50 protein-coding genes and 2 pseudogenes (1 of these 52 running past the window's edge) are annotated in these 45,146 nt (G+C 72.0%); 35 read left to right on the top strand and 17 right to left on the bottom strand.

Going from position 1 to position 45,146, the window contains the following annotated elements; genetic code table 11:
* Positions 1 to 208 precede the first annotated feature (208 nt).
* Positions 209 to 649 carry a deaminase gene (locus tag ACZ3II_RS37320; protein WP_465524368.1) on the bottom strand — a complete coding sequence of 147 codons (441 nt, stop codon included), beginning with the start codon at positions 647 to 649 and terminating at the stop codon, positions 209 to 211.
* A 96-nt stretch (positions 650 to 745) separates the two neighbouring features.
* Here ACZ3II_RS37320 and ACZ3II_RS37315 point away from each other — a divergent pair, with 96 nt between their 5' ends.
* A complete protein-coding gene (locus ACZ3II_RS37315) occupies positions 746 to 1,672 on the top strand; it encodes a serine hydrolase domain-containing protein (RefSeq protein WP_465524366.1) in 927 nt (308 codons plus the stop codon).
* Here ACZ3II_RS37315 and ACZ3II_RS37310 read toward each other — a convergent pair.
* Positions 1,661 to 2,173 (bottom strand): DUF1990 family protein, encoded by a 513-nt coding sequence (locus ACZ3II_RS37310; protein ID WP_465524364.1) that lies wholly within the window; start codon positions 2,171 to 2,173, stop codon positions 1,661 to 1,663. The genes ACZ3II_RS37315 and ACZ3II_RS37310 overlap by 12 nt on opposite strands.
* Positions 2,174 to 2,281: 108 nt before the next feature.
* On the opposite strand from ACZ3II_RS37310, the gene ACZ3II_RS37305 reads away from it, so the two are divergent.
* The 3 genes and pseudogenes from ACZ3II_RS37305 to ACZ3II_RS37295 all read left to right on the top strand — a co-directional run bounded on the left by ACZ3II_RS37305 (position 2,282) and on the right by ACZ3II_RS37295 (position 5,405).
* Positions 2,282 to 4,087: a protein kinase domain-containing protein gene (locus ACZ3II_RS37305; RefSeq protein ID WP_465524362.1), complete on the top strand. Its 1,806-nt coding sequence runs from the start codon at positions 2,282 to 2,284 to the stop codon at positions 4,085 to 4,087.
* 1 nt (position 4,088) lies between these two features.
* Positions 4,089 to 4,625 carry a DUF6529 family protein gene (locus tag ACZ3II_RS37300; RefSeq protein ID WP_465524360.1) on the top strand — a complete coding sequence of 179 codons (537 nt, stop codon included), beginning with the start codon at positions 4,089 to 4,091 and terminating at the stop codon, positions 4,623 to 4,625.
* A gap of 54 nt (positions 4,626 to 4,679) precedes the next feature.
* A pseudogene (locus ACZ3II_RS37295) lies at positions 4,680 to 5,405 on the top strand (SDR family oxidoreductase).
* 776 nt (positions 5,406 to 6,181) lie between these two features.
* Here the strand turns inward: ACZ3II_RS37295 and ACZ3II_RS37290 are convergent.
* Positions 6,182 to 6,973: a cyclase family protein gene (locus tag ACZ3II_RS37290; RefSeq protein ID WP_465524358.1), complete on the bottom strand. Its 792-nt coding sequence runs from the start codon at positions 6,971 to 6,973 to the stop codon at positions 6,182 to 6,184.
* Between the two features lie 84 nt (positions 6,974 to 7,057).
* Here ACZ3II_RS37290 and ACZ3II_RS37285 point away from each other — a divergent pair, with 84 nt between their 5' ends.
* A complete protein-coding gene (locus ACZ3II_RS37285) occupies positions 7,058 to 7,810 on the top strand; it encodes a formylglycine-generating enzyme family protein (protein WP_465524356.1) in 753 nt (250 codons plus the stop codon).
* A 49-nt stretch (positions 7,811 to 7,859) separates the two neighbouring features.
* Positions 7,860 to 9,164, top strand: a complete 1,305-nt coding sequence (locus tag ACZ3II_RS37280; protein WP_465524354.1) for a hypothetical protein — start codon at positions 7,860 to 7,862, stop codon at positions 9,162 to 9,164.
* A gap of 61 nt (positions 9,165 to 9,225) precedes the next feature.
* Here the strand turns inward: ACZ3II_RS37280 and ACZ3II_RS37275 are convergent, their stop codons facing one another.
* From ACZ3II_RS37275 to ACZ3II_RS37265, 3 genes are all read right to left on the bottom strand, one after another.
* Positions 9,226 to 9,840: an FMN reductase gene (locus tag ACZ3II_RS37275; protein WP_465524352.1), complete on the bottom strand. Its 615-nt coding sequence runs from the start codon at positions 9,838 to 9,840 to the stop codon at positions 9,226 to 9,228.
* Positions 9,837 to 10,946, bottom strand: coding sequence for an LLM class flavin-dependent oxidoreductase (locus ACZ3II_RS37270; RefSeq protein ID WP_465524350.1), 1,110 nt, complete (start codon positions 10,944 to 10,946; stop codon positions 9,837 to 9,839). The genes ACZ3II_RS37275 and ACZ3II_RS37270 overlap by 4 nt, the downstream gene beginning before the upstream one ends.
* Positions 10,947 to 11,107: 161 nt before the next feature.
* The gene (locus ACZ3II_RS37265; protein WP_465524348.1) at positions 11,108 to 11,536 is read right to left on the bottom strand and encodes a YybH family protein; all 429 of its coding nucleotides are present in this window, start codon (positions 11,534 to 11,536) and stop codon (positions 11,108 to 11,110) included.
* A 63-nt stretch (positions 11,537 to 11,599) separates the two neighbouring features.
* On the opposite strand from ACZ3II_RS37265, the gene ACZ3II_RS37260 reads away from it, so the two are divergent.
* Positions 11,600 to 11,971, top strand: coding sequence for a YciI family protein (locus ACZ3II_RS37260; RefSeq protein ID WP_465524346.1), 372 nt, complete (start codon positions 11,600 to 11,602; stop codon positions 11,969 to 11,971).
* A complete protein-coding gene (locus ACZ3II_RS37255) occupies positions 11,959 to 13,149 on the top strand; it encodes an RNA polymerase sigma factor (protein ID WP_465524344.1) in 1,191 nt (396 codons plus the stop codon). The genes ACZ3II_RS37260 and ACZ3II_RS37255 overlap by 13 nt, the downstream gene beginning before the upstream one ends.
* Here the strand turns inward: ACZ3II_RS37255 and ACZ3II_RS37250 are convergent.
* Positions 13,114 to 15,201, bottom strand: coding sequence for a prolyl oligopeptidase family serine peptidase (locus tag ACZ3II_RS37250; protein WP_465524342.1), 2,088 nt, complete (start codon positions 15,199 to 15,201; stop codon positions 13,114 to 13,116). The two genes, ACZ3II_RS37255 and ACZ3II_RS37250, sit on opposite strands and share 36 nt — an antisense overlap.
* Here ACZ3II_RS37250 and ACZ3II_RS37245 point away from each other — a divergent pair.
* A complete protein-coding gene (locus ACZ3II_RS37245) occupies positions 15,178 to 15,303 on the top strand; it encodes a hypothetical protein (RefSeq protein ID WP_465524340.1) in 126 nt (41 codons plus the stop codon). The two genes, ACZ3II_RS37250 and ACZ3II_RS37245, sit on opposite strands and share 24 nt — an antisense overlap.
* A gap of 7 nt (positions 15,304 to 15,310) precedes the next feature.
* Here the strand turns inward: ACZ3II_RS37245 and ACZ3II_RS37240 are convergent, their stop codons facing one another.
* The gene (locus ACZ3II_RS37240; protein WP_465524338.1) at positions 15,311 to 15,802 is read right to left on the bottom strand and encodes a transcriptional regulator; all 492 of its coding nucleotides are present in this window, start codon (positions 15,800 to 15,802) and stop codon (positions 15,311 to 15,313) included.
* 104 nt (positions 15,803 to 15,906) lie between these two features.
* Positions 15,907 to 16,671 carry a glycoside hydrolase family 16 protein gene (locus ACZ3II_RS37235; protein ID WP_465524336.1) on the bottom strand — a complete coding sequence of 255 codons (765 nt, stop codon included), beginning with the start codon at positions 16,669 to 16,671 and terminating at the stop codon, positions 15,907 to 15,909.
* A gap of 130 nt (positions 16,672 to 16,801) precedes the next feature.
* Between ACZ3II_RS37235 and ACZ3II_RS37230 the strand changes: the two genes are divergently transcribed.
* The 4 genes from ACZ3II_RS37230 (at position 16,802) to ACZ3II_RS37215 (ending at position 18,753) form a co-directional block, all read left to right on the top strand.
* Complete coding sequence (locus tag ACZ3II_RS37230; RefSeq protein WP_465524334.1) at positions 16,802 to 17,263, top strand: hypothetical protein; 462 nt, start codon at positions 16,802 to 16,804, stop codon at positions 17,261 to 17,263.
* A 180-nt stretch (positions 17,264 to 17,443) separates the two neighbouring features.
* Positions 17,444 to 17,770: a hypothetical protein gene (locus tag ACZ3II_RS37225; protein ID WP_465524332.1), complete on the top strand. Its 327-nt coding sequence runs from the start codon at positions 17,444 to 17,446 to the stop codon at positions 17,768 to 17,770.
* Positions 17,771 to 17,987: 217 nt separating this feature from the next.
* The gene (locus tag ACZ3II_RS37220) at positions 17,988 to 18,149 is read left to right on the top strand and encodes a hypothetical protein (protein WP_465524330.1); all 162 of its coding nucleotides are present in this window, start codon (positions 17,988 to 17,990) and stop codon (positions 18,147 to 18,149) included.
* Positions 18,150 to 18,219: 70 nt separating this feature from the next.
* Positions 18,220 to 18,753: a putative glycolipid-binding domain-containing protein gene (locus tag ACZ3II_RS37215; protein WP_465524328.1), complete on the top strand. Its 534-nt coding sequence runs from the start codon at positions 18,220 to 18,222 to the stop codon at positions 18,751 to 18,753.
* Here ACZ3II_RS37215 and ACZ3II_RS37210 read toward each other — a convergent pair.
* The gene (locus ACZ3II_RS37210; RefSeq protein ID WP_465524326.1) at positions 18,750 to 20,033 is read right to left on the bottom strand and encodes an aminotransferase class I/II-fold pyridoxal phosphate-dependent enzyme; all 1,284 of its coding nucleotides are present in this window, start codon (positions 20,031 to 20,033) and stop codon (positions 18,750 to 18,752) included. The two genes, ACZ3II_RS37215 and ACZ3II_RS37210, sit on opposite strands and share 4 nt — an antisense overlap.
* 41 nt (positions 20,034 to 20,074) lie before the next feature.
* Positions 20,075 to 21,505 carry an FAD-binding oxidoreductase gene (locus ACZ3II_RS37205; RefSeq protein WP_465524324.1) on the bottom strand — a complete coding sequence of 477 codons (1,431 nt, stop codon included), beginning with the start codon at positions 21,503 to 21,505 and terminating at the stop codon, positions 20,075 to 20,077.
* Positions 21,506 to 21,646: 141 nt separating this feature from the next.
* Between ACZ3II_RS37205 and ACZ3II_RS37200 the strand changes: the two genes are divergently transcribed.
* The gene (locus ACZ3II_RS37200) at positions 21,647 to 21,982 is read left to right on the top strand and encodes a YnfA family protein (RefSeq protein WP_465524322.1); all 336 of its coding nucleotides are present in this window, start codon (positions 21,647 to 21,649) and stop codon (positions 21,980 to 21,982) included.
* Between the two features lie 409 nt (positions 21,983 to 22,391).
* On the opposite strand, the gene ACZ3II_RS37195 is transcribed toward ACZ3II_RS37200, so the two are convergent.
* Positions 22,392 to 22,688: a hypothetical protein gene (locus ACZ3II_RS37195; RefSeq protein ID WP_465524321.1), complete on the bottom strand. Its 297-nt coding sequence runs from the start codon at positions 22,686 to 22,688 to the stop codon at positions 22,392 to 22,394.
* An 18-nt stretch (positions 22,689 to 22,706) separates the two neighbouring features.
* On the opposite strand from ACZ3II_RS37195, the gene ACZ3II_RS37190 reads away from it, so the two are divergent.
* From ACZ3II_RS37190 to ACZ3II_RS37160, 7 genes are all read left to right on the top strand, one after another.
* Positions 22,707 to 23,078 carry a hypothetical protein gene (locus ACZ3II_RS37190; protein WP_465524320.1) on the top strand — a complete coding sequence of 124 codons (372 nt, stop codon included), beginning with the start codon at positions 22,707 to 22,709 and terminating at the stop codon, positions 23,076 to 23,078.
* A gap of 145 nt (positions 23,079 to 23,223) precedes the next feature.
* The gene (locus ACZ3II_RS37185) at positions 23,224 to 23,694 is read left to right on the top strand and encodes a hypothetical protein (RefSeq protein ID WP_465524318.1); all 471 of its coding nucleotides are present in this window, start codon (positions 23,224 to 23,226) and stop codon (positions 23,692 to 23,694) included.
* Positions 23,691 to 24,014, top strand: a complete 324-nt coding sequence (locus ACZ3II_RS37180; RefSeq protein WP_465524316.1) for a winged helix-turn-helix domain-containing protein — start codon at positions 23,691 to 23,693, stop codon at positions 24,012 to 24,014. Before ACZ3II_RS37185 ends, ACZ3II_RS37180 begins: the two co-directional genes overlap by 4 nt.
* Positions 24,015 to 24,110: 96 nt before the next feature.
* Positions 24,111 to 24,521, top strand: coding sequence for a helix-turn-helix transcriptional regulator (locus ACZ3II_RS37175; RefSeq protein ID WP_465524376.1), 411 nt, complete (start codon positions 24,111 to 24,113; stop codon positions 24,519 to 24,521).
* Positions 24,518 to 24,925 (top strand): VOC family protein, encoded by a 408-nt coding sequence (locus ACZ3II_RS37170; protein WP_465524314.1) that lies wholly within the window; start codon positions 24,518 to 24,520, stop codon positions 24,923 to 24,925. Before ACZ3II_RS37175 ends, ACZ3II_RS37170 begins: the two co-directional genes overlap by 4 nt.
* A 9-nt stretch (positions 24,926 to 24,934) precedes the next feature.
* On the top strand, positions 24,935 to 27,277 hold the full coding sequence (locus ACZ3II_RS37165) for an ATP-binding cassette domain-containing protein (RefSeq protein WP_465524312.1): 2,343 nt from the start codon (positions 24,935 to 24,937) through the stop codon (positions 27,275 to 27,277).
* Between the two features lie 228 nt (positions 27,278 to 27,505).
* On the top strand, positions 27,506 to 28,831 hold the full coding sequence (locus ACZ3II_RS37160; RefSeq protein WP_465524310.1) for a hypothetical protein: 1,326 nt from the start codon (positions 27,506 to 27,508) through the stop codon (positions 28,829 to 28,831).
* Positions 28,832 to 29,184: 353 nt separating this feature from the next.
* Here ACZ3II_RS37160 and ACZ3II_RS37155 read toward each other — a convergent pair whose 3' ends face one another.
* Complete coding sequence (locus ACZ3II_RS37155; RefSeq protein WP_465524308.1) at positions 29,185 to 29,970, bottom strand: MBL fold metallo-hydrolase; 786 nt, start codon at positions 29,968 to 29,970, stop codon at positions 29,185 to 29,187.
* A 35-nt stretch (positions 29,971 to 30,005) separates the two neighbouring features.
* On the opposite strand from ACZ3II_RS37155, the gene ACZ3II_RS37150 reads away from it, so the two are divergent.
* The 10 genes and pseudogenes from ACZ3II_RS37150 (at position 30,006) to ACZ3II_RS37105 (ending at position 38,378) form a co-directional block, all read left to right on the top strand.
* Positions 30,006 to 30,530: a P-loop nucleotide/nucleoside kinase family protein gene (locus ACZ3II_RS37150; protein ID WP_465524306.1), complete on the top strand. Its 525-nt coding sequence runs from the start codon at positions 30,006 to 30,008 to the stop codon at positions 30,528 to 30,530.
* A 64-nt stretch (positions 30,531 to 30,594) separates the two neighbouring features.
* Positions 30,595 to 31,530, top strand: coding sequence for a GlxA family transcriptional regulator (locus ACZ3II_RS37145; RefSeq protein ID WP_465524304.1), 936 nt, complete (start codon positions 30,595 to 30,597; stop codon positions 31,528 to 31,530).
* 1 nt (position 31,531) lies between these two features.
* Positions 31,532 to 32,176 (top strand): DJ-1/PfpI family protein, encoded by a 645-nt coding sequence (locus tag ACZ3II_RS37140; RefSeq protein WP_465524302.1) that lies wholly within the window; start codon positions 31,532 to 31,534, stop codon positions 32,174 to 32,176.
* Between the two features lie 10 nt (positions 32,177 to 32,186).
* A complete protein-coding gene (locus tag ACZ3II_RS37135) occupies positions 32,187 to 32,816 on the top strand; it encodes a lysophospholipid acyltransferase family protein (protein ID WP_465524300.1) in 630 nt (209 codons plus the stop codon).
* A gap of 61 nt (positions 32,817 to 32,877) precedes the next feature.
* Complete coding sequence (locus tag ACZ3II_RS37130; RefSeq protein ID WP_465524298.1) at positions 32,878 to 34,419, top strand: ABC transporter substrate-binding protein; 1,542 nt, start codon at positions 32,878 to 32,880, stop codon at positions 34,417 to 34,419.
* Positions 34,416 to 35,381, top strand: coding sequence for an ABC transporter permease (locus ACZ3II_RS37125; RefSeq protein ID WP_465524296.1), 966 nt, complete (start codon positions 34,416 to 34,418; stop codon positions 35,379 to 35,381). The genes ACZ3II_RS37130 and ACZ3II_RS37125 overlap by 4 nt, the downstream gene beginning before the upstream one ends.
* 83 nt (positions 35,382 to 35,464) lie before the next feature.
* The gene (locus tag ACZ3II_RS37120) at positions 35,465 to 36,313 is read left to right on the top strand and encodes an ABC transporter permease (RefSeq protein WP_465524294.1); all 849 of its coding nucleotides are present in this window, start codon (positions 35,465 to 35,467) and stop codon (positions 36,311 to 36,313) included.
* A pseudogene (locus ACZ3II_RS37115) lies at positions 36,265 to 36,456 on the top strand (ATP-binding cassette domain-containing protein); the annotation flags it as partial. The gene ACZ3II_RS37120 and the pseudogene ACZ3II_RS37115, both read left to right, overlap by 49 nt.
* 492 nt (positions 36,457 to 36,948) lie before the next feature.
* The gene (locus tag ACZ3II_RS37110) at positions 36,949 to 37,647 is read left to right on the top strand and encodes an oligopeptide/dipeptide ABC transporter ATP-binding protein (RefSeq protein ID WP_465524374.1); all 699 of its coding nucleotides are present in this window, start codon (positions 36,949 to 36,951) and stop codon (positions 37,645 to 37,647) included.
* The gene (locus ACZ3II_RS37105; protein WP_465524292.1) at positions 37,644 to 38,378 is read left to right on the top strand and encodes an ABC transporter ATP-binding protein; all 735 of its coding nucleotides are present in this window, start codon (positions 37,644 to 37,646) and stop codon (positions 38,376 to 38,378) included. Before ACZ3II_RS37110 ends, ACZ3II_RS37105 begins: the two co-directional genes overlap by 4 nt.
* A gap of 87 nt (positions 38,379 to 38,465) precedes the next feature.
* Here ACZ3II_RS37105 and ACZ3II_RS37100 read toward each other — a convergent pair whose 3' ends face one another.
* The gene (locus tag ACZ3II_RS37100) at positions 38,466 to 38,753 is read right to left on the bottom strand and encodes a putative quinol monooxygenase (protein ID WP_465524372.1); all 288 of its coding nucleotides are present in this window, start codon (positions 38,751 to 38,753) and stop codon (positions 38,466 to 38,468) included.
* Positions 38,754 to 38,843: 90 nt separating this feature from the next.
* Between ACZ3II_RS37100 and ACZ3II_RS37095 the strand changes: the two genes are divergently transcribed.
* Complete coding sequence (locus ACZ3II_RS37095; protein ID WP_465524290.1) at positions 38,844 to 40,013, top strand: NAD(P)/FAD-dependent oxidoreductase; 1,170 nt, start codon at positions 38,844 to 38,846, stop codon at positions 40,011 to 40,013.
* Positions 40,014 to 40,021: 8 nt separating this feature from the next.
* On the opposite strand, the gene ACZ3II_RS37090 is transcribed toward ACZ3II_RS37095, so the two are convergent.
* Complete coding sequence (locus ACZ3II_RS37090; protein ID WP_465524288.1) at positions 40,022 to 40,393, bottom strand: nuclear transport factor 2 family protein; 372 nt, start codon at positions 40,391 to 40,393, stop codon at positions 40,022 to 40,024.
* A gap of 46 nt (positions 40,394 to 40,439) precedes the next feature.
* Here ACZ3II_RS37090 and ACZ3II_RS37085 point away from each other — a divergent pair, with 46 nt between their 5' ends.
* A complete protein-coding gene (locus ACZ3II_RS37085) occupies positions 40,440 to 41,765 on the top strand; it encodes a serine/threonine-protein kinase (RefSeq protein WP_465524286.1) in 1,326 nt (441 codons plus the stop codon).
* Here the strand turns inward: ACZ3II_RS37085 and ACZ3II_RS37080 are convergent.
* Positions 41,752 to 42,525 (bottom strand): alpha/beta hydrolase, encoded by a 774-nt coding sequence (locus ACZ3II_RS37080; RefSeq protein WP_465524284.1) that lies wholly within the window; start codon positions 42,523 to 42,525, stop codon positions 41,752 to 41,754. The two genes, ACZ3II_RS37085 and ACZ3II_RS37080, sit on opposite strands and share 14 nt — an antisense overlap.
* Positions 42,526 to 42,587: 62 nt before the next feature.
* On the opposite strand from ACZ3II_RS37080, the gene ACZ3II_RS37075 reads away from it, so the two are divergent.
* Both ACZ3II_RS37075 and ACZ3II_RS37070 read left to right on the top strand, forming a co-directional pair.
* Positions 42,588 to 42,938 (top strand): GntR family transcriptional regulator, encoded by a 351-nt coding sequence (locus ACZ3II_RS37075; RefSeq protein ID WP_465524282.1) that lies wholly within the window; start codon positions 42,588 to 42,590, stop codon positions 42,936 to 42,938.
* A complete protein-coding gene (locus tag ACZ3II_RS37070) occupies positions 42,935 to 43,900 on the top strand; it encodes a DUF1648 domain-containing protein (RefSeq protein ID WP_465524280.1) in 966 nt (321 codons plus the stop codon). The genes ACZ3II_RS37075 and ACZ3II_RS37070 overlap by 4 nt, the downstream gene beginning before the upstream one ends.
* A gap of 79 nt (positions 43,901 to 43,979) precedes the next feature.
* Here the strand turns inward: ACZ3II_RS37070 and ACZ3II_RS37065 are convergent, their stop codons facing one another.
* Positions 43,980 to 45,146: the 3' portion of an MFS transporter gene (locus tag ACZ3II_RS37065; protein ID WP_465524278.1), read on the bottom strand. Its footprint extends 234 nt past the window's final position; only the last 1,167 of its 1,401 coding nucleotides appear in the window; the start codon falls outside the window, past its right edge; it ends in the stop codon at positions 43,980 to 43,982.

Below are 45,146 nucleotides of genomic sequence, written 5' to 3'. Positions count from 1 at the left end.
CTCCCCCCACCCCCGGGTTTTCTTCACCCCCCCCTTTTTTCTGGGGCGGGGGGGGGCTGGGGCGGTTAACCTGGGTTGCCACACGCGCGGCGAGACAGCCATGAGAACCAGCCGATCCACCGCGCGGCAAGGCGGGCGCCGCTTCCGGAGGTCGACGGGACGGCCGGGATCCGGTGGGGAGCGGCTCACGGCGTACCGGAAAAGGGTTTCAGAAAGCGAGGTGACCGTTGGCCGCCCGCGCTGCCGCAGCGAACGCCGGCATCTCGACCACCTCGATGCCCGCCGCGATGAGCAGCGCCACACCTTCGCAGGTCACGAAGAGGTCGGGCTCCCGCCAGGCGATCACCACCCGGGGGATGCCGGCCGCGATGATCAGGCCGGTGCAGGTGGCGTTCGGGCGGCTGGCGCGTTTGGAGCAGGGTTCCAGGGTGCTGTACATGGTGGCGGTCCGCAGCCGCGGCTGACCGCCGGCGCGCAGCAGGGCCGACTCCTCGGCGTGCACCTGCGGGTCGGAGTCGCGGGACCAGCCGCCGGCGATCTCCTGGCCGTCACCGTCGACGATCACCGCGCCGACCGAGAACGCGGACGTGGACGGTGGGCAGCGGTGCGCCAGCTCGATCGCGTGGCTCATCCACCGATGGTCGTCCATGTCGCTCCCCGTCGTGCGTCAGCCGGCCCCGGGCAACCCTATCGCCGGGCCGGACCGCGGTCGCGATGGTTGCCGCGGCCCGCCAGACTGGCCGGCATGAGTGATCTCGTCGAACTGACCCGCCACACCGTCAGCCGGCTGGCGAAGGACCATCACGGGGTCGTCGTCGCCGCGCTCGACGGGGACGCCACCGAGATCCAGGGCAGCAACGGGTTCGGCGCCGGGACCCGGTTCGAGATCGGGTCGATCAGCAAGGTGTTCACCGCGCTCGTGCTGGCCCGCCTGGTCGACGCCGGCTCGGTGCGTCTCGATCAGCCGTTGCGGGACTTCCTGCCGGCCCCGGAGGGGATCACCCTGCGGCATCTCGCCCAGCACACGTCCGGGCTGCCCCGCCTGCCGAAAGGCATGATGCTGCGGGCGCTGCTGCGGCCCCACACCCCCGACCCCTACCGGCATTGCACCGCCGACTTCCTGATCGCCAACCTCGCGCGGATCCGCCCGGCCCCGCCCGGCCGCAAATTCCGCTACTCCAACCTCGGCGCCGGACTGCTCGGCCTGGCCCTGTCGCGGCACACCGGCCTGAGCTACGAGGAGCTGGTCAACCGCGAGATCAACTTCTTGCGGGGTACGGGCACCGCCGCCCCCGCCGTCCAGGGCCACGACGCCAAGGGCCGTCCCGTCGCCCCGTGGCATCTCGCCGACCTGGCCGGCGCCGGTGGTCTCCGGTCCACCGTCACCGACGTCGCCGCGTTCGTCCGCGCCCACTTCGACGACGGCCCGCTGACGCCTGCCGTCCGGATCGCCCTTGACGCCGAACATCGGGTGAACCGGTTCCTGACCGTGCGGCTCGGCTGGATGGCACCGCCGGCGTTCCTCTTCCACAACGGGCAGACCGGCGGGTCGTACTCGTTCGCCGCTTTCGACCGGGAGAAGAAGGCCGGTGTGGTGATCCTCAGTGACACCGCGCGCTCCACCGATCGGATCGGCGCGGAATTGCTGAAGAATCTCGCGTCACCCGCGTGAGCATCTGATCATCGAGCGGACGTAACGGTGGGTCGCGAATTCCTGGGCCAGAGTGGTCAGCGGCCCGCCGATCCGCGCCAGCGCCGACACCGGCCGGGAGAACGCGGTGATCCGGAACCGGACCCGCCCGCCCGCTGTCAGGTGCACGACGAACGCCTCCTCGCCGCACTCCGGATGCCCCGGCAGCGTGCCGTACGCGAAACCCCGCTGGTCGTCCTGATCCACCCGGTAGACCACCCGGCACGGCGCGACCAGCCGCAACCTGCCGAAACCGATGCCGATCACCACCGGCAGACCCGGCTCGGCCGGTCCGGCGGCGGTCACCGTCAGGCCCGCGCCCCGGTGCATCCGCCAGTCCAGCAGCGCCGCCGACGCCCGCTCGAACGTCTCCCGGCCCGCACCGACCGCCACGTCCCGGCGGACATGCCGGTATCCCGCCGGGAGGGGTGCCGCCCGGGTGGCGCCGACCTCGGCATAGGTGAAAGGAGCGTTCAGCAACATCAGGATCACCCTAAACGCATTTACCATGATGGGTGCGGTGAACCGAACGAAGATCCACATTGTGTTAAAGACCAGTGAGCTTTTTTCGGGAGGGCAAGGGGTACGGGGATGGCCGGTCAGGAACCGCTCGGCAGGGAATACCTTCTGCATGAGGAGATCGGCCGCGGCGCGATGGCGGTCGTGCGGCGGGCGACGAGCCGTCAGGGCGGCCCGCCCCTGGCGGCGAAACTGCTCCGGCCCGAGCTGGCCGGCGATCGCCGGGTCCGCGAACTGTTCCTCCGCGAGGAGGCCGCACTGCGCGCCCTGCACCATCCGGCCATCGTCGGCCTGCGCGACCTGATCGTCGAGGGCGGCACCCTGGCCCTGGTCATGGAGTACGTGGACGGCCCCAACCTGCGCCGCTACCTGTCCCTGCGGGGCGGCCGCCTCACCCCCGCCGAGGTCGTCACGATCGCCGCGCAGACCGCCGCCGCCCTGGCCGCCGCCCACCAGCACGGCGTCGTCCACCTCGACCTGAAACCGGAGAACATCCTGGTCCGGCGGCGTTCCACCCCGCCGGAGATCCGGATCACCGACTTCGGCGTGGCGGTCCTGCTCAACGACACCGACCACATCCCGGCCGGCGGCACCCCCGGCTACACCGCACCGGAGATCTTCCAGGGCGGCGCCCCGACCCCGGCCGCCGACGTGTGGTCGCTCGGCGTGCTGCTGCTGGAGCTGACCACCGGCCGCCCCACCGGCGACCCGTCCCTGCTGCCCGGCCCGCTCGGGCCGGTCGCCCGGGACTGCCTCGCCCCCGACCCGCGCCGCCGGCCGCCCGCCCGGCGGGTCGCCGCCTACCTGCACCAGTTCGCGGCGGCCGTCCGGCCGTCCAGCGCGCCGCCGATCTCCGGGGGCTTCGCTGCCGGTCCGCCTCCGGCCCCCGGGGCCTTCGCTGCCGGTCCGCCGCCGGTCACCGGGGCCTTCGCTGCCGGTCCGCCGCCGGTCACCGATCCGGAGCCGACGACGCTGCCGTTGGGGTTCCCGCCGCCGCAGCTGCCGCAGCCGACATATCCGCCGCCCGCGCCGCCGCAGCCGCCCCGGCCCGCCTTCGTCCCGCCGTCCCGCGACACCCTCGGCAGCTGGGCGGGGCAACTGCCCGACACCGGGGCGTACGCTCCGCCCCCACCGGCCTCACCACGGGATTCGTCGCGCTGGCGCAGCGGGCCGCTGATCACCCTGGGCCTGGCCGGGCTGGCCGCCGCCGTGATCGTCGGGATCAACGTGACCGCCGCCGCCGGTGAGCGCACCAGCAACCTGGTCACCAAGGTCAGCGTCCCGCCGCCGGTGTCGCCCGTCGAGAAGACCACGTCAGCCGCCCCACTGCCGTCCGGCACGCTGCCGCCGACCAGCGAGGTCGCCCTGCCGCCGCTCAACACCCCGGCCGCGGACCGGCTGCGGGTCACCCTGGCCGGCAAGGTCGACGACGAGGCCGGCACCCTGGCCATCTCGATCCGGGACGGGGCGGCGATCGCGTACATCTGCGACGGCGACCGCCTCGAAGCCTGGCTCAAGGGCACCGCCAAGAACGGCCTCCTCAACCTGACCGGCAAGAACGGCACCAAGATCACCGGCCTGTTCGACGCCACCCGCGCCGCCGGCGACGTCACGGTCGGCGGCAAGGCGCACCGCTTCGAGATCGGCGTGGTCAGCAAGCCGTCCGGCCTCTACCGCCTGGCCGGCCGGGTCGGCAGCGCCCGCGTCAACGGCTCCTGGATCGTCCTGCCCGACGGGCGGCAGGTGGGGGTGGTGCTCAAGGACGAGCAGCCCGCTCCGGCCCCGGTCCTGGACGTCACCAACCGCACCACCACCGTCGACGGCGCCGTCCTGACCGGCGCCACCACGATCGACGTCGACACCGGCGAGGGATTCTGACATGCCGGCCGCGACCGTGCTGCGGCCCCGGGTGTGGCTGCCCGTGGTCGCCGGCGTCGGTGTCGCGGTCGGCCTCGGCGTCTACGGCAGACTGCACGACACCGTCGGCACCACGGACGTGACCGGCTTGATGCGTACCCAGACCCTGAAAGTCTGGCTGGCCACCGCCGTCGCCGCCCTGCTCGCCGTCCAGTTGCTGACCGCCCTCGCGGTGTACGGCCTGCTCCCCGGCCCATCCTGGACCGCCGCCGTGCACCGGTGGAGCGGCCGGATCGCGCTGCTGCTGTCGGTGCCGGTCGCGGTGCACTGCCTCTACCAGTTCGGGCTGCGCTCGGAGACCCCGCGGGTGCTGATCCATTCGCTGCTGGGATGCCTGCTGTACGGCGTCTTCGTCGCCAAGATGCTCCTGCTCAGCCGCCCCGGCGAACACCGCGGCTGGGGTGTCCCACTGGCCGGCGGCCTGGTTCTGGCAGCGGTCGCGGGCCTGTGGGCGACCTCGGCCCTGTGGTTCTTCACCACCATCGGCGCCAGCTGGTGACGCGCCGTCCGATTGCCGCCAGACGTCCGGCCGCCCACCGAGCAGGATTCCGGCATGAACAACGCACTCCAGGGAAAGGCGGCCCTGGTCACCGGCGGTGGCCGGGGGATCGGCGCGGCGGTGGCGCTGCGCCTGGCCGGGTACGGCGCCGACGTGGCCCTGACCTACCAGCGCAACCGGCAGCGCGCCGACGACATCGTGCACCGGATCGAAGCCGGTGGCCGGCGGACGATCGCCGTCCAGGCCGGCAGTGCCGACCCCGGCGCGGTGGTGGCCGCCGCCGAACAGGCCGCCGGCACGTTCGGCCGCCTGGACATCCTGGTCAACAACGCCGGCGCCTTCAGTTGACCCTGGACGAGTTCGAGGAGACCGTGGCGGTCAACGTGCGGGCGCCGTTCGTCGCCTCGCAAGCGGGCGGTACGGCACATGGCCGCCGGAGGCCGGATCATCAACATCGGCAGCAACGTCGCCGGGCGTGCGGTCTTTCCCGGCTTCGCCCTGTACGCCATGAGCAAGACCGCCCTGACCGGCCTGACCAAGGCGCTCGGCCGCGAACTCGGCGGCCGTGCCATCACCGTGAACCTGGTGAACCCGGGCCCCACCGACACCGAACTCAATCCGGCCGACAACCCGAACGCGCCTGTGATCAGCGGTTTCACCGCCCTCGGCCACTACGCGGACCCCACCGACGTGGCCACGGCGGTGGGGTTCCTGGCGGGCCCGGACGCCCACTGCATCACCGGCGCGACGATCAACGTCGACGGCGGCTTCACCACCTGAATCAGCAGCGGCCCGGACCTGGCCGGAATCCACCCACCGCCTACCGCGCCACCGGCTACCGCCCATGGCCCACAGCGTTGCCGGCCGCCCGCCGCCTGCCGCCCGCCGCCTGCCGCCCGCCGCCCGCCGCCCACCACCGCCCGCCGGCCACCACCGTTCGGCGCCCGCCACCGCCACCGCCACCGCCAGCCGCCCACCACCGCCCGCCTGCCACCGCCCGCCGCCACCACTACCGCCCGCCCGTTGCGCTGCCGCCCACCTGTCTGTCGTCCACTTCGATCTTGGGCGATTGGGGTGGGACTGAGGGCGGCCCGTCGCGCCGTAGTCCGAGCATGCGTTCGGACCGCGGCCCGACCGGCATGAGTCCCAGATAGAACCCCGGCGCCGGATCTTGTGGACGTGGCTCCGGAGTCGAGCGCACATGATCCGAAGCCGCCTCGAACTCGTGCATTTGATTTCGGGAATCCGGCACGTCGCGCCCAAGGTCGGCACAGTTGGTGATCTTGGGTGCGACGTGCCGATGCGGAGCGCCCAAGATCGCAGGCGGCGCGCCGACTGCGGTGGTCGACTGCCCAAGATCGCAGAGGGCGCCCCGACTGCGTTAGTCAACTGCCCAAGATCGCGAGGCGGTGAGCGGATGCCGACGAGATCGACGGAACCGCGCCGGTGGTGTGCGGATGCGGAGGTGGGTGAGGGGGCCGTGCCGGTGGTGTGCGGATGCGGACGTCAGCGACGGAACCGCGCCGGTATGGGGACGGGCCGGCCGCGGCCCCGGATCACCGTCCGATGGTGGCGAGGACGCGGGCCTGCCCGCCGGAACCGGCCGCGTACGGGATCAGGCCCACGAAGATGCGGGCGCCGCTGCGGGGCATCCGGTGCAGGTTGGCGAGGTTCTCCAGGCCGTAACGGTCGGCGCCGGTCAGGGCCAGGTGGGTGTCGAAGGTGGCGGAGACCCCCGGGTCGATGCTGAGGGTGTCGACGCCGAGGGAGCGGATCCGGCGGTGCCGCAGCAGCCACTCGCACGCGTCCACGCTGAAGCCGGGGAAGTGCAGCGTCCCTGACGTATCCGTGCCACGGTAGGCGTCGGCGTCCCCGGCTTTCGCACCCCAGCCGGAGTACATCAGGACGGCCGCGCCATCGGGGATGCGGCCGTACCGGCGTTCGTACCCCCGCAGGTCCTCGACGGTCACGACGGCGTCCGGGTCGCGGGCCGCCCGCTGCGCGATGTCGACGACCACGGCGGGCAGCAGCAGTTCTGACGGCCGCAGTTCGGTGGAGACCCGGCCGCCGGCGGTGAAGTGCGCGGGCGCGTCCACGTGGGTGCCGATGTGCTCGATGATCCGCCATTCCTGCATGTAGTACCCGTCCTTCTCGATCGAGGTGACGGTCCGCCGAACCGCCTCCTCGCCGGGTGCGAAGGCCGGGAACGCTCCGCTCAGCGGATAGCTGAGGTCGACGACCTCGGGCCCGGTGGTGGCCTCGGCGGGCGCGGGTGAGAACCCCAGAGCGGCGATCCCTGCCGCTCCGGCCAGCGCCGCCCGCCGCGACAGTCCCGATTCGACACACATGACCGTTCCCCCTCGCCTCGGCTACGTACCCGCCCTCATCCTGCCCCGCTCGTGGCCCGGATCGGCCTGGTTACCATCCGTGGCGTGGATCAGGAGTGGGTGGAAGTGACCGCCGGCGGGCGGCAGGCGTGGCGGCATGTGCCCTCGGGTGTGGACTTCCGGTTGGTTCCGGGTGGCACGTTCCGGATGGGGCTGTCGGATGCCGAGGAGTCGGTGCTGCTGGAGCACGTGGAGGCCGGCGCGGTGCCGACCGAGTCGGCGCGACCGGTCCGGACGGTCACGGTCGCGCCGTTTCTGATGGCGCGGCATCCGCTGACGGTCGAGCAGGTGCGGCACTGGCTGCCGGACTTCGAGGACGAGTACGCCGACGGCGACGCGACCGTGGCCCGGATGGAGCTGGAGCTGTACGACCTGCTGCCGCTGCTGCCGTTCCGGTTGCCGAGCGAGGCCGAGTGGGAGTACGCGGCCCGCGCCGGAACCACCACGCTCACCTGGCGCGGCGACGAGGTGCCGGACGACGAGGATCTGCTGCTCGACGAGTTCGGCGACGAGGAGCGGATCGTCGCGTCGGAGAACCCGTTCGGACTGGCGGCGATGGGCTCGGCCGGGGAGATCTGCGCCGACACCTGGCTGCCCGACTACTCCGGCGCGCCGGACGACGCCCGCCCGCGCCTGGGTGACGGCCCACGGGTGCTGCGCGCGGGCGCCGCCGACATGAGCCCGTGGCAGGGCTGTGACGAGTGGCTGGCGATGCTGCCGGTCGCGCGGGAACCGCAGGACATGTTCGGCGCGGTCCGTCCGGTCGCCGAGGTGAGTGTGCTGCCCGGGATCCAATAGTCGCTGCGCCGTGTCGGTCCTGTGACCCCGGTCCGTGACGGTGATCGATGTGGAGAGTGTGCGGGGGAGGTCGCTCGCCTGGCTGGGGCATCCGGTGACGGTGGCGGCGCTGGCGATTCTGGTGGTCAACGACCACGTCCTGAAGGCGGCGTGCCCGGGCTGGCTGACCGGCAAGCTGAGCGACGCGGCGGGCCTGGTGCTGGCGCCGCCGCTGCTCGCGGTCGTGATCGGTCTGCTGGCACCCCGGGTGCGGTTCGAGCGGCTCGCGGTGGGCGCCCTGGTCGCGGTGGGCGTGGGTTTCGGTTTGGCCAAGGCGTGGGCGTACGGGGCCCAGCTCGCCACCGGCGCCTGGAACCTGATCACGCCGTCGCTGGTGCGATCCGACCCGGCCGACCTGCTGGCGCTGCCGTTCCTGGGAGTCGCCTGGTGGGCCGCCCGGCGGCCCTCCCGGAGCCGAACGGAACGCACCCGGCGCTGGATCCGGGCGTGGCGGCTGGCCGTGCTGCTGCCCGTCGCGCTGGCGGGGGTTGCGGCGACCAGTGCGGCGCCGTATCGGTCGGCGGAACAGGTGTACGTCGCCGGGGACACGATCTTCGCCGGTGAACGGTGGTACGAGACGACCTGGTCGGCGAGCCGGGACGGTGGAGTGACCTGGAGCGCCGCGGGCAGGCAGGAGCCGGTGCCGGGGGCGGCGTGCACGACGTCGGTGCCGGAGGTCTGCTATCAGGTGGTCCGGAACGGGATCGGGGTACGGCGCAGCGTCGCGGGCGGTCCGTGGACCGAGGACTGGGCGCTCAGCCTGCGGGAGCGGATCACGTTGAACCGGGCCTACCGGGACAGCCGCGGGATCCACGCGCTCACGTCGCGGTCGATCGGGGTGCTGACCGTTCCGGGCGGGCACGTGGTGGTCGTCGCGAACGGGCGGGACGGGTTCGCGGTCCGGGACGTGACCGGGACGTGGCAGCGGATCGGGTTCCTGGCGGCGCCCGTCGCGGCGGCGCCGGCGATCGTGGAGAGCGACGGGGCGCTGCTGGAGTTCCCGCTCGGCGCGACGGTCATCGCGATGGCGCTGGGGCTCCTCGTCACCACCGGGGGCGTGCTGGTGATGCGGAGGTCCGGGGCGCGGGCGGCGGTCTGGTGGCTGCCGGTGGGGCTGGCGCTCACGGGGCTGGTCACGGTTCCGGCGGCGCTGGCCGGGTGGGCCGATCCGGGTGGGGACGCGGCGATGCCGATGGTCATCCTGGCGATCTTCGGGATCCTGGCGGCGATCGGGTGCTCCGTCGCGGCGGTGATCCTGGCCGGTCTGCGGATGTCGGAGGCGCGGGCGGAACGGCAGGGCCCCCGGATCTACTAGCTGAACGCGGGTGGCGGCCCGGAGGAGTCCGGGCCGCCACGGGCGTGGTGGGCGTACGACATCAGAGGTTTTTGAGCATCTGCTCGAAGTCTGCGGTGAGGGCGAAGGGGTCGGTGACCACCGCCGGCTCCCTGCGCTCGACCTCGCGGGCCAGCTCCGTCGCGGCGCGTTCGATCCGGCCGCGCAGCGGGCCCTCGACGGAGTTGGCGCCCCAGTCGTCGCTGGCGGCGAAGACCGACGTCGGGATGATCGTGGCCCGGAGGTACGCGAACAGCGGGCGCAGCGCGTGCTCCAGGACCAGCGAGTGGCGGGCCGTGCCGGCGGTCGCGGCGAGCAGGACCGGCTTGTCGACCAGGGCGTCCTTGTCGAGGACGTCGAAGAACGACTTGTACAGGCCGCTGTAACTGGCGGAGAACACCGGGGTCACGGTGATCAGCGCGTCGGCCGCGGTGACCGCCTCCTGAGCCTGCTTCAACGCCGGCTTGGCGAAGCCGGTCAGCATGTTGTCGGTGATCTCGTGCGCCAGGTCGCGCAGTTCGATGACCTGGACGTCGAGGGTGACACCGAGCCGGGCGGCGGCCCCCGCCGTGCTCGCGGACAGCTGGTCCGCGAGCAGGCGGGTCGACGACGGCTGGCTCAGGCCCGCGCTGATGACGACGAGCTTGCGCTGCTTCATGCCTGAACCTCTTCCTTGACCTGGGTGTTCTTGGCCAGCTTCGCAGCCAGCAGGGACGCGTGGGTGGGGGCGTCCGGCACGTGGGCCGGCTTGAGGGCGGCGAACTCCTTGCGGAGCACCGGGACCACCTCGGAGCCGAGCAGGTCGAGCTGCTCGAGGACGGTCTTCACCGGCAGGCCGGCGTGGTCCATCAGGAACAGCTGGCGCTGGTAGTCGCCGACGTACTCACGGAAGCCGAGGGTACGGTCGATGACCTGCTGCGGGCTGCCGACGGTCAGCGGCGTCTCCCGGGTGAAGTCCTCCAGCGACGGGCCGTGGCCGTAGACCGGGGCGTTGTCGAAGTACGGCCGGAACTGCTTGACCGCCTCCTGGCTGTTTCTGTGCATGAACACCTGGCCGCCGAGACCGACGATCGCCTGGTCGGCGGAGCCGTGGCCGTAGTGCTCGAACCGCTGCCGGTACAGCTGCACCATCCGCTGCGTGTGCGACGCGGGCCAGAAGATGTGGTTGGCGAAGAAGCCGTCACCGTAGTAGGCGGCCTGCTCGGCGATCTGCGGGCTGCGGATCGAGCCGTGCCAGACGAACGGCGGCACCTCGTCGAGCGGGCGCGGCGTCGAGGTGAAGCTCTGCAGCGGGGTGCGGAACTTGCCCTCCCAGTCGACGATGTGCTCGCGCCACAGCTTGTGCAGCAGCGCGTAGTTCTCCAGCGCGAGCGGGATGCCGGCCCGGATGTCCTTGCCGAACCACGGGTAGACCGGCCCGGTGTTGCCGCGGCCGAGCGTCAGGTCGACCCGGCCGTCGGCGAGGTGCTGCAGCATCGCGAAGTCCTCGGCGATCTTCACCGGGTCGTTCGTGGTGATCAGCGTGGTCGCGGTGGACAGCTGCAGGGTCGTCGTCTGCGCGGCGATGTACGCGAGCGTGGTGGTCGGCGAGGACGAGAAGAACGGCTCGTTGTGGTGCTCGCCGAGCGCGAAGACGTCGAGGCCGACCTCCTCGGCGTGCTTGGCGATGGTGACGATGTCCTTGATGCGCTCAGCCTCGGTGGGCGTCCGGCCGGTGGTCGGGTCCGTCGTGATGTCGCTGACGCTGAAGATTCCGAACTGCATGACCCGCTCCTGGTGATCCGGCCGGGTTTTCTACTTCCCGGACTGCCCCGTACAACTCCCTTGCTTGCGCAACTATTTCAGAGTCAAAGAACTTGTGCTGCGGCGGGGGTCACACTGGGCCGGAACGGCGGGTGGCGGCCTGCCGTCCCGGCCCGGGACGGTCAGCCGGTGGGGGAGAGGTCGGTCGAGGCGCGGAACGAGCCGTCCATCTCGAACGGGACCGACTCGTGTTCGTGGGTGACCAGCCAGCGGCCGTCGATGCGGCGCAGGCCCAGCGTCACCCGGAACCACAGGGTGAAACCCTCGGTCGCGCCGCGCGGGACCGCCGAAAGGCAGTCCAGGCTGGTCGCGAACGCCACGTCGCCGTCCGTGGTGATCTCCAGGCCGGTGACCCGGCGGCGGGGCGGCGCCTCGAACGTGGACATCCAGGCTTCGAGGTGGGACGGGTCGCCGGTGTCGCCGGGCTGGCGCAGCGGCGGGGCGAGGTTGTACTCGACGATGCGGGGCGCGTAGTAGGACAGGATGGCCTTGGCGTCGCCGGTCGAAAGCAGCGCGGCCTTGCGTTCGATGACTTCCCTGATCTCGTTCATGCCGGGACGTCGAAACCGGGCCCGGCGGTTTCGACATGACAGGTGAGAGCGAAGGAGAGAACAGTGAAATACCTGATCCTGATCCAGTCGAACCCGCAGTCGCTGGCTGTCTGGGAGACGCTGACCGAGCAGCAGCGCACCGACTTCGGCCTCGGGCACCTGCGGCTCACCGAGGAGATGCGCGAGGCGGGCGTGCTGGTGGCCGGCGAAGGGCTGGGCGATCCGGCGCTGGCGACCCAGGTGTCGGTGCGCGACGGCCGGACGATCACTTCCGACGGCCCGTACGCCGAAGTCAAAGAGCATTTGGCCGGCTTCTACCTGATCGACGTCGCGGATCTCGGCGAGGCGGTCGCCTGGGCCGCGAAGGCGCCGGACGCCGCGTACACCCGGGTCGAGGTCCGCCCGGTCCTGGACATGAGCGCATGGGAGATCTGACCGGGCTGCTCCGGGACTGCGCGCCGCGGGTGCTGGCCGCGGTGGTGCGGCGGTACGGCGACTTCGACGCCTGCGAGGACGCGGTGCAGGAGGCGCTGATCGCCGCCGCCCGGCAGTGGCCCGAGACCGGTGTTCCGGAGCAGCCGGCGAACTGGCTGATCACGGTGGCGAGCCGCCGCCGGGTGGAGCTGCTGCGCACCGAGACGGCCCGGCGGCGCCGTGAGGAGGCGGTGCTGCACGAACCCACGCCGGAGGTGCGCGGCGACGACGAGCTGGCGTTGCTGCTGCTCTGCTGTCATCCGGCGCTGAGCGTTCCGGCGCAGGTCACGCTCACACTGCGGGCGGTCGGCGGGCTCACCACCGCGGAGATCGCCCGGGCGCTGCTGCTGCCGGAAGCGACCGTCGGGCAGCGGATCAGCCGGGCCAAGCAGCGGATCCGGGACAGCGGGAGCAGGTTCGCGCCGCCCGGCGATCTCACCGCGGTCCGGCACGTCCTCTACCTGATCTTCAACGAGGGGCACACGGCCAGCTCCGGCGACGCCCTGAACCGGGTGGACCTGACCCGGGAGGCGATCCGGCTGACCCGGCAACTACGCCGGCGTCTCCCGGACGACGGCGAGGTGGCCGGTCTTCTCGCGTTGATGCTGCTCACCGACGCCCGCAGGCCCGCCCGTACCGGCCGGGACGGCACGCTGATCCCGCTCGCCGAGCAGGACCGCACCCGCTGGGACGCCGCCGCGATCGCCGAAGGCGTCGCGATCATCACGGACGCGCTGGCCACAACACCGATCGGCCCCTTTCAGGTGCAGGCCGCGATCGCTGCGGTGCACGGGGAGGCAGCGCGGCCCGAGGACACCGACTGGCGGCAGATCCTTGCGCTGTACGGGCTCCTGCACGCGCTCGCGCCCAGCCCGATGGTCACCCTGAACCGGATCGTCGCCCACGCCATGGTCGACGGCCCGCAAGCCGGCCTCGCCGCCCTGGACCGGGTCGCCGCCGGTCCGGTGCTGGCCCGGCACCACCGGACCGCGGCGGTGCGGGCCCACCTGCTGGAGCGGATCGGTGACCGGGCCGCCGCCCGCGAGAGTTACCGGCAGGCGGCCCGGCTCACGCTGAGCCGCCCCGAGCAGCGTTACCTGGAGTCACGCGCCGCCCAGATGACGCCAGAGGAACTCTAGGGTCAGCGCCCAGTTGGTGGCGCTCTGCTCGTTGTCGGCGGCCGCGCCGTGCCCGCCTTCCACGTTCTCGTAGTACGTGGTGGTGTACCCGTGCTCCCGCAACAGGGCCGCCATCTTCCGGGCGTGCCCGGGGTGCACCCGGTCGTCGCGGGTCGAGGTGAGGAACAGCGACGGCGGGTACGGGCGGTCCGGGCGGACGTTCTGGTACGGCGAGAACTCTCGCAGGAACGCCCAGTCCGCCGGGTCGTCGGGGTCGCCGTACTCGGCGATCCAGGAACGGCCGGCCAGCAGTTTCGTGTACCGGCGCATGTCCAGCAGTGGCACCATCGCGACGATCGCGCCGAACAGCTCCGGGTAGCGGGTCAGCATGACGCCCATCAGCAGGCCGCCGTTGCTGCCGCCGAGCGCGCCCAGCCGGTCCGGGGTGGTGATGCCGCGGTCCACCAGGTCGGCGGCGACGGCGGCGAAGTCCTCGTACGCCCGGAGCCGGTTCTCCCGCAGCGCGGCCCGGTGCCAGGCCGGGCCGTACTCCCCGCCGCCGCGGATCCCGGCCAGCACCCACGTGCCGCCGCGGGCCAGCCAGCCCCGGCCGGTGCGGCCGCTGTAGGACGGCGACATGGTGACCTCGAAACCGCCGTACCCGTACAGCAAGGTAGGTCCGCCGTTGCCGGGACCGGCGACGAAGTACGGCACGCGGGTCCCGTCGGCGGACACCGCGAAGTACTGCCGCACCGTCATCCCGGACGCGTCGAAGAACTCCGGCGCCCGCTTGAGAACCGTCACGTTGCCGCCGACCGTTCCGAGGCTCAGCGTGGCCGGCTGCAGAAACCCCTCGGAGGAGAGCAGGAAGTCGTTGTTGTGGTCCGGATCGGTGTCGACGACCCACGTGTTGTCGAACTCACCGGACGCCCCGGGCATCGGCGCCCGCCGCCACTCCGGGGTGTCCGGGGTGAGGACCTCCATCCGGGTCCGCACGTCGGTCATCGTGACCAGCAGCAGATGGTCACGGGTCCACGTGTACGACAGCAGGGACGTCCGCTCGTCCGGCCGGAACAGCACCGTCGGCTCCACCCGCCCGAACGGGGTGGCCAGCAGCGCCCCCGCCGGGTAGGTCGCGCCGTCGACCGTCCACGGCGAGCGGAGCTGGATCAGTACCCAGTCCCGGTGCACGTCGCAGTCGGCGTCGTCGGGGGCCTCGACCCGCGCCAGCTCCCCGCCGGGCAGGATCCGGTACAGCTCGGTGTGGTAGAAATCGCGCCGCCGGACCGCGAAATCCCGCTCGTACCCCGGCGCGGGATCGTGCACCGCCGTGATCAGGACGTCGTCGTCCTCACCGGCGAAGACCTCCACCGCCTCGGCCAGCGGGGTGCCGCGCCGCCACCGCTTCGCCACCCGGGGATAGCCCGACGAGGTGAGCGAGCCCGGCCCGAAATCCGTCGCCACGAAGATCGTGTCGGCGTCGATCCAACTGACCGTGGTCTTCGCCTCCGGAACCGTGAAACCGTCCTCGACGAAGACCCGCCGCTCCAGGTCGAACTCCCGCACGACCACCGCGTCCGCGCCGCCGCGCGCCAGCTTCACCAGGCAGCGGTCGTACCCCGGGCGCAGCACGACCGCCCCGGACCACGTCCAGTTCTCGTCCTCGGCCCGGTTGAGCGCGCCCACGTCGAGCAGCACGTCCCACTCCGGCTCGTCCCGGCGGAACTGCTCGGCCGTCGTCCGCCGCCACAGCCCGCGAGGGTGGTCGGCGTCGGTCCAGAAGTCGTAGTAGAAGCCGTCGCCGCGCCAGGCCGGCACCGGGATCCGGTCCTTGCTGTCCAGGACCTCCCGGATCTCGTCCTTCAGGCGCGTGAACCCGTCCCCGGACAGCGCCCGCAGCGTCTCGGCGTTGCGCTCGGCGACCCAGGCCGCCGCCTCCGGCGCGTCCAGGTCCTCAAGCCACAGGTAGCGGTCGTCGGTGTCCAGGGCAACCTCCCACGTCGATCCCGTGACGACAATGGTTCCACGCGGCGCGGTACGGTGTCGGCCATGGGAGCACTGAAGCCGTGGCACCTGCTGGTTCTGTCGGTCTGCTGCCTCGGCGTGACCGGTGTCGTGGCGGCGGTCGCCTTCGTCTTCGCCCGCGGCAAGAGCCGCCGGCCACCCGGCGCCTGATCTCCCCTTACGCCGGCGGGCCGGCGATCACCAGGGCGGAGACGGCCAGCCAGCCGATGTGCCAGGCCTGGTCGAGCTCGAAGAGGCCGGTGCCGGGCCCGCTCGTCGCCGGCCCGGACGCCCGCACCACGCCGACGTGGTCGAGATAGCCGCCACGGCCCAGCAGCCGGCCCAGCCGGATCAGCGGGGTGCGCAGGTCGGCGACGAAGTGGGTGACCGCGTTCAGCGCGATCCCGGCGATCAGCCAGCCGGGCTCGAACGGCAGGCGCAGCCACCACCCGGCCGCGAGCAGGAAGATCGTCGTCGTCACGGTCCACGAGGCGACGTGCTTGGCGCAGTGCCAGATGGCCGACCGGCGCACGCAGCCCTCGGTGTCGAGCCCTTTGCCGTACGCCTGGCCGCTGGTCTGCACCCAGTGGTCGCCGATGTAGTGCCCGGCGAGCATCACACCGAACGCCACCGCCGCGATGACCGCCCTGATCAGATCTTCGTCCTGCATTCCGCGGTCCGCCTTCGCCAGCCGAGAGTGCCGTCTCGGGTCAACTCCAGCACCCCGGCGCCGTCATGGCCCCCAAAAGTGTCCGCGCACACGAGTCATGTCCGTCACCTTCCCGGGTGCGCGGACCGGCCGCGGACCCGATGGACGAAGGCGGTCTTGGGGTACGCGGCGGCGTCCGGCGACGGTGGCGCGGTCTCGAACAGGTCCAGCATCAGGATCAGCGGATAGTCCGGGGCCTGGTCGAACCGGCCGACGACGGCGCCGGCGCAGCTGATCTCGGTGCCGTCCGGTCCCCAGGTGACCGACCAGGTGTGCGGGCGGGCGGCGTTCACCGGCACCCGTACCTCGGTCATGTCGGTACGCAACCGGTCGTCGTGGTGCGCCTTGATGCCGAGGCGGGCGGTGACGGTGTCCTCGCCGACGGCGGCGGCGTCGATCTCGAAGACGCAGATCTCGCCGCTGTCGCGCGGGTCGAGTTCGGCGCCGACCAGCCAGGCGGCCAGCATGCAGCCCTCGTCGCGGCTGGCGCTGACGGTCACGTCGACCCGGCCGGCCGCCGGGGCCCAGAGCAGCCGGGAGCCGGTCTCGGTGCGGACGGCCAGGCCGTCCGGGCGGTGCCGGTGGGTGCCGATGCCGCTGCCGAGCGGGCCGGAGAAGACGCCGGTCTGGATGTTGGAGACGCGCAGCGGGGCGTCCTCGGGGCGCCAGTCCGGCTGGTCGGCGTCGATGCGCAGCCGCAGGCCGAGGCTGCCGAGGTCGTAGCGGGCCCGGGACCGGTCCGGAGTGCTCCAGTGCGGCAGATAGTGGTCGATCCAGAGGTCCTGCCGCAGCTCCGGACCGGTGAAATCGTCGGACAGATCAAAAGTCACGCCCCATCTCACCACATGTAGTTGCGGGTCCATGAATATTTACCCAGCGTCACCGGCTCGCGCACGATGTGCGTCACATGTCCGATGGGCCGGAGTGGGGCGGGCATGCGGTACCGGTAGCCTTCCGGCCATGCGAGGAACCCTCACCGCAGCCGTCGCCACCGCCACCATGCTGGTGATATCCGGCTGCGCCACCCCTGGAGATACCGCTGCCCCGGTCGCCACCGCGGCCCCGGCGGTCACCATCAGCGGCCTCGACGAGGCCACCGCGACCACCTGCGGGATCACCGGCTACGCCACGCTCGGTGAAGACGGCTACGACCTCGATGTCGCCACCGGCAAGAAGATCGTGACCGTCGGCAAGCAGTCGAAGAGCACGCTGATCACCGCGAACGTGAACGTCCTCGAACTGGCCGTCCGGCACGCGGAGAGCGCCGCCGGCCAGCCGTCCGAAGCCGGGTACCTCGCCGAGGTCCGCAGCGCCATCCTCAAGGTGCAGACCGTGTGCCAGAACGTGGGCGCCCTCACCGCCAGCATCCAGCAGAGCCCGCACGCGCTCGACAAGGACGCGGACAAGCTCGCCGCCCGCTGACCTCCGGCGATCCCCGGGCCCCCACGGCCCGGGGATTTTTTCGTACCATCCCCACGGCGGATCGGACGTCCGCCGGTTGTTCGGCCGACCGACATCGGCTGTCCGGCCCATGTGAGTTCATGCTCGTGGCCGGTAGGTTCACCGTCCACACGTCCACTGGCGATGGGGGAGTTCGTCCACGTGAACGAGACCGTTCGGGACGCTCTGCGCCAGGTGGAGAGCGCTGCCCGGCTGTACGGCGTGCAGGAGGAAGAGGTCACCGCGTTCCGGGAGGTGCTGGCTCGGCAGCATCCCGGGGATCGGGGCACCTACGCGTGCGCCGTCCTGGACCGGGTGGTGACCGAGATCGCGTACAACCATCGCACCGAATGCGACGGGGAGGACTGCCGGACCTGCGAAGGACTGGGGGAGGCTCTCACGGTGGCGGTCGCCAGCGTCCGGTCGATGATCGCCGACGAGATGACGTGGCGGCGCCGGCAGAACCGAAGGTGGTTCTGGTCCCGCTGACCCGGCTGGATTCCGGGGTTTGCGGGGAGGCAGCCCCCGTCAACCGGGGGCGTCGATTCCCGGCGCGGCGCGATCGTGGTCCCGGTCCGGAGGGCTTCCTGATGCAACTGATCAACTATCTGGGCCCGCTGCACCACGCCGAGCGGCCCGACGTGCAGCACGCCTGCCAGCTGCTCGCCACCTTCAGCGACACCCACCTCTGGACCGCCTCGCCCCGGTGATCGACCGCTACGGCGACCCGACAGCGTGTGGATTTGCGGCGCGTATGACGGCGCAAATCCACACGCTCGATCTTGACGTGCGGGTGATCACCGGGACCCGGGCCGGGCCGCTCGGGATGAAGGCGGCCGCGCCACAGGCCCTGATCGCCGCCGGGTGACACCTTCCGGGGTATTCCTGGCGTGGGTGGTGGCGTGGTGCCAGGATGAGACTCCGGCAAAGGAGGCGTCATGTCCGAAACCCTGACGGCACGGGTCGAAATACGACCGATCCGGCTGCCCACCGGGCCGCTGGCCTGGCAGCGCACCGCCGTGATCGGCACCGAGCTGGTCTTCGCCGAGACCGGCTCGGCCGAGGGCACCGCCGTGGTCACCGGCAGCCGGCCACACACCGTGCGGTGGCGCGCCGAGCTGGCCGAGGACGCCACGGTGACCGGCCTGCACGTCTCCTGCCTGGGCAACGACCTGCACCTGAGCACTGACGACGGGCTCGGCGCTGGCGTGGTCCCGCGGCTCGCCGACTCGCCGGTCTTCGTGACCTGGGCGATCAACCGGCTCGGGCTGACCGTCGAGTCCGGGGCGGTCCGGGCGCCGTCGGTGCGGATCCTGACGCCGTCGCTGGAGGTGGTGACCGGCACGGCGACGTACCACCTGGTCAGCCCGAACCGGCTGCGGATCACCGGGGACGGGCCGGCGGTCACCTACGAGCTCGACGATGCCGGGCTGGTGACGTACCAGCCCGGCAATCTCCGCCTGGTGCGTTAGCCGACGCTCGCCAGCTCGTCGCTGGCGAGCCGGGCCAGCGCCGCCGCCAGCCGGTCGAAGTCCTCCGGGCGGTGCTGCCCGGTCGCGCACAGCCGCAGCCGGGACTGACCCTCGGCGACCGCCGGGAACGGCACCGCCGACGTGTAGATGCCGTGGTCGAGCAGGCGGCGCGCCCACGCGTACGTGCGGACCGTGTCGCCGAGGATCACCGGCACGATCGGCGTCGCCGTGTTGCCGCTGTCCAGGCCCAGGCCGTCGATCACCGACCGGAGCCGGGCCGCGTTCGCCCACATGGTGGCCAGGTGCTGCGGCTCGTCCACGATCACCCGCAGCGTCTCGCGGATCGCGGCGGCGTTGCCCGGGGTCATCGCCGACGAGAACATGTACGGCGCCGACCCGTGCTGCAGATACGTGATCATCCCGCGGGAGCCGGCCACGAACCCGCCCCCGGACGGGAACGCCTTCCCCAGCGATCCGGTCATGATGTCCACGTCCCGCGGCTCGACCCCGGCGTGCGCGGCGGTTCCCCGGCCCTCCGGGCCCAGCACCCCGACCGCGTGTGACTCGTCGACCAGCAGGAACGCCCCGTACCGCTGCTTCAGCGCGACGATCTCGGCCAGCGGCGCGATGTCGCCGTCCATCGAGTAGACGCCGTCGACGGCGACCAGCACCCGCGACCCGGCGTGCTCCGCCAGCAGGTCCGCCAGGTGTGCGGTGTCGTTGTGCCGGAACTTGACCACCCGCACCCCGGCCAGCCGGCAGCCGTCCAGGATGCTGCGGTGGATCAGCTCGTCGACGATCGCCACGTCCCGCTTGCTGAACAGGGCGGAGATCGCGGCGAGGTTGGCGTCGTACCCGCTGGAGAACAGCGCGGCGGCCTCCGAGCCGACGTGCGCGGACAGCGCACGCTCGGTCTCCAGGTGCAGTTCGATGGTGCCGGTCAGCAGCCGCGCGCCGCCGGTCGTGGTGCCCCAGCGCTGCGCCGCCTCGGTGGCCGCCGCGACGATCCGCGGGTGCCCGTTCAGGCCCAGGTAGCCGTACGTGGAGAAGAGCAGCAGCTCCTCGCCGGCGAACCCGCTCGCCGCGGTGGCCCGGGCGTCCAGCGGCAGACTGAACGTGTAGAGGTTGGCCGCGCGGGCGGCGTCGATCCGCTCCAGCCACCCCCGGGCCGGGTCGATGTCGAGGAGGCCGCCGGGCCGGACGTCGTCGGCGTACCGCTGATCGTCCGGGTAGGCCACGAACGGGTTGTCAGCGAAGGCGCGGATGCGGTCATGGTTCACGAGGCGTCATAACGGTTGCGGCCGGGGAGTCCTGAGGTTTTCTACAGCGGGTACGCGGTCCGGAACCGCCGGCCCGGGTCGACGGCGGCCCGCACGCGGCGCAGACGGTCCAGGTGCCGGCCGTGATAGCGGACCGGTTCGGTGGGGCCCGGCTCCAGGTAGTTGACATAGCGCCCGGACGACCACGGCGCGACCGCCCGGTGCCCGGCGTCGATCCAGCCGTACCCGTCGGCGACCGACGCCGGGTCCGCCGCCGCCGGCTCGACCAGCCACTGCAGCATGGCGTGCGCGCCGTGCCACGGGAACGCCGTCGCGTCCGCCGCCACCCGGGCCGGCGCGCCCGTCATCCGCTTCAGCTTCGCCAGACCCGGCCGTCGCATCGCGGCCCGCTGCCGTACCGCCGCCAGCAGCGCCTCGACCCCCGCCGCGGGCAGTGGCCGGTCGAAGATCTCACTGCCGATCAGGTGCGTGCCACGTCCGGTGCCGCCGGCGCGGTCCCGCAGGACGTCGGCGTGCGGCTTGCGGCCGATCGTGGCGGACGTGGGCTCCCGCCCGGTCAGCCGGGCCAGGGCGGCCACCTCACCGTGGGCGTCGGCATCGAGGACGAAACCACTGATGCGTACGGACAAAGCGCCCACCCGGTCCGCCGCGAACTGGCACGTCGACCAGGCGTTGTCCGGCGCGCCCGCGCCCCACGCCTGCCATCCGGCCGCCACCGCGGCCGCGTCCGCCCACGGGTACACCAGCACGAACGTGCCCGTAGACCCGGCCGGATGGGTACGCATCCGCCACGACGTGACCACGCCGAACCGGCCGCCCCCGCCGCCGCGCAACGCCCAGAACAGGTCCGGCTCCCGGGCCGCGTCCACGGTCCGGAGCCGGCCGTCGGCGGTCACCACGTCGGCGGCGACGACGGTGTCACAGGTCAGGCCGTACGCGGAGGCGGCCGCGCCGATCCCGCCGCCGCAGGTGATTCCGGTGACCCCGACCGTGCCGCACGAGCCGGCCGGGATCGACACTCCGTACCCCGCCAAGCCGTTGTAGACGTCGATCAGCAGCGCGCCGCCGCCGATCGTGGCGGTGCGGGTCGCCGCGTCGAAGCCGACCGCCTTGAGGGCCCGCACGTCCAGCACGATCCCGGACGAGGTGGTGGAGGCGCCGACGTACGAGTGCCCGCCGCCCCGCGGCACGATCGGCACCCCCAGCCTGTTCGCGAACGCGACACTCTCCACCACGTCCGTGGGTGTCGTGCAGCGCACCACCGCCGGCGGCCGGACCCGGTCGAAGCGTGGCGAGAACAGTTGCCGCCCTCGGTCGTAGCCCGCACTCCCGGGCCGTTCCAGCGTGCCGTCCAGCCCGCCGGCGAGCGCCCGCCAGTCCGCCTCGCTCGGCTCCCCGCCGGGTTTCCCACCCCGGGGCGTCACCGCTCCGATCAACCCGGCACCGAGCAGCCCTCGCCGCGACAATCCCATTCCGAAACCATGACATAACGCCCAGGCGATCCGTCGCTTGTCACGCTCACCGTCACCCGCGGCCCGCCCGATGCCGCCTCCGGCCGCACCCGCTCCCCACCTGCGGTCCGCGTCCGGCTCGCGCGCGGTAGCGTGCCCGGCGTGCTCGTGATCCGTTCGCTGCTTCTGTTCGCGCTGGCCGCCGTCGCCGAGATCGGCGGGGCCTGGCTGATCTGGCAGGGCCTCCGGGAGAACCGTGGACTCCTCTGGATCGCCGGGGGAGTGATCGCGCTCGGCGCCTACGGTTTCGTCGCCACCCTGCAGCCCGACCCGAACTTCGGGCGGATCCTCGCCGCGTACGGCGGAGTGTTCGTCGCCGGCTCCCTGGCCTGGGCGATGGTCGTCGACCGGTTCCGGCCGGACCGCTGGGACCTGATCGGCGCGGCCATCTGCCTGGTCGGCGTCGCCGTCATCATGTACGCCCCGCGCCCCACCTGATCAGCGTTTCTCCTCGGCGGCGACCCCATGGAGCTGCTTGTGGCCGCGCCTCCATCTCGGCGGCCAGCCGGTCCGCCTCCGCCCGGTCGTCGAACCGGCGCACCACGAACCGGTTCCCGTTGTCGTCCTGCCGCCAGACCACCCATCGCGCACCGTCCACGCCGCCATCGTGCCGCTCCCTCCTGCCAGGCGCACCCCTCCCGGGGCCGATCATGGGAGTTGCGACCGGACCGGTCCAGGCAGGTCTGTCCCCCCAGGGTCTCGATGGCTGGGGCCCCGCCGCATCGATCCGCCGGGGACTCGACGCGGGCGCGCGAGGAGGACGAGCAGAAGTCCCCGGTCCGCCCGAAACTCACAAGATCGCCGCGATTGTCGTAGGCGGTGGGCGGGCGGGGCGGGAGGCGGTGGGTTATCGGCGGTCGGCGAGGGCGTAGGAGACGGCGGCGGTCGCGGCGGACACGGCCAGAACCGATGGCCACGGGCCGATCCGCTTCGCCAGCGGGTGGGACAGGGCGAACGCCCCCAGGTACGTCGCGGCCAGCGCGGTCGTGGTGGCCGGACCGGTGCGGCGGGCCCACTCGCGGCCGGCCAGCAGGCCGCCGGCGGCCAGGACGGCCCCGCCGAGCGGGCGGTTACCGGTGCGGCGGGCGGCCTGCCACCCTCCGATCAGGGACGCTGCGGTGATCGCCGCGGTCGGTACGCGCATGCCTGCACACTATCGGACGTGTCCCGTCGTAGCCTTCTCGTCTTCGCCGCCGTCTCCGTGCTCACGACCGCTGTCGTCACCTGGTCGGTCGCCGACATCCTGTACGACATCAGCCTGCCCCGCTGCACCGCCGGCCGCCGGGTGTCCAGCTGCGGCGGCGACGACGGCTGGCACGGTGTGTCGTCCCTGCTCAGCGCGCTGCTCATGGTGCCCGCCGTGTTCACGCTCGCCGGCTCGTACCTCTATCTCAGCTCCCGCCTGGTCCGCGCGGCCAAGGCCCGCCGCCGCGGCGCCCTGCGCGCCGCGTTGCGGCTGCGTTTCGCGATGACGTTCCTCGCGGCCGCCGCCATCTCCCTGCCGGCGACCCTTCTGGTCCGCGCCCACCTCTGACCGGCGTACGGGTGACCGAACGGCCCGCCGCGCCCTCACCGCGGCGGTCCCGCTCACTCGGACAGGCCGATCTGGAAAGTACTTGCCTACAAGGAAAGTGCGGGCTACTTTCCTTGTAGGCAAGTATGTTCCGAAGGAGGAAGCAATGGACATCCCCCCGATCGACGCCGAGATCGCCCTCGCCGAGATGCGCGCCCGCCGCGAGCAGGTGGTGGAGACCAGCCTCGTCCCAGGGTGGTACTGGTCGGCCATCGGTGTGCTGATGGTGCTGTTCGTCGCCAGCGTGGAGAGCGAGGTCGGCTGGGTGATCGCGGTCGGCTCGGTCGCGTACACCCTAGGATTGAGCGCTGTGATCATCGCCGTCGTCCGGAAGGCTCGCGTGCAGGTCCGTCCGGACCTGATGGGCATTCGTGGCGCCGTGGCCATCGCGGCGTTCGCGCTGGGTCTGGTGGCTGTCGGGCTCGCGCTCGGGTTCACCCTCGAGGCGTTGTCGGCGCCGTTCCCCGCGACGTCGGCGGTCGTGCCGGTGGCGCTGGCGCTGACCGTCGGCGGGCCGCGTCTGATGTCCTATCTGCGGCGGCTGATGCTGTCCCGGCCGCTGGCGGGTTCGCGGTGAGTCCCGAGCCGCGCTTCGACGAGCTGATCCACGCCCCGACCCGGCTGTCCCTGGTCAGCCTGCTCGCGGCGACCGAGTGGGCCGATTTCAAGTTCCTCCGCGACAGCCTCGGGATGTCCGACTCGGCCCTGTCCAAGCAGCTCACGACCCTGGAGGAGGCGGGTTACGTGGAGATCCGCAAGTCCTTCGTCGCCAAGCGCCCGCGCACGTCGGCGAAGCTGAGCCCGCACGGCCACACCGCGTTCGCCGCGCACGTCGCCGCTCTGCAGGAGATCGTCGCCCGCGCCGGCCTGGCCGTCCTTCCCGACCAGGTCCACTGACTCATCGAGACGCTCACCGCGGCACCCCGCCGGTGAGCCGGCGGAAGCGCTAGGCTGCGGTGCGTGGCCGACCAGCGACTGCGGGAACTCGTGCTGATGCGGCGGGTGCGGGACCGGATCGACCGGGACTACGCGCAGCCGCTCGACGTCGAGGCGCTGGCCCGGCACGTGCACCTCTCGGCCGGGCACCTGAGCCGGCAGTTCAAGGCGGCGTTCGGCGAGCCGCCGTATCAATATCTGATGACCCGCCGCATCGAACGGGCGATGACCCTGCTGCGGCGCGGCGACCTGAGCGTCACCGAGGCGTGTTTCGCGGTCGGCTGCTCGTCGCTGGGCACGTTCACCACCCGGTTCACCGAGCTGGTCGGCATCCCGCCGGGGGAGTACCGGCGCCGGGTCGCCGGTGAGGTCGCCGGGCTGCCGGGTTGCGTGGCCAAGCAGGTGCTGCGACCGGTCAGGAATCGAGAAGCCGGGCCGCCGCGGACGTTCCTAGCATCGTCGGCATGAGCATTCACATCCACTCCGCGTTCCTGCCCGCCGACGACCCGGACAAGTCCCTCGAGTTCTACCGGGACGGCCTCGGTTTCGAGGTACGCCTCGACGTCGGGTTCGGTGACATGCGCTGGATCACCGTCGGCCCGCAGGGTCAGCCGCAGACCTCGATCGTGCTGCAGCCGCCGGCCGCCGATCCGGGCATCACCGACGCCGAGCGCCGTACCATCGCCGAACTGATGGCCAAGGGCAGTTACGCCGGGATCGTGCTGGCCGCGACCGACCTGCAGGCGACGTTCGACCGGCTGGCGGCGTTCGGCGCCGAGGTGGTCCAGGAGCCCGCCGACCAGCCGTACGGTGTGCGGGACTGCGCCTTCCGCGACCCGGCGGGCAACATGATCCGCATCAATCAGGTCTGAGGGGAACACATGACGGCTCTTCGCTCGATCCGCGTGCACGGCGCCCGGGTCAACAACCTCAAGGACGTGCGCGTCGAGATCCCGAAACACCAGCTGACGGTGTTCACCGGGGTGTCCGGCTCGGGGAAGAGCTCGCTGGTGTTCGGCACGATCGCCGCCGAGTCCCAGCGCCTGATCAACGAGACGTACAGCGCCTTCGTCCAGGGTTTCATGCCGACCCTGGCCCGCCCGGACGTGGACGTCCTGGAGGGCCTGACCACGGCGATCATCGTCGACCAGGAGCGGATGGGGTCCGACCCGCGTTCCACGGTCGGCACCGCCACCGACGCGAACGCGATGCTGCGGATCCTGTTCAGCCGGCTCGGCGACCCGCACATCGGCTCGCCCCAGGCGTACTCGTTCAACGTCGCCTCGATCTCCGGCGCCGGCGCGGTGACGCTGGAGAAGAACGGCGCCCAGGTGAAGGAACGCCGGTCGTTCAGCATCACCGGCGGCATGTGCCCGCGCTGCGAGGGCCGCGGCAACGTCAACGACTTCGACCTGACCGAGCTGTACGACGACACGAAGTCGATCAACGAGGGCGCCATCTCGATCCCCGGTTACAGCATGGACGGGTGGTACGGCCGGATCTTCCGCGGCTGTGGCTTCTTCGACCCGGACAAGCCGATCGGCAAGTACACCAAGCGCGAGCTGAGCGACCTGCTCTACAAGGAACCCACCAAGATCAAGGTCGACGGCATCAACCTGACGTACGCCGGCCTGATCCCGTCGATCCAGAAGTCGTTCCTGTCCAAGGACGTCGACGCGATGCAGCCGCACATCCGCGCCTTCGTGGAACGGGTGATCACCTTCACGGTCTGCCCCGAGTGCGACGGCACCCGGCTCAGCGAGGCCGCCCGTTCCTCGAAGATCCGCGGGAAGAGCATCGCCGACGCCTGCGCGATGCAGATCAGCGATCTGGCCGCCTGGGTCCGTGAGCTGGACGAGCCGTCGGTCGCGCCGCTGCTGGAGAAGCTGCGGCACACCCTGGACTCGTTCGTCGAGATCGGCCTCGGGTACCTCTCCCTGGACCGGCCGGCCGGCACCCTGTCCGGCGGCGAGGCCCAGCGCACCAAGATGATCCGGCACCTCGGGTCCGCGCTGACCGACGTCACCTACGTCTTCGACGAGCCGACCATCGGCCTGCACCCGCACGACATCCAGCGGATGAACGAGCTGCTGCTGCGCCTGCGCGACAAGGGCAACACGGTCCTCGTCGTCGAGCACAAGCCGGAGGCGATCGCGATCGCCGACCGCGTCGTCGACCTCGGCCCGGGCGCCGGCACCGCGGGCGGAGAGATCTGCTTCGAGGGTACGGTCGACGGCCTCCGCGCCAGCGACACCATCACCGGCCGGCACCTCGACGATCGATCGAAGATCAAGGCTTCGGTACGGGTCTCCGACCGCAGACTGGAGATCCGCGGCGCGGCCACCCACAACCTGCGCAACGTGGACGTGGACATCCCGCTCGGCGTGCTGGTCGTGGTGACCGGGGTGGCCGGGTCCGGCAAGAGCTCGCTGATCCACGGCTCGGTGGCGAAGCGGGACGGCGTGGTCGCGATCGACCAGACGGGCATCCGCGGGTCCCGGCGGAGCAACCCGGCCACGTACACCGGCCTGCTCGAACCGATCCGCAAGGCCTTCGCCAAGGTCAACGGCGTGAAACCGGCGCTGTTCAGCGCGAACTCCGAGGGCGCCTGCCCGACCTGCAAGGGCGCCGGCGTCATCTACATGGACCTGGGCATGATGGCCGGGGTGTCGACCCCATGTGAGGAGTGCGAGGGCAAGCGCTTCGAGGCGTCGGTCCTCGAATACAAGCTGGGCGGCAAGGACATCTCCGAGGTCCTGGCGATGCCGGTGACCGAGGCGGAGGCGTTCTTCGCCGCCGGTGACGCCAAGCTGCCGGCCGCGCACACCATCCTGAAGCGGCTCGCCGACGTCGGGCTGGGCTACCTGACCCTCGGCCAGCCGCTGACCACGCTGTCCGGCGGCGAGCGGCAGCGGATCAAGCTCGCCACCCACATGGGCGAGAAGGGCGGCGTGTACGTCCTCGACGAGCCGACCACCGGCCTGCACCTGGCCGATGTCGAACAGCTGCTCGGGCTGCTCGACCGGCTCGTCGACGCGGGCAAGTCGGTGATCGTCATCGAGCACCACCAGGCCGTGATGGCGCACGCCGACTGGATCATCGACCTGGGCCCGGGCGCCGGTCACGACGGAGGCCGGATCGTCTTCCAGGGCACCCCGGCCGAACTGGTCGCGGCCCGTTCCACGCTCACCGGAGAACACCTCGCCGAATACGTCACAGCGTGACCAGACCGATACCGATCGGTGCCGTGATATTGAACACCTGAAATGGATGATCGGCCGGAACTCATCGGTCGAACGGGGGAATTGCCCTGGTCAGGAAGTGGTAAAGCAACGCCGGAGGTCCCCGAACGGGGAAAAGGGTGCGCGGGCCTTTGATCGATGGTCCTACACTCGGCAATCCGCGGCACGGGGGAGTGTCGCGGTAGCCCCCTCGAATGGAGATTCTCGCGCATGAAGCGCTTCCTGGCCGGCGCCGTAGCCGGTGTCACCACCCTGACCCTCACGGTCGGGTGCGCGAACCAGTTCCAGCAGCTCGAGCCCAAGCTCGAACTCAAGAAGGCCGCTGAGAACCTGGGCGCGTCCGGCAAGGCCGGCTTCACGCTGAAGGCGGGCGGCAACGTCGAGGACCTCATCGCCTTCGCGAAGAAGGAGTCCGGCACCGGCGCGGACGCCTTCGACGCCGAGGACGCCGACATCCTCCGCAAGATCTACAACTCGTCGTTCACCCTGGCCTGGGACAAGGCCGGCGACGGCATCGAGGACGACCGGGCACTCTTCAACGCCACCGTCGACGGCGTCACCGGCGCCGAGGTCCGGGTCGTCGACAAGATCGCGTACTTCAAGGTGCCGGTCAACGAGCTGGTCACCAAGTTCGGCGGCACCAAGGCCGACATCGACGACATCCGCAAGGAGGTCGGCACCGCGATCCCCGGCGTCGACGCGCTCCTCGACGGCGGCTGGGTCTCCATCTCCGCCGACGACGTGACCAAGTTCGCCGAGGGCACCACCGGCGTCAACCCGACCGCCAGCGTCGACCCGGCGCAGCAGGAGAAGATGGTCGGCGAGTTCAAGGCCAGCGCGGAGAACCTGCTCGAGAGCGCCGACATCGTCCGCGACGAGAAGGACAAGACCCACCTGATCGTCACCACCTCCACGGTGAAGGCGTTCAACGAGGGCAAGCGCCTGCTCGACGCGATCGCGGCGATCGCCCCCAAGGAGACCGGCGAGATCCTCAAGCAGGCGACCTCCGAGCTCGCCAAGGAGACGCCGGCCGACAAGCCGATCGTCCTCGACCTGTGGATCGACAACGGCAACTTCAAGGCGTTCGAGATCAACCTGCTGCAGTTCGACGCGGGCAACACCGGCCGCGCCAGCCTGCGCGTCGAGATCGCCACCGGCGCCGACATCAGCGCCCCCGGCAACGCCACGAAGCTCGACGTCCAGAAGATCGTGGAGGCCATGGGCCAGTCCGGCCCCGCCGCCGGCGGCATCGGCAGCGGCTCCCTGCCCGGCGGTGTCCCCGCCAGCAGCACCGCCAACATGGCGGAGAGCTGGGCGGGCCTCCTCGGCTCGAAGGCCCTGATCGGCGCCCTCAGCGACGGTGGCAAGCCGGCCGCCGCCCTGCCGAAGGCCGCCGCCGACTTCAACATGCCCGGCACCACGGTCAAGATCGTTCGCCCCGGTGTCGCCCAGGTGACCTCGGGTGCATCCGTGGCCTGCCTGACCCTCCCGGCCACCACGTCCGGTGAGCCGAAGGTCGTCGCCGGCGCCTGCTGACGCAGCGTTCCCGAGAAGCCCGGCCTGCCCCTTACGGCAGGCCGGGCTTCTGCGTTCCCGGGGAGAGGTACGCCCGAGCGTCACGCAGCTCGCCGCTTGTCCGTGTTGGTTTTGGGTGCGCATAGCGGCTGAAGTCCACACGCCGGGGTGGGCGCGTGTGCTGCGTGTTGGTTTTGGGTGCGCATAGCGGCTGAAGTCCACACGCCGGGGTGGGCGCGTGTGCTGCGTGTTGGTTTTGGGTGCGCATAGCGGCCGAAATCAACACGCGGGGTGGGCGGTTGGGGTGCGGCTGAAGCCGACACGCGGGCTGGGCGCGTTCGTGTGTGGAGTTGGGGTGCGGATGACGGCCGAAATCAACACGCGGGGGTGGGGGTGGGGAGCAGTGCGGGGTCGTGGGCGTTGACGATGGTCAGAGCCGGGTCAGCGGTGGACCACAGGGCGGCCAGGCGGGTGTGATTCGCGGCGACCAGGCGGCGGTCGTGGGCGATCATCCGCTCCGACAGCACCAGCGGGCGCGGGGCGCGCGTCACGCCGTCGATCTGGCCGCGGTGGTAGAAGGCGTCGCCGGCGTGCAGGATCCAGCGGTCGCCGGCGTCGACGGCGACCGCCGCGTGGCCGCGGGTGTGCCCGGGCAGCGCGATCAGGGCCACCCCGGGCCGGATCTCGGTGGCGGCGGCGAAACCGCGCCACACGGCACCGGACTCGGGGTGGTGTTCGACGAGGTGGGGGCCGTGTTCGCGCTGGGCCGGCAGGTAGCGGTAGCGCTCGTTGCGGGTGCGGGGATGCCGGGCCGCCTCCGACTCGGTCGCTGTCACGTGCACCCGGGCGTGCGGGAAGTCGGCCAGGCCGCCGGTGTGGTCGGCGTCGAGGTGGGTGAGCACGATGTCGCGTACGTCCGACGGGTCGTGACCGAGCGCAACCACCTGCCGCACCGCCGTCTCGGCCTCCCGCAGCACCGGCCGGATCAGGAACCGGGCCGCGCCGACCCGCCGGGCCGGCGCGGCGACGTCGCGCAGGCCGAACCCCGAGTCGACGAGCAGCAGCCCGTCCCCGGTCTCCACCAGCAGCACGTGGCAGACCAGCCCGCCCGGCGTGAACGCGGGGCGCATGGTGCCACAGTTCAGGTGACGCACCTTCATCGTGCGGATGGTAGAGGGATGGAAGGCTTCTGTCTGTGGCGCAGCGGCTGATTCTGATCAACGGGCTTCCCGGGTCGGGGAAGAGCACCCTGGCGGGGCGGCTGGCGGGCGCGTTGCGCGTACCACTGATCGGCAAGGATCTGCTGAAAGAGGCGATGGCCGCCGCGGTGCCGGGGGTGCCGCCGCAGGCGCTGGGGCCGGCGGCCGCGGAGGCGATGTGGGACATCGCGGCGGCGACACCGGGTGTGGTGATCCTGGAGAGCTGGTGGTTCCGGCCGCGGGACCTGGGGTTCGTGACCGAGGGGATCACCCGGTCCGGGGCGCGCTCGGTGGTGGAGGTGTGGTGCGCGGTGCCCGGCGAGGTGGCCCTGGAGCGGTACCGCAGCCGCCGCCGGGGTGAGCTCTATCAGGACGAGCAGCGGCTGCGGGACGACTGGGCGGGGTGGGTGGCGGAGGCGAGACCGCTCAACGTCGGGCCGGTCGTCACGGTGGCGACCGACCGGCCGGTGATCGCGACCCGGCTGATCGAGGCGATCAGCGAGGCGATCGGAGGGGTCTGACGGTGGCAGGAAAGGTGGGATCCACGTCGTTGCTGCCACCGCGCCGAGCGGCCAGGCTGAAGGCGTGGACGTACTGATCCTGCTCTTCGACGGGGTGCAGAGCCTCGACGTGACCGGGCCCCTGGAGGTCTTCACCGGCGCGGGCTACCGGGTGACGACGGCGAGCCGGGACGGGCTGGCGGTGCGCAGCTCCAGCGGTCTGGTCCTCGTGCCCGAGCACGACCTGCCGGCTGCGCCGGTGCCGGACATCGTGGTGGTGCCGGGTGGGCACGGGACGCACGACCCGCACCCGGAGCTGGTCGCCTGGCTGCGCCGGCACGCGCCCGGCATCCGGCGGGTGATGAGTGTCTGCTCGGGCGCGTTCGTGCTGGCCGCGGCCGGTCTGCTGGCCGGGCGCCGGGCCACCACGCACTGGGAGGTGTGCGCCACCCTGGCCCGGCGGTACCCGGACGTCGCCGTGGATCCGGAGCCGATCTTCGTGATCGACGGGCCGATCGCCACCTCGGCCGGCGTCACCGCCGGGATCGACCTGGCGCTCGCGATCGTGGAGGCGGACCGGGGCCGGGACACGGCGCTGCTGATCGCCCGGCACCTGGTGATGTTCCTGCGCCGGCCGGCCAATCAGACCCAGTTCAGTGTCCTGTTGTCGGCGCAGGTCGCGGCCCGGCCGGGGCTGCGGGAGCTGCAGCACTGGATCGCCGAACATCCGGCGGCCGACCTGTCGGTGGAGGCCCTGGCCCGGCGGGTGAACCTGTCGCCGCGGCAGTTCGCCCGCGCGTTCACCGCCGAGGTCGGGCAGACCCCCGGCCGGTACGTCGACGCGGTGCGCCTGGAGACCGCCCGGCGGCTGCTGGAGGACAGCGCCGACGGGGTCGAGCAGGTCGCGCGGGCCAGTGGTTACGGCACCCCGGAGGCGATGCGCCGCGCCTTCGCCCGGGTGCTCGGCATCTCGCCATCGGAATATCAGCGGCGCTTCCGCCCCGTACCCCAGGAGGTCTGACATGCAGTTCGCCATCGTCGTCTTCGACCGTCTCACCGCCCTCGACGCCGTCGGGCCCTACGAGGTGCTCAGCCGGGTGCCGGGCAGTGAGGTGGTCTTCGTGGGGGCGAAGAGAGGACCGGTCCGGACCGAGGTCGGCAGCCTGGCCTTGACGGTGGACGCTACGTTCGCCGAGGTGCCCCATCCGGACGTGATCGTGGTGTCCGGCGGGCCCGGGCAGAACGACCACATGTCCGGCGGCCCGATGCACGAGTGGCTGCGCGGCGCCGACGCCACCAGCACGTGGACCACCTCGGTCTGCACCGGTTCGCTGATCCTGGCCGCGGCCGGTCTGCTCGCCGGCCGCCGCGCCACCAGCCACTGGCTGTCGGTGCCGCAGCTCGCCGATTTCGGTGCGATTCCTACCGAGGAACGGGTGGTGACCGACGGTAAGTACGTGACCGCGGCCGGGGTGTCCGCCGGGATCGACATGGCGCTCGAGCTGGTCGCCGCGATCGCGGACGCGACCGTCGCCCAGGCCGTGCAGTTGGGTATCGAGTACGACCCGCGCCCGCCGTTCGCGGCGGGTTCGCCGCGCACCGCGCCGCCCGAGGTGGTAGCGGTGGTGCGGGGACTGCGGGACGTCATCCTCACCGGGGATCAATGAGAGGCGGCACGTGTACGAACTGGTCAAGACGGCGGTCCGGCTGCGGGTCGAGGGCGCTGAGCACGTGCCAGTGGGCGGGCCGCTGCTGCTCGCCTCGAACCACCTGTCCGTCACCGACTCGACGTTCCTGCCGATGGCGGTGGCCCGGCGCGTGGTCTTCATGGCGAAGGCGGAGTACTTCACCGGGCAGGGGCCGCTGGGCCGCTTCGTCTCCTGGTTCATGTCCCGCAACGGGCAGGTGGCGGTGGACCGGGACGACAAGCGGGCCGCCGTCGCGTCGCTGGAGCCGTGCCTGGCGGTGCTGCGGCGCGGTGGCGCGTTCGCGATCTACCCGGAGGGGACCCGGTCGCCGGACGGGCGGCTCTACCGCGGGCGGACCGGGGTGGCGTGGCTGGCGCTGAAGTCGGGCGCGCCGGTGGTGCCGGTGGCGATGTTCGGCACCGACCGGGTGCTGCCGCCGGGCAAGGTGGTCCCGCGGCCGGCCCGGGTGCGGGTGGTGTTCGGCAAGCCGGTGCAGCTCGCGGCGGTCGCCACCGACCCGGACAGCGCACGGGAACGTAGGGCCGCCACCGACGCGATCATGACGGCCATCGGCGAACTGTCCGGTCAGGAGTACGTGCCCCGCTACGCAAGATCGTGATCTTCTTCTCCCCTTCTCGTGGTAGTTGCAAATCTTTGGCAACTACCACGAGGATGTCGTCATGCATCGTCTCCTGGGGACCGCAGTCGTCGCCCTGCTGGCCCTGACCGCCTGCTCGACACCTGACGTCACCGGCTCCGGCTCGGCCGGGAACACCTTCGTGGTGGCCACCGCCGGCGAGCCGGACAACCTCAACCCCGTGCTGGGGTACGGGGCCGACGGCGCCTCCCTGATCTTCGACGGCCTGGTCGCGCGCGACGACGAGAACGCGCTGGTGCCCGCCCTGGCGACCGAACTCCCGACGGTCTCCGCCGACGGCCGGACGGTCACCGCGCGACTGCGGACCGGCGTCACCTTCCACGACGGCAAGGCGCTCACCGCCGACGACGTGGTCTTCACCTACCGGTCGATCCTGGACCCGAAGGTCGACTCGACGATCCGCTCCGACCTGGACATGCTGGACGGTGTCACGGCGAGCGACGCGCAGACCGTGGTGTTCCGGCTGAAGTACGCGTACGCGCCGTTCCTCCAGCGGCTCACCATCGGGATCCTGCCGGAGCTGCCCGGCGAGGACCTCAACAAGTCCGCGATCAACCGCAAGCCGATCGGCACCGGGCCGTACCGGGTGACCTCCTGGACCCCCGGCGACAAACTGGTGCTCGCCGCCAACGACACCTACTGGGCCGGAAAGCCCGCCAACAGCGGGGTCATCGTGGCCTTCGTCGCCGACGACAACGTGCGCGCCCAGCGGGCCCGCTCCGGCGAGTTCGACGCCGTCGAGATGGCGCCGAAGACGGCTGCCGCGCTCGGCGGGTACACCGTGCACAAGGTGCCGACCGCCGACTACCGCGGCGTGATGCTGCCGATGAACGGGCCGGTCACCGGGGACCTGGCGATCCGGCAGGCGGTGAACGCGGCGGTCGACCGGCAGGCGATGGTCACCGGGGTGCTGGCCGGGGCGGGCGATCCGGCGTACGGGCCGATCCCGCCCACCTCGCCCTTCGCCCTCCCCGCGCCCCGCCTCGGGGACGCCGCCGCCATCCTGGACAGGGCAGGATGGACCGCCGGCGCCGACGGGATCCGGGCCCGCAACGGGCAGCGGGCCGCGTTCACGCTGATGTACCCGGCCAGCGACAGCCTCCGCAAGGAACTCGCCCTCGCTGTCACGGCCGACGCGAAGAAGGCCGGCATCGAGATCAAACCGGAGGGCCTCACCTGGGACGCGATCGACCCGCGGATGAGGAACGACGCGCTGATCATGGGCTGGGGCACGCCGTACGACCCGGACTTCGTCTCCTACAAGCTGTTCGGGTCGAAGTTCGCCGAGCAGGGGTACTTCAACCCCGGCTCGTACAAGTCCGCGATCACCGACGAGGCCCTCGAGAAGGGCCGGACCAGCGCGGAGCCGGGGGAGCGCAAGGCCGCGTACCAGAAGTTCCAGGAACAGCTCGCCGCCGACGTGCCCTGGGTGTTCCTCACCTACCTGCGGCACGCCTACCTGGTCCGCGAGGACATCGCCGGGGTCGCCCCGCGCGTCGAGCCGCACGCCCACGGCGTCGAGAACGCCATCTGGTGGAACATCCACACCTGGACCCGCCGGTGATCCGAGTGATCGGGCGGCGGCTCGCGTTCGCCCTGCCGGTTCTCTTCGCCACCAGCGTCGGCATGTTCCTGCTCGGCGCGGCGTCCCCGATGGACCCGGCCAAGCAGTACGCGGGCGCTGCCGTCTTCACCATGAGCGAGGAGAACCTCGCGCAGATCCGGGCCAACTGGGGTGTCGACGATCCGCTGCACGTGCAGTACCTCCGCTGGCTCGGCAACCTCCTCCACGGCGACCTCGGGTGGTCCACGTCCCGGCACGAGATGGTCGGTGACGTCATCGCCGCCCGGGCCGGATGGACCCTGCTGCTGATCGGGATCACGCTGGTCGTGGTGCTGGCCGGCAGCCTGATCCTGGGGACGCTCGCCGCCTACCACCGGGGCGGGCTGCTGGACCGGGGGGTGCGGGCGGCCGCGTACGCCGTCCAGTCCATGCCGTCGTTCTGGCTCGCGCTCGCCGCCATCGCGGTGTTCGCGATCGGGTTCGGGTGGTTCCCGGCGGGCGGGCTCACCGACGTACGCGCCACCGGCGCCGAACCGGCCGACGTCGCGCACCATCTCGTGCTGCCGGTGGCCGTGCTGGCGATCTCGCAGGCCCCGTGGTTCCTGCTGTTCGTGCGGGACTCGGTGGCGGAGAGCCTGCGGGAGGACCATGTGCTCGCGGCCCGGGCCCGGGGCCTTGCCGGACGGACCGTTCTGTTCGGGCATGCGCTGCGGACGGCGCTGCTGCCGTTCCTCACCCTCGTCGGCACCCATCTGCCCGAGTTGGTCGGCGGATCGGTGCTGGTGGAGACGGTGTTCTCACTGCCGGGACTGGGGGCGGTCAGTGTGCACGCGGCGCTCGGCAGCGACTTCCCGCTGCTCGCGGCGATCACCCTGATCACGACGGCGGTGGTGCTGGCCGCCAACCTGCTGACCGACCTGGCCTACACGGCAGCCGACCCCCGGGTGCGCATCGATGGCTGATCTCTACCCGCCGCCGCAGTACGTGTGTGGGGTTCGGCCGCTATTCGCGCCCGAGAACCACACGCTCCCGGGAGGGCGGCGCGATGGCTGATCTCGTCATGTCCCGGCCGCGGATCCGGCCCGGGACGCCGATCGCCGGGCTGGTGCTGGGGGTCGCGGTGGGCGCGGCGCTACTGGTACCCGTACTCCTGCCGCTCGACCAGAGCGCCGTCGCCCTCGACCGCGTCGCCCTGCCGCCGTCGCTGTCCCATCCCGGCGGCACCGATGATCTCGGGCGGGACGTGCTGCACCGCAGCATCTACGGCCTACGGGTATCGCTGCTGGTAGGAGTGGTCGCCGCCGTCGCCGCGGCCCTCGTCGGCGGATTGATCGGCGGGCTCGCCGGCCTGCTCGGCGGCTGGGTCGACCGGATCCTCATGCGGGTCATCGACACCATCTCCGCCCTGCCGCACCTGCTGCTCGGCATCTTCATCGTGGCGATGCTGCGGCCCGGCCTCGGCGCGGTGATCCTGTCCATCGGGCTCACCCACTGGCTGTCCACCGCCCGGATCGTCCGGTCCGAGCTGCTGTCGCTGCGTACCCGCCCCTTCATCGACGCCGCCATCGCCGGCGGGGCGAGCCGGACCCGGGTGCTCACCCGGCACCTGTTCCCGCACGTGCTCCCGAAGATCGCCCTGGCCGTCACCCTGATGATCCCGCACGCGGTCTGGCACGAGACGTCGCTGTCGTTCCTCGGCCTCGGCCTGCCACCCCACCTGGCATCCCTCGGCAACATGATCAATGACGGTCAGCGGTCGTTGCTGGCCGGCGCGTGGTGGTCCAGTCTCGTACCCGGCGCCGTGATCATCGCCGTCACCCTCGCCATCGCGGCGCTCGCCGGCCGATGGCGCGACCACCTCGACCCCCGAGTCCGTGCGGAGCTCAACCTGTGAACCATCTCCTGACCGTCGAAGGGCTCACCGTCCGCTTCCGCTTGCGCGATGCGGTGGTTCATGCGGTCTCGGACCTGAGCTTGACGGTACGCCCGGGCGAGCTGCTCGCCATCGTCGGCGAATCCGGCTGCGGCAAGTCGGTCCTGGCCCACGCGTTGCTGGGTCTCCTCCCCGCCAACGCCGTCGTCAGCGGCCGTGCCCTGCTCGCCCCGGCCCGGCCCTCGGTGTCGTCTCGGTCCCGCCCCGAGAACAACGGCTGGTCGTCAGTGCTGCCTCGGACCCGCGGAGACAGCACTGACAGCCGGCCGGAAGAGACCGCGTGGCCGTCAGTTCCGCCTCGGGATCGCCGACACGGTCCTGACAGCGGGCCGGAAGAGCCCGGCTGGTTCTCATGGCTGTCCCGGCGGGCGGGAGGCAGCCATGAGAACCAGCCGCACAAGATCCACCGTTCACCGGGCGGGGCCGCAGGGCCGCCGGATACCCGGAGCTCGGGTGCTGTCAGCACGGGGGCTGGTAGCACGGGTGCTGGTAGCACGGGTGCTGGTAGCACGGGTGCTGGTAATGCGGGCGCTGGTAGCGGAAGCGGTGGGGATGCGACGAGGGGGGACGCGGGCGGTGCGGGCTCGGGAGGGGCCGTGGATCTGCTCGCGTGTGGGGAGAAGGTGCTGGCACGGAAGGTGCGGGGGAGGCGGATCGGGCTGGTGCCGCAGAGCCCGGCGACCGCGCTGACCGTCGTGCGGACCGGGCGGCGGCTGCTCGGCGAGACGCTCCAAGCGCACGGCCGCGACCCCGGCCTCGCCGGGCAGGTGGCGATCGAGGCGGGGCTGGATCCGGCGGATTTGGAACGGTACCCGTTCGAGCTGTCCGGTGGCATGGCCCAGCGCCTGGCCACCGCGCTCGCCCTGGCCGCGGATCCGCCGCTGCTGATCGCCGACGAACCCACCAGCGGACTCGACCGGCCCCTCGTCGACCACACGCTCGATCTGCTGCGCCGCCGCTGTGACGAGGGCGCGGCGGTGCTGCTGATCACCCACGATCTCGCGGCGGCGGAACGAGTCGCCGACACGGTCGCCGTCATGTACGCCAGCCGGATCGTCGAGCACCGCCCGGCGGGTGATCTTTTTCGGTCGCCTGCTCACCCGTACACGCAAGCCCTTCTGAATGCCCTGCCGGACCGCGACTTCGCGCCGATCCCCGGCCATCCGCCCATGCTGACCGCGCTCCCGAAGGGATGCGCCTTCGCTGCCCGGTGCCCGCGCGTGTCGGAGAGCTGCACGGCCCTGCCGTCCGGTCCGGTCGCCTGCCATCACCCGCTCGTGGAGGTGCCCGCATGAGCTTGATCGCGGACGGTGTCAGCGCCGGATATCGGGGGCGCCGCGTGCTCACCGGCGTCTCGCTGACGGTTGCGGCGGGCGAGACGGTCGGGCTTCGCGGGCCTTCCGGCAGTGGCAAATCGACTCTGGTACGGGTCCTCGCGCTCCTGCACACCCCGGACGCCGGGCACGTGTCGCTGGACGGGGTACGGGTGGAGGGGGTGCGGCATCGGGTGCCGGTGTCCGTGCGTACCCGGATCGCCGTGCTCTTCCAGAGCCCCCGCGCCGCCAGCGACCCGCGCCTGACGCTCGCCGACATCATCGCCGAACCGCTGCGGGCCGTCCGGCAGCCGCGGGAACTCGTCGCCGCGCGTGTCGCCGAACTCGCCGACCGGGCCGGTCTCACCGCCGACCTGCTGTCCCGCCGCCCGCACGCGGTCAGTGACGGCCAGTTGCAGCGGGCATGCCTGGCGCGGGCGCTGGCGCACCGGCCGTCGTACCTGCTCTGCGACGAGGCCACGACCATGCTCGACGCCTCCACGCAGGCCCTGGTCGCCTCGGTGATCACCGCGGAGCAGCAGGCGACGGGTCTGGGCGTGCTGGTCGTGTCGCACGATCCGGCGCTGCTGAGCCGATGGGCCGACCGGGTCGTCACGCTCGCTGACCCCCGGCTGGCTGTCAGTGCTGTCTCGGCGGGGTCGAGACAGCCCCTACAGCCAGCCGGGGGTGACCGCGACCACCTGGCGTCGTGAGCCGCTGCTCCGGTCGCTCAGCGCGCGTCACGGCTGCTCAGCGTGCCTCACGGCTGCTCGGTTCGCGTCACGGCTGCTCGGTTCGCGTCACGGCTGCTCGACGGCAGAAATACGATATTTCTGGACATCGGCGGACGTGATCGGCGGCAGCTCGACCTCCGGACCGCCGCCCGACTCCCGGAACTTCTGCAGATGCTCGTCCGACTCCCACCGCTCGTACACGTTGATCCGGGTCGGGTCCACCTGATCGGGCGTCTGCGCGAAATCCAGGCACCCCGGCGCCGCGCGGGCGAGGCGATCCACTTCCACGGCTCCCGCCAGGTACCGCGACCGGTCCGACGCATCGACGTGCAGCGATCCAGCAATGATGATCAATTCAGGCTCCCCCGATTCTGTCACCCGCCGCCCATCGACAGGCGAACCGTCAGGCTCCACTATGGCCTGAGATTCCGGCTAGGGAGCCTCATGACTGATTTCGATGTGATCGTGGTGGGCGCGCGCTGTGCCGGCTCACCCCTTGCCACGCTGCTGGCCCGCCGTGGGTACCGGACGCTGCTGGTGGACCGGGCCACCTTCCCCAGCGACACGGTGTCGACCCACGTCCTGCACCCGCCGGGCGTGGCCGCGCTGCAGCGCTGGGGCGTGCTCGACCAGGTCGTCGCGACGGGCGTGCCGCCGGTCGGGCGGTACTCGTTCGACTTCGGGCCGGTCACCCTCGCGGGTGCTCCGGGCACGAGCGATTCCCCGTACGCCTACGCGCCCCGCCGCACCCTCCTCGACAAGATCCTGCTCGACGCCGCTGCCGCCGCCGGAGCCGAGATCCGCGAAGGCTACCCGGTCGAGGAGGTGCTCTTCGACGACGACGGCAGGGTCACCGGCATTCGCGGGCAGGACGGCACGACATCGACCGCCCGTCTCGTGGTCGGCGCCGACGGGAGGAACTCGGTGGTCGCCAAGGCGGTGCGGGCGCCGGCGTACGAGGACCGGCCGCCGCTCACCGTCGGTTACTACTCGTACTGGAGCGATCTGCCGACCGACACCTTCGAGGCGTACAGCCGCCCCGGCCGGGGCTGGGCCGTCTGCCCCACCAACGACGATCTGACCCTGGTGATCGCCGGCTGGCCGCACGACGAACTCGCCGAGCACCGCCACGACGTCGACGGCACCATGCGGGCGATGTTCGAGACGTCCCCGGCGTTCGCCGACCGGATCCGTGCCGCCAAGCGGGAGACCAAGCACGTCGGCGCGTCGGTGCACAACTACTTCCGGGTGCCGTCAGGCCCCGGCTGGGCGCTGGTCGGCGATGCGGGTTACTGCCGTGACTACATCACCGCGCAGGGCATCACCGACGCCTTCCTCGACGCCGAACTGCTCGCCGACGCGATCGTCACCGACGATCTGCCGGGTTACCAGGCGCGCCGGGACGCGCGGGCGATGCCGCACTACCAGATGACCCTCGGGATCGCGTCGCTGCAGCCGCCGGACGAGCAGATGATCCAGCTGGTCTCGGCGATCGCCGGCAACCAGGAGGGGATGGACGCGTTCGCCCGCCTGAACTCCGGCGTGACCTCACCGGTCGAGTTCTTCGCCCCGGAGAACCTGGGCCGCCTGCTGAGCCTGCCCACCCCCGGCTGATCCGGCGGTCACGCGGGCGAGATCTGGGCGGCGACGACACGCCATCCGATCTCTTTCCGGTACGCCCACGTCCGGGCGTACCGGAGCCGCGCCGCGAACGGCTCCCCACCGAACGTCCCGCTCACCGCACACAGCGCGAACGTCGCCCCGGTCGCCTCCACGACGGCCACCTCGAGGTCCTCCTCGGTCAGGCTGTCGATCTTCGAGGTCCCTGACCGGTACGCGTCCAGGTCGTCACCCTTGCGGTACCGCCGCCCGTCCGGCCCGATCGCCACGAGCCGGTCGTCGAGCAGCCGGTCCAGCGCCGCCACGTCCCCGTCCCGCTGCGCCTGCTGCAGCCGCCGCTCCGCCTCGAGCAGCTCGCCTTCGATTCCGCTCACCCCCGCACCCTACCTCCGCTCATCGGCGGGCATCTAAGCTGGCGCGATGCTCCTGGGGAACCGCTATCTTCTGCGGCAGCGTGTCGGCGCCGGCGGGATGGGCGAGGTGTGGCTGGCCACCGACGAGGTGCTGCAGCGGACCGTCGCGGTCAAGGTGATGCTGCCCGGTGTCGCCGACGACCCGGACTTCGCGCGGCGGTTCGAGGCCGAGGCCATGTCGATGGCCCGGGTCAACCATCCGGCGGTCGCGTCGATCCACGACTTCGGCCGGGATCAGGGGCGGCTCTACCTGGTGATGGAGTACGTCGAGGGCGAGTCCCTGTCGCAGCGGCTCAGCCGCGGCCGGCTCACCCCGGACGAGACGATGCGGCTGGTCGCGCAGACCGCGGCGGGGCTGCAGGCGGTCCACGACCGGGGTCTCGTGCACCGCGACATCAAACCGGCGAACCTGCTGGTCCGCCCGGACGGCACGGTGGTCATCACCGACTTCGGGATCGCGCGGCATTCCGACGCCAGCCGGCTCACGGTTTCCGGCGCCATTCTGGGTACGCCCACCTACCTGTCCCCGGAGCAGGTCCGCGGGGAACCGGCCGGCCCGCTCAGCGATGTGTACTCGCTCGGCCTGGTCGCGTACGAGTGCCTGGCGGGGGAGAAGCCGTTCGTGGGGGAGAACCCGTACGCGGTCGCCCTCCAGCGTCTCCGGTCCGGCCCCCGCACGATGAAGGTGGACATCCCGCTCCGGGTGCAGGCGGTCGTCGAACGCGCCCTGGCCGTCGACCCGGCGAACCGCTGGCAGTCCGCCGCCGAACTGGCGGCCGCCGCCGGCGCCCCGGCCCCGATCGTGGAACTGCCGAGGCCGAGCCGGTCGATGGCCCTGCCGATGCTGGCCGGTTTCGCCGTATTGCTGCTGGTCGTGGGTGGTCTGGTGATCTGGGGCAGCCGTCCGGACGGCGAGGCGGCCGTCGCCACGAACGAGCAGGTTCAGCAACGCGAGCTGGTGGGTTTCACCGCGTGCGGTCCTACCTTCTGCCCGGTCGAGCCGATGTGCTGGGCCGGTCTGACCGCCAACGCGGGGGTGGCCGTCCCGCCGCGCCGGGTGGACTGCGCCGAGAGCCACTACTGGGAGACGTTCGCGGCGATCGCGCTCCCGGCGGGCGGTGTCGTGATCGGGGAGAAGGCATTGATCGACGAGCCGCACACCGGGGTGGCCTGCGCCGAGGACGTGATGGCCGCCCGCAGCTTCAGCCCGGGCGGCACCCGCGGCTGGCGGCGGGCCGCCTGGCCGATCCCGGTCGGCGAGGACACTCTGCTGCACTGCCTCGCGGGCGCGCCGGGTGGCGAGTCGACCGGCCGGTTCTTCAAGAGCGGCTGACCGGTTCTTCAAGAGCGGCTGAGAGGAACGTGAAGGCCGCCGGGATGAGCGTGCTCCAGTAGGCGAAGTTGTGCCGGCCGGGGCCGTACCCGCCGGCGGCCGGTTCGATCGGCAGCGCGCGGACCGCGTCGAGCAGGTTGTCGTCCTCGCCGCACCACAGGCCGACCGGTGTCCCGGCCAGCCGTTGCGCGCCGGCGAAGACGTCGTCGCCGGGGGTGACGGCGGGCGAGAAGGCGGCCACCGCCCGGACGAACCCGGGGAACGTCTCGGCGAGCAGTAGCGCCCCTGCCCCGCCCATGGACCAGCCCCAGGCGGTCGTCCGGCGGGTGTCGAACCCGCGTGCGGCGCACCACTCCGGAACCTCCTCGTGTGCCATCCGCTGCGGGTCGTCGCCGTCGTGCGGGCGCCACGCCAGCCGGTCGCCGGTCGCGCCGGCCAGCACGAACGGCGCAGCGCCCCGCTGGACCGCGTCGGTCAGGAAGCGGCCCAGCCCGAGCGCGGGGAAGTCGGCAGGCCGTTTCGAGCCGCCGTGCAGGACGAGGCAGACCGGCAGGCCGCGGCCGTCGCCGTACCCCGCGGGCACCGCCGTGTAGAAGTCGACCTCGCGCCCGCGGGCCGCCGAGAACCGCCGCTCGACCCGTTCGTCGCCCGGGGGCGCGCCGGGGACGGTCACGGGCTGTTCCCGCAGTCGCCATGCCGCGGCCGCTGCCATCACCGTGCCCGCGCTGATCAGGAGCGTGCGTCGCCGTACCGAAACCATGTTCTGTCCAACGACGCGACAGCGAGTTGATTGTGCGCGCATTGTTCGCATAGAATGCGAACATGTTGGTTCGCATCGACCCCGCGTCCGGGGTGCCTCTGGCCGATCAGATCGCCGCGCAGGTGCGCGGAGCGGTCGCGGCCGGCACGATCGCCCCCGGGGACCGCCTTCCCGCGGCCCGCGACCTCGCCGAGTCGCTGCAGGTCAACATGCACACGATTCTTCGGGCCTATGCGCAGTTGCGCGACGAGGGCCTGATCGAGCTGCGCCGGGGCCGCGGCGCCACGGTGTGCCGGGGGGAGGCCGCCGACCGGGCGCAGCTGGTCGACGCGGCACACCGGGTGCTCGACGCCGGCCGGCGTCTCGGCCTTGACATCGACGAGCTCATCGCGGAAATCAGGAGGTTGGCATGACCGATTCGATGCGTCTGTTCCGGGGTGCGGTGGTGGCCGTCGCGCCGGCCGTGCTGGTGCCGCTGACCGCCTGGATCTGGTGGGACCGGCTGCCCGACCCGATGCCCATGCACTGGAACGTCGCCGGGGACGTCGACCGGACCGCCGGGCTCACCGCCACCCTCACGGCGTACCTCGTGGTGATCTCCCTGATCACGGTGACCACGCTGGTGCTGGCAGCGGTCCCGATCCGCTTCCGGCTGCGGCGTGCCGTGATCGTCGCCGCGGCGGCGACGATCGCGTTCGCCGCCGGCATCTGGCTGATCACCGCCGCGCTCTCCCTGGACGCCGCCGAGGCCGCCGCCGTCCACAGTCCCACCTGGCACCTGCTGGCGCTGTTCGCCGGCACCGCCGCGTGGACCGGTCTCGCCTTCGCCGCCTGCGGTCCCGCGCCCCGGCACCCGGCCGCGACGGACCGGCCGCCGGCGTCCCTCTCCCGGCTCGATCTCGGCGACGGTCAGCGGGCCGTGTGGACCGAGCGGGGCGCGGTGTCCCGCTGGGCCTACCTGGCGCTGGTGCCGCTGTTCGGGACCGCTGTCGTGCTGTCTCTCGCCGCTCCCTGGGTGTCCGTGTCGCTGGTGGTGCTCGCGGCCGTGCTGTTCGCCGCGTTCCAGACCCGGGTCACCATCGACGACCGGGGCCTGACCGTCGGCTTCGGGCCGTGGGGCCGGCCGCGGGTGCTGATCCCGCTCGAGGAGATCGTCGCGGCCCGGCCGGACACGGTCCGCATCGCCGAGTGGGGCGGCTGGGGTTACCGGCGCAGCCTCGACATGCGCGGCCGTGGCCTGATCCTGCGCAGCGGCCCGGCGGTCCGCCTGGACCTGTCCGACGACCGCTGCTTCCTGGCCACGGTCCGCGATCCCGAGACGGCGTCCGCCCTGCTCAACAGCCTTCTGGACAAGAAATTCTCTCGTACGCCGTGAGCCGTCCCCGCCGGATACGCGTCCCGTGGCGACACTGCGCGAGGCAGGCGGGGGCGCGGGCCATACCCGCGGCCCCGGCTCACCGCCCGGCCGGGACCGTTGGCGCGGTCTCGGCCGGGCGCCGTGGTTTGCGCAGATCCAGCGCCGAGCAGCCCGCCGCCGCCACCATCATGATCAGGCAGATCGTCAGCGCCCCGGTCACCCCCGACCCGGCCACCATCAGACCGGTGACCGCCGCCATCGACAGGGTCGCCGAGATCCGCTGACTGACCTGCAGGAACGCGCCCGCCAGCCCGGCCGCCCCGGCGGGCGCGTGAGCCAGCGTGAGCGCCTGGTTCGCCGACATCATCGCCCCGGTGGCCGCCCCGGCCGCCAGTTGGGTCAGCGACAGCGCCGGCATCAGCCCCGCCTCCGGAACGGTGTGCACCACCACGATCGTCGCCGCGGTCGCCACCGCCGCCGCCACCAGTGCGCCGCCCACCCCGGCCCGCCCGAACCGGGCCACCAGCCGCCAGCTCTGCGACGACGCGGCAGCGAACCCGATCGCCCCGGGGATCAGCGGCAGCGCCGCCCGCAACGGCGTCCATCCGAGACTGTCCTGCAGGTGGAGCACCAGCACCAGGTTCGCCGACAGCGACGACCCGAACTGGAACATCGCGCTCAACGTCCCGAGGCTGAACCCGCGCGAGCGCAGCAGCTCCGGCATCAGCACCGGGGTGCGGCCGGACCGGGCGTACCGGCGTTCCCACCAGGCCAGCGCGCCGACCGCGACGATCGCGATCACCGGCCACACCACGGTGGGGAGCCCCTGCCCGGCCGGCAGCACGAACGGCAGCAACAGGCACAGCGTGACGGCGCCGAGCAGCGCCAGGCCGGGCAGGTCCAGGGTGGTGCGGCGGGCGCCGCCGGGGTGCGGGCGTCCCGGCAGGAACTTCACTGCCAGGGGTACGGTGATCAGCCCGAACGGCACGTTCATCAGCAGCACCAGCCGCCAGCCGTCGTCACCGGCCGCCCCGAGCACCGCCCCGCCGGCCAGCGGCCCGAGCACCGCCGCGACCCCGCCCACGGTGGCGTAGGCGCCCAGCGCACGGGCCCGTTGCCGCCCGGTGAACAGGTCCTGGAAGATCCCGTACACCTGCGGGTTGACGATCCCGGCCCCGGCGCCCTGGACGAGCCGGGCCACCGCCACCACCCACGCCTCGCTCGCCGTGCCCGCGACCAGACCGGCCACGGTGAACAGCGACAT

It is taken from the genome of Actinoplanes sp. NPDC019969, from assembly GCF_055562375.1.
This window is presented reverse-complemented; position numbering and strand designations above follow the sequence as displayed.

Coding starts and splice junctions, on each gene's coding strand:
- ACZ3II_RS37320 (WP_465524368.1), bottom strand. CDS start 649: ATGGACGACCATCGGTGGATGAGCCACGCGATCGAGCTGGCGCACCGC.
- ACZ3II_RS37315 (WP_465524366.1), top strand. CDS start 746: ATGAGTGATCTCGTCGAACTGACCCGCCACACCGTCAGCCGGCTGGCG.
- ACZ3II_RS37310 (WP_465524364.1), bottom strand. CDS start 2,173: ATGTTGCTGAACGCTCCTTTCACCTATGCCGAGGTCGGCGCCACCCGG.
- ACZ3II_RS37305 (WP_465524362.1), top strand. CDS start 2,282: ATGGCCGGTCAGGAACCGCTCGGCAGGGAATACCTTCTGCATGAGGAG.
- ACZ3II_RS37300 (WP_465524360.1), top strand. CDS start 4,089: ATGCCGGCCGCGACCGTGCTGCGGCCCCGGGTGTGGCTGCCCGTGGTC.
- ACZ3II_RS37290 (WP_465524358.1), bottom strand. CDS start 6,973: ATGTGTGTCGAATCGGGACTGTCGCGGCGGGCGGCGCTGGCCGGAGCG.
- ACZ3II_RS37275 (WP_465524352.1), bottom strand. CDS start 9,840: ATGAAGCAGCGCAAGCTCGTCGTCATCAGCGCGGGCCTGAGCCAGCCG.
- ACZ3II_RS37270 (WP_465524350.1), bottom strand. CDS start 10,946: ATGCAGTTCGGAATCTTCAGCGTCAGCGACATCACGACGGACCCGACC.
- ACZ3II_RS37265 (WP_465524348.1), bottom strand. CDS start 11,536: ATGAACGAGATCAGGGAAGTCATCGAACGCAAGGCCGCGCTGCTTTCG.
- ACZ3II_RS37255 (WP_465524344.1), top strand. CDS start 11,959: ATGGGAGATCTGACCGGGCTGCTCCGGGACTGCGCGCCGCGGGTGCTG.
- ACZ3II_RS37245 (WP_465524340.1), top strand. CDS start 15,178: ATGGGAGCACTGAAGCCGTGGCACCTGCTGGTTCTGTCGGTCTGCTGC.
- ACZ3II_RS37240 (WP_465524338.1), bottom strand. CDS start 15,802: ATGCAGGACGAAGATCTGATCAGGGCGGTCATCGCGGCGGTGGCGTTC.
- ACZ3II_RS37230 (WP_465524334.1), top strand. CDS start 16,802: ATGCGAGGAACCCTCACCGCAGCCGTCGCCACCGCCACCATGCTGGTG.
- ACZ3II_RS37215 (WP_465524328.1), top strand. CDS start 18,220: ATGTCCGAAACCCTGACGGCACGGGTCGAAATACGACCGATCCGGCTG.
- ACZ3II_RS37205 (WP_465524324.1), bottom strand. CDS start 21,505: ATGGGATTGTCGCGGCGAGGGCTGCTCGGTGCCGGGTTGATCGGAGCG.
- ACZ3II_RS37195 (WP_465524321.1), bottom strand. CDS start 22,688: ATGCGCGTACCGACCGCGGCGATCACCGCAGCGTCCCTGATCGGAGGG.
- ACZ3II_RS37185 (WP_465524318.1), top strand. CDS start 23,224: ATGGACATCCCCCCGATCGACGCCGAGATCGCCCTCGCCGAGATGCGC.
- ACZ3II_RS37175 (WP_465524376.1), top strand. CDS start 24,111: ATGCGGCGGGTGCGGGACCGGATCGACCGGGACTACGCGCAGCCGCTC.
- ACZ3II_RS37170 (WP_465524314.1), top strand. CDS start 24,518: ATGAGCATTCACATCCACTCCGCGTTCCTGCCCGCCGACGACCCGGAC.
- ACZ3II_RS37165 (WP_465524312.1), top strand. CDS start 24,935: ATGACGGCTCTTCGCTCGATCCGCGTGCACGGCGCCCGGGTCAACAAC.
- ACZ3II_RS37160 (WP_465524310.1), top strand. CDS start 27,506: ATGAAGCGCTTCCTGGCCGGCGCCGTAGCCGGTGTCACCACCCTGACC.
- ACZ3II_RS37155 (WP_465524308.1), bottom strand. CDS start 29,970: ATGAAGGTGCGTCACCTGAACTGTGGCACCATGCGCCCCGCGTTCACG.
- ACZ3II_RS37140 (WP_465524302.1), top strand. CDS start 31,532: ATGCAGTTCGCCATCGTCGTCTTCGACCGTCTCACCGCCCTCGACGCC.
- ACZ3II_RS37130 (WP_465524298.1), top strand. CDS start 32,878: ATGCATCGTCTCCTGGGGACCGCAGTCGTCGCCCTGCTGGCCCTGACC.
- ACZ3II_RS37120 (WP_465524294.1), top strand. CDS start 35,465: ATGGCTGATCTCGTCATGTCCCGGCCGCGGATCCGGCCCGGGACGCCG.
- ACZ3II_RS37105 (WP_465524292.1), top strand. CDS start 37,644: ATGAGCTTGATCGCGGACGGTGTCAGCGCCGGATATCGGGGGCGCCGC.
- ACZ3II_RS37095 (WP_465524290.1), top strand. CDS start 38,844: ATGACTGATTTCGATGTGATCGTGGTGGGCGCGCGCTGTGCCGGCTCA.
- ACZ3II_RS37085 (WP_465524286.1), top strand. CDS start 40,440: ATGCTCCTGGGGAACCGCTATCTTCTGCGGCAGCGTGTCGGCGCCGGC.
- ACZ3II_RS37080 (WP_465524284.1), bottom strand. CDS start 42,525: ATGGTTTCGGTACGGCGACGCACGCTCCTGATCAGCGCGGGCACGGTG.
- ACZ3II_RS37075 (WP_465524282.1), top strand. CDS start 42,588: ATGTTGGTTCGCATCGACCCCGCGTCCGGGGTGCCTCTGGCCGATCAG.
- ACZ3II_RS37070 (WP_465524280.1), top strand. CDS start 42,935: ATGACCGATTCGATGCGTCTGTTCCGGGGTGCGGTGGTGGCCGTCGCG.